This is a genomic window from Amycolatopsis iheyensis, assembly GCF_024703995.1.
GTDB lineage: Bacteria > Actinomycetota > Actinomycetes > Mycobacteriales > Pseudonocardiaceae > Amycolatopsis > Amycolatopsis iheyensis.
In genome coordinates, this window is the sequence record NZ_JAMXQV010000049.1 from 1 (window position 1) to 41,801 (window position 41,801).

General features: G+C 70.6%; 38 protein-coding genes. 19 read left to right on the forward strand and 19 right to left on the reverse strand.

Translation table 11 applies throughout. The features are described 5' to 3' along the window. On the reverse strand, window positions 1-1,470 hold a 1,470-nt coding region (locus M8542_RS48060; protein WP_257927137.1), incomplete at its 3' end, for a DEAD/DEAH box helicase. A 277-nt stretch (window positions 1,471-1,747) separates the two neighbouring features. Between M8542_RS48060 and M8542_RS48065 the strand changes: the two genes are divergently transcribed. Genes M8542_RS48065 through M8542_RS48085 form a run of 5 tightly spaced genes read left to right on the forward strand, consistent with a single transcriptional unit; the run spans window position 1,748 to window position 5,494 of the window. Next, entirely contained in the window at window positions 1,748-3,454 is a 1,707-nt protein-coding gene (locus M8542_RS48065; RefSeq protein WP_257927138.1) for an acyl-CoA dehydrogenase family protein, read from the forward strand. Next, on the forward strand, window positions 3,454-3,900 hold the full coding sequence (locus M8542_RS48070) for a nitroreductase family deazaflavin-dependent oxidoreductase (RefSeq protein WP_257927139.1): 447 nt from the start codon (window positions 3,454-3,456) through the stop codon (window positions 3,898-3,900). Before M8542_RS48065 ends, M8542_RS48070 begins: the two co-directional genes overlap by 1 nt. Continuing rightward, window positions 3,897-4,667: a 2-keto-4-pentenoate hydratase gene (locus M8542_RS48075; protein ID WP_257927140.1), complete on the forward strand. Its 771-nt coding sequence runs from the start codon at window positions 3,897-3,899 to the stop codon at window positions 4,665-4,667. The genes M8542_RS48070 and M8542_RS48075 overlap by 4 nt, the downstream gene beginning before the upstream one ends. 52 nt (window positions 4,668-4,719) lie before the next feature. Next, a complete protein-coding gene (locus tag M8542_RS48080) occupies window positions 4,720-5,082 on the forward strand; it encodes a VOC family protein (RefSeq protein WP_257927141.1) in 363 nt (120 codons plus the stop codon). Window positions 5,083-5,086: 4 nt separating this feature from the next. Further along, on the forward strand, window positions 5,087-5,494 hold the full coding sequence (locus M8542_RS48085; protein WP_257927142.1) for a hypothetical protein: 408 nt from the start codon (window positions 5,087-5,089) through the stop codon (window positions 5,492-5,494). Here M8542_RS48085 and M8542_RS48090 read toward each other — a convergent pair. Continuing rightward, entirely contained in the window at window positions 5,430-6,374 is a 945-nt protein-coding gene (locus M8542_RS48090) for an AraC-like ligand-binding domain-containing protein (protein WP_257927143.1), read from the reverse strand. The genes M8542_RS48085 and M8542_RS48090 overlap by 65 nt on opposite strands. 116 nt (window positions 6,375-6,490) lie before the next feature. Between M8542_RS48090 and M8542_RS48095 the strand changes: the two genes are divergently transcribed. Further along, window positions 6,491-7,945 (forward strand): benzaldehyde dehydrogenase, encoded by a 1,455-nt coding sequence (locus M8542_RS48095; protein WP_257927144.1) that lies wholly within the window; start codon window positions 6,491-6,493, stop codon window positions 7,943-7,945. A gap of 4 nt (window positions 7,946-7,949) precedes the next feature. On the opposite strand, the gene M8542_RS48100 is transcribed toward M8542_RS48095, so the two are convergent. The 4 genes from M8542_RS48100 to M8542_RS48115 form a co-directional block, all read right to left on the reverse strand. Continuing rightward, window positions 7,950-9,161 carry a hypothetical protein gene (locus tag M8542_RS48100; RefSeq protein WP_257927145.1) on the reverse strand — a complete coding sequence of 404 codons (1,212 nt, stop codon included), beginning with the start codon at window positions 9,159-9,161 and terminating at the stop codon, window positions 7,950-7,952. Next, window positions 9,158-10,837 carry a hypothetical protein gene (locus M8542_RS48105; RefSeq protein WP_257927146.1) on the reverse strand — a complete coding sequence of 560 codons (1,680 nt, stop codon included), beginning with the start codon at window positions 10,835-10,837 and terminating at the stop codon, window positions 9,158-9,160. Before M8542_RS48105 ends, M8542_RS48100 begins: the two co-directional genes overlap by 4 nt. A gap of 14 nt (window positions 10,838-10,851) precedes the next feature. Then, window positions 10,852-12,924, reverse strand: a complete 2,073-nt coding sequence (locus tag M8542_RS48110; RefSeq protein WP_257927147.1) for an NB-ARC domain-containing protein — start codon at window positions 12,922-12,924, stop codon at window positions 10,852-10,854. 234 nt (window positions 12,925-13,158) lie between these two features. Next, window positions 13,159-15,540: a Tex family protein gene (locus tag M8542_RS48115; RefSeq protein ID WP_257927148.1), complete on the reverse strand. Its 2,382-nt coding sequence runs from the start codon at window positions 15,538-15,540 to the stop codon at window positions 13,159-13,161. A 145-nt stretch (window positions 15,541-15,685) separates the two neighbouring features. On the opposite strand from M8542_RS48115, the gene M8542_RS48120 reads away from it, so the two are divergent. Next, entirely contained in the window at window positions 15,686-17,170 is a 1,485-nt protein-coding gene (locus M8542_RS48120; RefSeq protein ID WP_257927149.1) for a chitinase, read from the forward strand. A gap of 51 nt (window positions 17,171-17,221) precedes the next feature. Here the strand turns inward: M8542_RS48120 and M8542_RS48125 are convergent, their stop codons facing one another. Then, window positions 17,222-18,358 carry an epoxide hydrolase family protein gene (locus M8542_RS48125; RefSeq protein WP_257927150.1) on the reverse strand — a complete coding sequence of 379 codons (1,137 nt, stop codon included), beginning with the start codon at window positions 18,356-18,358 and terminating at the stop codon, window positions 17,222-17,224. A 61-nt stretch (window positions 18,359-18,419) separates the two neighbouring features. Here M8542_RS48125 and M8542_RS48130 point away from each other — a divergent pair, with 61 nt between their 5' ends. After that, entirely contained in the window at window positions 18,420-18,932 is a 513-nt protein-coding gene (locus M8542_RS48130; RefSeq protein WP_257927151.1) for a CGNR zinc finger domain-containing protein, read from the forward strand. 4 nt (window positions 18,933-18,936) lie between these two features. Here M8542_RS48130 and M8542_RS48135 read toward each other — a convergent pair whose 3' ends face one another. Together M8542_RS48135 and M8542_RS48140 are read right to left on the reverse strand one after the other, a co-directional pair. Beyond that, complete coding sequence (locus tag M8542_RS48135; RefSeq protein WP_257927152.1) at window positions 18,937-20,595, reverse strand: GMC family oxidoreductase N-terminal domain-containing protein; 1,659 nt, start codon at window positions 20,593-20,595, stop codon at window positions 18,937-18,939. Beyond that, window positions 20,595-22,058, reverse strand: coding sequence for a flavin-containing monooxygenase (locus M8542_RS48140; protein WP_257927153.1), 1,464 nt, complete (start codon window positions 22,056-22,058; stop codon window positions 20,595-20,597). The genes M8542_RS48135 and M8542_RS48140 overlap by 1 nt, the downstream gene beginning before the upstream one ends. Window positions 22,059-22,148: 90 nt before the next feature. Between M8542_RS48140 and M8542_RS48145 the strand changes: the two genes are divergently transcribed. Next, the gene (locus M8542_RS48145; protein WP_257927154.1) at window positions 22,149-22,841 is read left to right on the forward strand and encodes a barstar family protein; all 693 of its coding nucleotides are present in this window, start codon (window positions 22,149-22,151) and stop codon (window positions 22,839-22,841) included. Here M8542_RS48145 and M8542_RS48150 read toward each other — a convergent pair. Beyond that, entirely contained in the window at window positions 22,819-23,913 is a 1,095-nt protein-coding gene (locus M8542_RS48150) for a winged helix DNA-binding domain-containing protein (protein WP_257927155.1), read from the reverse strand. The genes M8542_RS48145 and M8542_RS48150 overlap by 23 nt on opposite strands. A 79-nt stretch (window positions 23,914-23,992) precedes the next feature. On the opposite strand from M8542_RS48150, the gene M8542_RS48155 reads away from it, so the two are divergent. Continuing rightward, window positions 23,993-25,048, forward strand: coding sequence for an AraC family transcriptional regulator (locus M8542_RS48155; RefSeq protein WP_257927156.1), 1,056 nt, complete (start codon window positions 23,993-23,995; stop codon window positions 25,046-25,048). On the opposite strand, the gene M8542_RS48160 is transcribed toward M8542_RS48155, so the two are convergent. After that, window positions 24,969-25,640 (reverse strand): TetR/AcrR family transcriptional regulator, encoded by a 672-nt coding sequence (locus tag M8542_RS48160; protein WP_257927157.1) that lies wholly within the window; start codon window positions 25,638-25,640, stop codon window positions 24,969-24,971. The two genes, M8542_RS48155 and M8542_RS48160, sit on opposite strands and share 80 nt — an antisense overlap. Window positions 25,641-25,812: 172 nt before the next feature. Between M8542_RS48160 and M8542_RS48165 the strand changes: the two genes are divergently transcribed. Further along, the gene (locus tag M8542_RS48165) at window positions 25,813-26,124 is read left to right on the forward strand and encodes a hypothetical protein (RefSeq protein WP_257927158.1); all 312 of its coding nucleotides are present in this window, start codon (window positions 25,813-25,815) and stop codon (window positions 26,122-26,124) included. 1 nt (window position 26,125) lies between these two features. On the opposite strand, the gene M8542_RS48170 is transcribed toward M8542_RS48165, so the two are convergent. From M8542_RS48170 to paaI, 3 genes are read right to left on the reverse strand one after another with little or no spacing between them, the layout of a single operon-like run. Beyond that, entirely contained in the window at window positions 26,126-26,716 is a 591-nt protein-coding gene (locus M8542_RS48170) for a TetR/AcrR family transcriptional regulator (protein ID WP_257927159.1), read from the reverse strand. After that, window positions 26,713-27,990 carry a phenylacetate--CoA ligase PaaK gene (gene paaK / locus M8542_RS48175; RefSeq protein ID WP_257927160.1) on the reverse strand — a complete coding sequence of 426 codons (1,278 nt, stop codon included), beginning with the start codon at window positions 27,988-27,990 and terminating at the stop codon, window positions 26,713-26,715. Before paaK ends, M8542_RS48170 begins: the two co-directional genes overlap by 4 nt. Continuing rightward, window positions 27,987-28,403 carry a hydroxyphenylacetyl-CoA thioesterase PaaI gene (gene paaI / locus M8542_RS48180; protein WP_257927161.1) on the reverse strand — a complete coding sequence of 139 codons (417 nt, stop codon included), beginning with the start codon at window positions 28,401-28,403 and terminating at the stop codon, window positions 27,987-27,989. Before paaI ends, paaK begins: the two co-directional genes overlap by 4 nt. 170 nt (window positions 28,404-28,573) lie before the next feature. Here paaI and paaZ point away from each other — a divergent pair, with 170 nt between their 5' ends. Genes paaZ through paaE form a run of 6 tightly spaced genes read left to right on the forward strand, consistent with a single transcriptional unit; the run spans window position 28,574 to window position 34,276 of the window. Beyond that, window positions 28,574-30,604 (forward strand): phenylacetic acid degradation bifunctional protein PaaZ, encoded by a 2,031-nt coding sequence (paaZ, locus tag M8542_RS48185; RefSeq protein ID WP_257927162.1) that lies wholly within the window; start codon window positions 28,574-28,576, stop codon window positions 30,602-30,604. Next, window positions 30,601-31,536, forward strand: a complete 936-nt coding sequence (paaA, locus tag M8542_RS48190) for a 1,2-phenylacetyl-CoA epoxidase subunit PaaA (protein WP_257927163.1) — start codon at window positions 30,601-30,603, stop codon at window positions 31,534-31,536. Before paaZ ends, paaA begins: the two co-directional genes overlap by 4 nt. Window positions 31,537-31,574: 38 nt before the next feature. After that, window positions 31,575-31,889: a 1,2-phenylacetyl-CoA epoxidase subunit PaaB gene (paaB, locus tag M8542_RS48195; protein ID WP_257927174.1), complete on the forward strand. Its 315-nt coding sequence runs from the start codon at window positions 31,575-31,577 to the stop codon at window positions 31,887-31,889. Then, a complete protein-coding gene (gene paaC / locus M8542_RS48200) occupies window positions 31,886-32,743 on the forward strand; it encodes a 1,2-phenylacetyl-CoA epoxidase subunit PaaC (protein WP_257927164.1) in 858 nt (285 codons plus the stop codon). Before paaB ends, paaC begins: the two co-directional genes overlap by 4 nt. Further along, a complete protein-coding gene (gene paaD / locus M8542_RS48205; protein WP_257927165.1) occupies window positions 32,737-33,225 on the forward strand; it encodes a 1,2-phenylacetyl-CoA epoxidase subunit PaaD in 489 nt (162 codons plus the stop codon). Before paaC ends, paaD begins: the two co-directional genes overlap by 7 nt. A 1-nt stretch (window position 33,226) precedes the next feature. Then, window positions 33,227-34,276 (forward strand): 1,2-phenylacetyl-CoA epoxidase subunit PaaE, encoded by a 1,050-nt coding sequence (gene paaE / locus M8542_RS48210; RefSeq protein WP_257927166.1) that lies wholly within the window; start codon window positions 33,227-33,229, stop codon window positions 34,274-34,276. Here the strand turns inward: paaE and M8542_RS48215 are convergent, their stop codons facing one another. The 5 genes from M8542_RS48215 to ccrA form a co-directional block, all read right to left on the reverse strand. Beyond that, window positions 34,277-35,746, reverse strand: a complete 1,470-nt coding sequence (locus M8542_RS48215) for a TIR domain-containing protein (protein WP_257927167.1) — start codon at window positions 35,744-35,746, stop codon at window positions 34,277-34,279. 88 nt (window positions 35,747-35,834) lie between these two features. Further along, window positions 35,835-36,950 (reverse strand): adenylate/guanylate cyclase domain-containing protein, encoded by a 1,116-nt coding sequence (locus M8542_RS48220; protein ID WP_257927168.1) that lies wholly within the window; start codon window positions 36,948-36,950, stop codon window positions 35,835-35,837. A gap of 4 nt (window positions 36,951-36,954) precedes the next feature. Continuing rightward, a complete protein-coding gene (locus M8542_RS48225) occupies window positions 36,955-37,407 on the reverse strand; it encodes a universal stress protein (RefSeq protein ID WP_257927169.1) in 453 nt (150 codons plus the stop codon). Between the two features lie 93 nt (window positions 37,408-37,500). Then, a complete protein-coding gene (locus M8542_RS48230; protein ID WP_372508804.1) occupies window positions 37,501-38,664 on the reverse strand; it encodes a coiled-coil domain-containing protein in 1,164 nt (387 codons plus the stop codon). Window positions 38,665-38,828: 164 nt separating this feature from the next. After that, window positions 38,829-40,169, reverse strand: a complete 1,341-nt coding sequence (gene ccrA, locus M8542_RS48235) for a crotonyl-CoA carboxylase/reductase (RefSeq protein WP_257927171.1) — start codon at window positions 40,167-40,169, stop codon at window positions 38,829-38,831. A gap of 204 nt (window positions 40,170-40,373) precedes the next feature. Here ccrA and M8542_RS48240 point away from each other — a divergent pair, with 204 nt between their 5' ends. Together M8542_RS48240 and M8542_RS48245 are read left to right on the forward strand one after the other, a co-directional pair. Then, entirely contained in the window at window positions 40,374-40,742 is a 369-nt protein-coding gene (locus M8542_RS48240; RefSeq protein WP_257927172.1) for an SPW repeat protein, read from the forward strand. Window positions 40,743-40,778: 36 nt separating this feature from the next. Continuing rightward, a complete protein-coding gene (locus M8542_RS48245) occupies window positions 40,779-41,351 on the forward strand; it encodes a TetR/AcrR family transcriptional regulator (protein WP_257927173.1) in 573 nt (190 codons plus the stop codon). Window positions 41,352-41,801: the final 450 nt, after the last annotated feature.

The following is a 41,801-nucleotide window of genomic DNA, read 5'->3' on the forward strand; positions in this document are numbered from 1 at the left end:
CCCGCCCGAGCGGCGCGAGCCGCCCGAAGCCGCGCCGGAGCGGGCCGAGCCGCCGGTCGCGGGCGCGCCCGAGCGGCGCGAGCCTCCCGAAGCGCCCGAGCCACCCGAGCCTCCCGACCGGCGGCCTCCGCCGGAAACCTGCTCCTCGCGCAGCGCCTGGCCGTTCGCCCGGGAGCGCTGGCCGCCGCGGTTCTCCTTCGGTGTTGCCGGGCCGCCGCGGCGGCCGCGGCCGGAACCCGGCGCCGCGCCCGAGGCCGTGACCTTCTTCGGGCGGTTGTCCACCGGGGGCCGCTTCGGGGACGCCGTGAACGAACGCTCGCCCGGGGCCAGCTCCGCCAGCAGCGGGTGACCCGGGCCGAGCTGGGTCGTCGTCGGCTTGATGCCCGCCTTGCGCGTCAGGTCACGCACGTCGCGGACCTGCGCGTCCGTCATCAGCGTCACCACGGTGCCCGACGCCCCGGCGCGCGCCGTGCGGCCCGAGCGGTGCAGGTACGCCTTGTGCTCCACCGGCGGGTCCGCGTGGATGACCAGCCGGACGTCGTCGACGTGGATGCCCCGCGCCGCGATGTCGGTCGCCACCAGAGTGCGAGCCGCCCCCGAAGAGAACGCCTCCAGGTTGCGCGTGCGCGCGTTCTGGCCCAGGTTGCCGTGCAGCTCCACCGCCGGGACGCCCGCGGCCAGCAGCTTCCGCGTCAGCGCCTTCGCGCGGCTCTTCGTCCGGGTGAACACCAGGGTGCGGCCCGGCGCCGCGGTCAGGTCGACCAGCACCGGCAGCCGGTGGGTCTCCTCCAGGTGCAGGACGTGGTGCTCCATCGTCGACACCGGCGACTGCGCCGAGTCGACGCTGTGCGTGACCGGGTCGTCCATGAAGCGCTTGACCAGCACGTCGACGCCGTTGTCCAGCGTCGCGGAGAACAGCAGCCGCTGCCCGCGAGACGGCGTCGCGTCCATGATCCGCCGCACCTCGGGCAGGAAGCCCAGGTCGGCCATGTGGTCGGCCTCGTCGAGCACGGTGATCTCGACGGCGTCGAGCTTCACGTGCCCGGAGCGCATGTGGTCGGCGAGCCGGCCGGGGCAGGCGACGACGATGTCGACGCCGTCACGCAGCCGGGTGATCTGCGGGTTCGCGCTGACGCCGCCGAAGATGGTCGTCGCGCGCAGGCCCAGCGGCTTCGCCAGCGGCAGGATCGACGCCTCGATCTGCGTCGCGAGCTCGCGGGTCGGCGCCAGGATCAGCGCGCGGGGACGGCCCGGCTTGCGCCGCGTCGGGCCCGCCGCGAGGCGCGCCAGCACGGGCAGGACGAAGCCGTAGGTCTTGCCGGAGCCGGTCCGGCCGCGGCCGAGCACGTCGCGCCCGGCGAGGGTGTGCGGCAGGGTCGCCGCCTGGATCGGGAAGGGCTCGGTGACGCCCTGGGCGGCCAGCGCGTCCACGAGGGTGGTGGGCAGGCCGAGTTCAGCGAAAGTGCTCATAAGTGCATGCGGGCGCGCTCGGCGCCCTGATCTCCGTTACCTGAGAAGGGCCGCTCGAGGCACTCATTACCGCCGAGAGCGGGGCTAACGCTGTCCTGCCCGGCGCAGACCGGTCGTTCGGCCGCGGCGCGTGGTAGTCGACAACAGCAGCGGGCCGAGGCAGAACTGAGCGGCCCGCATAATCAGTGTACCAATGAGAGTGACGTGGCCCCAGTGAGATTGCCCGCACTCGCGCGGCCTTGCTAAGTTACCGGTCGGTAATCGAGGAGGCTCACCCATGCTGCTGAACCCGCGCGAGTACGACCCGGCACACTTCGACGCCGAGACCCGGCGCCTGCTGCGCGCCACCATCGACTGGTTCGAGCAGCGCGGCAAGGCGAAGCTGACCGAGGACTACCACAACCGCACCTTCTACGCGGACTTCCTCGAGTTCGCGGGCAAGGAAGGCCTGTTCTCGACCTTCCTGACGCCGGCCGCCAACGCCGACGGCAACCCGGACAAGCGCTGGGACACCGCCCGCGTCGCCGCGCTGTCGGAGATCCTCGGGTTCTACGGCCTCAACTACTGGTACCCGTGGCAGGTCACGATCCTCGGCCTCGGCCCGGTGTGGCAGAGCGGCAACGACGTCGCCCGCAAGCGCGCCGCCGACGCCCTCGACGCCGGTGGCGTCGGCGCGTTCGGACTGTCCGAAAAGGACCACGGTGCCGACATCTACTCCTCCGACCTGGTGCTCACCAAGGACGGCGACGGCTACCGCGCCACCGGCTCGAAGTACTACATCGGCAACGGCAACTGCGCGCGCACGGTGTCGGTCTTCGGCCGCGTCGACGGCGTCGAGGGCCCGGACCAGTACGTCTTCTTCTACGCCGACTCCGAGCACCCGAACTACCACGTGGTCAAGAACGTCGTGCCGTCGCAGATGTACGTCGCCGAGTTCCGGCTCGAGGACTACCCGGTGGCCGCCGAGGACATCCTGCACGTCGGCGCCGAAGCCTTCAGCGCCGCGCTGAACACGGTCAACATCGGCAAGTTCAACCTCTGCTTCGGCGGCATCGGCATGGCGACGCACTCGTTGTACGAAGCCATCACGCACGCGCACAACCGGGTCCTCTACGGAAACCCGGTGACGGACTTCCCGCACGTGCGCCGCGAGTTCGTCGAGGCCTACGCGCGGCTGACCGCGATGAAGCTGTTCTCCGACCGCGCCGTCGACTACTTCCGCAGCGCGAACCCGGACGACCGCCGCTACCTGCTGTTCAACCCGATCACCAAGATGAAGGTGACCACCGAGGCGCAGAAGGTGATCGGCCTGGTCGCGGACGTCGTCGCCGCGAAGGGCTTCGAAGCCGACACGTACCTGGCGATGTCGAAGAACGACATCGACGGCCTGCCGAAGCTCGAAGGCACGGTGGCGGTGAACCTCGCGCTGATCGCGAAGTTCATGCCCGCGTACCTGTTCGCGCCGCAGGAGTACGCGCCGGTCGGCACCCGCACCGACGCCGCGGACGACGAGTTCCTCTTCCGCCAGGGCCCCGCGCGCGGCCTGTCGAAGGTCCGGTTCCACGACTGGAAGACCGCCTACGCGCAAGCCGCGCACATCCCGAACGTCGCGCTGTTCACCGAGCAGGCCGGCCACCTGGTCGAGCTGCTCACCGAGGCCGCGCCGGACGAGGCGCAGCAGAAGGACCTCGACTTCGGCCTCGCGCTGACCGAGCTGTTCACGCTGATCGTCTACGGGCAGCTCGTCCTGGAGCAGGCCGGGATCACCGGCCTGGACGCCGAGGTCGTCGACCAGATCTTCGCCGTGCTGGTGCAGGACTTCAGCGCCGCGGCGGTGGACCTGAACGGCAAGGCGAGCTCGACCGAGGCCCAGCAGGCGATCGCGCTGGCCGCGCTGCGCAAGCCGGTGGTGGACGCCGAGCGCTTCGAGAACGTCTGGGCGCGCGTGCGGGCGCTTTCCGGCGTCTACGCCATGCAGCCGTGATGGCCAGGGAGTACCGGCTCGGCGTGACGCGGAAGGCCGCGAACGTCCTCGTGCGGGCGTTGCTGGCCCGTGGGCTCCCGATCACGGGCGGCACCGGGTTCCTGCTGACCACACGCGGGCGCAAGAGCGGCGTGGACCGGACCACTCCGGTCAACGTCCTCGAAGTCGACGGCGACCGATGGCTCGTCTCGCCGTACGGCCGGGTCGGCTGGGTGCACAATCTGCGTGCCGACGCCACCGCCCGGCTGTGGCGCGGCCGCCGGCGCGAGACGTGGGAGGTCGAGGAGGCCGACGCCGCCACGGCCGGTCGCATCCTGCGCGTGTACGTCCGCAAGATCCCCGTGACGGCGCCGTTCTTCGACGCGAAGCTCGGCGACCCCGCCGACGTCTTCGCGGCGGAAGCCGATCGACACCCGGTCTTCCGGTTGGCAAGATCACGGGCGTGAAGCGAGAGCGGGCAGCGGAGCTGATCTGGGACGCGTGGCTGACGGGCAAGCGGCTGGACGGGCTCCCGGAGGACGCCCGCCCGCGCGACGCGGTCGAAGGCATGGCGGCGCAGACCGCGCTCGCCGAGCTGGCCGGGCCGGTGTCCGGCTGGAAGATCGCCGCGACCACCGCCTACGCCCGCCAGTACCTCGACGTCCCCGGCCCGCTGCCCGGCGTGATGTTCGAGCGGTTCCGCCACGTCGAGGGCGAGCCGGTGCCGGCCGACACCATGACCATGGGCGTCGCCGAACCCGAGTTCGCCTTCCGGCTGAAGGCCGATCCCGGGCCGTCGCCGTCGCTGCGCGCGGTGCTCGACGCGGTCGACACGATGTTCCTCGCGGTGGAGCTGCCGGACAGCCGCTACACCGACCACCAGCACGCGGGCGGCCCGCAGCTGCTGGCCGACGTCGCGTGTGCGGGCCGGTTCGTCGAAGGCCGGGCGGTGCCGGGCTGGCGCGACCTCGACCTGCCGCGCCAGGCCGTGGTCCTGCACGCCGACGGCGAGGAGTTCGCCCGCGGCAGCGGCAGCCTGGTGCTCGGCGACCCGAGGCTGGCGCTGCACTGGCTGGCGATGGAGCTGTCCCGCCACGGCCTGGCCCTGAAACCGGGCGACGTCGTCACCACGGGCACGGCGACCTCGCCGTGCCCGATCCACGCGGGCGGCCACGTCGTCGCCGACTTCGGCGCGCTCGGCAGCGTGGAAGTGCGGTTCGCGGGGGGAGGGTGATTCGGGGGCTATCGTGGACGCGGTCCGCCAAGGCGCTCCCGAGGAGGAACCCATGCTGGGACCGATCGGGCAGGTGTCGCGGACCGTCGCCGACCTAGGCCGTGCGAAGGAGTTCTACGGTGACGTGCTCGGCCTGGAGCACCTCTACACCTTCGGCGACCTGGCGTTCTTCGACTGCGACGGCGTCCGGCTGTTCCTGACCGCCGGCGAGCCGAAGGGCGCCGAATCGGTGCTGTACTTCCGCGTCCCGGACATCGACACCGCCTACGACGACCTGCGGTCGCGTGGCGTGGAGTTCCTCGGCGCGCCGCACCTGATCTTCCGGCACGAGTCCGGCGTCGAGGAGTGGATGGCGTTCTTCACCGACCCCGACGGCCACGCCACCGCGATCATGAGCCAGGTCTCGCTAGAGTGACCGGGTGCTGACGTTCCGTGCCGGGTTTCTGGCGCTCGCGCTGGCGGTGGCCGCGCTCGACGCCGGGTTCTGGTGGTCGACCCAGGGCCGGCCGACCGCGCGGATCGGGTTCCTGGTCGCGTTCGTGCTGGTCCTGGCCCTGCTCGCCGCGGCGGCCGGCCTGGTCCGGTGGGAGGTCGCGGCGCCGCTGGGCGCGGCCTCGACGTCGGGCCTCTTCTTCGTCGGCGCGATGGCGATCTTCAGCGTCGGCTTCGGGTTCCTGCTGACCGCCGTCGTGGAGGCGGCGCTCGTGCGGCGGCTGGTGCTGGACCTGTCCCCGGTGGGCTGGCGCGGCGGGAACTGGCTGATCAGCTCGGCGGCGGCGGTGGTTCCGGTGGCGCTGTTCGAGGCCGGCCTGGTCGCGCTCCGCTGACCCGGAACGCCGACGGGCTCTCGCCGAATTCGGCCCGGAAGGCGCGGCTGAAGTGCGCGGCGTCGACGAAACACCACCGCGCGGCGATCGCCGCGACGCTCCGGTTGGCGAGCAGCGGGTCTCGCAGGTCGCGGCGGACGGCGTCGAGGCGCAGCCGCCGGATGTGCTCGGCGACCGTCACCGGTTCGCCTTCGAAGAGCCGGCTGAGCGTGCGCGGCGACATGCCGTGCGCGGCCGCGATGCTCGCGCGCGAGAGCCGCGGGTCCGCCAGGTGCCGCTCGACGTAGGTGAGCACGCGTTCGCGCAGGACGTCCGGGACGTCGTCGACGCCGATCCGGTCGCTGAGCGTCCCGGCGAGGAGGCTGATCCCGGCGTCGCCGAGGCGGGCCGCCGACGGGTCGTGGAGGTGGGCGCCCTGCGCGACCGACGCCGTCACGAAGTCGGCGAACACCGCACCGGGCCCGGTCGCGGCCGGGAAGGCGTGTTCCATGGCGCGGCCGACCGGGAGGCGCAGGACCTCGCGCGGGAAGGCCATCACCGCGGACGTCCATTCGTCCTCGAGCCGCAGCGCGTACGGGCGGCCGGTGTCGTAGAGCGCGAGCTGCCCGGGTTCGACGACGATCTCGCGGTCGTCCTGCACGACGGTCGCCCGGCCGCGGACCTGGACGCACACCTTGAGCAGGTCGGACGGCGCGCGCCGGACGGTGGCGGCGGACCGGCGGACGACCTGCGGCGTGCCCGAGACGGTGAAGACGTGGACGTCGCCGAGCGGGGTCGCGATGACTTCGCCGGCGGGTTCGGAGGCGTCGAGGTGCTCGGGGAACAGGTCCCTGAAGGCGCCGCCCAACCGGGCTCGCCAGGCTTCGCCGTGGTGGTACACGGGCGCCTCCGGTCGTCGCTGACTCGATCAGGCTAACACCGTGACCCGCGGAATCAACGCGGTCGACGGTGCTCCGACCAGGCTGGACGCAACGTTCCGACGATGCGGGAGGAAGCATGCTGGACGACGTCGACTGGCGCGGCAAGATCTTTTCGGGCGGCTGGGTGGCCGCGCACGGCGGGACGCTGCCGGTGACCGAGCCGGCCACGGGCGAGGTGCTGGCGGAGGTCGGCCAGGCGGACGCGCAGGACATCGACAACGCCGTGCAGCAGGCCGCGGCGGCGCAGCCGGCCTGGGCCGAGACGCCCGGCCCGGAGCGCGCGGCGCTGATCCGCCGCGTGGCGCGGCTGCTGGAGGACAACCGCGCGGAGTTCGAGCACTGGCTGGTCCGCGAGGGCGGCGCGATCCCACCGAAGGCGGCGTTCGAGGTCGACCTGGTGCTGGCGGAGCTGTGGGAGGCGGCGGCGCTGCCGACGCAGCCGTGGGGTCATCTGCTGCCGACGAGCGAAGCGGGTCGCGAGAGCATCGCGCGGCGCGTCCCGCTCGGGGTGGTCGGGGTGATCAGCCCGTGGAACTTCCCGCAGATCCTGTCGATGCGGGCGGTGGCGCCGGCGTTGGCGCTGGGCAACGCGGTGGTGCTGAAGCCGGACGTCAACACGGCGGTGGCGGGCGGGACGTTGATCGCGCGTCTCTTCGAAGCGGCTTCGCTGCCCGCGGGTTTGCTGCACGTGCTCGCCGGCGACGCTCCTGCTGGGGCGGCCCTGACGGAGCACCCGGGCGTGGCGGCGATTTCGTTCACGGGCTCGACGGCGGTGGGCCGCCTGGTCGGCGAGGCGGCGGGCCGGACGTTGAAGCGCGTGAGCTTGGAGCTGGGCGGCAACAACGCATTGGTGATCCTGGACGACGCGGACCTGGAGGTGGCGAGCTCGGCGGGCGCGTGGGGCGCGTTCCTGCACCAGGGCCAGGTGTGCATGACGGCGGGGCGCCACATCGTGCTGGACACGGTGGCGGACGAGTACATCGACCGCCTGGCGGCGCGAGCTGCCCAGCTGCCCGTGGGCGACCCGTTCCGCGGCGAGGTCGCCCTGGGCCCGTTGATCAACGCGAAGCAGCTGTCCAATGTGGACCGAATCGTGACGTCGACGGTGTCGGCGGGAGCTTCGGTCCGGGCGGGCGGCAAGTATGCGGACCTGTTCTACGAGCCGACGGTCCTCGCCGACGTCACGACGTCGATGCCGGCGTTCCGCGAGGAGATCTTCGGCCCGGTGGCACCGGTCGTGGTGGTGTCAACGGAGGACGAGGCGGTGGCGGCCGCGAACGACTCGGAGTACGGCCTGGTGGCGGCGATCCAGACGGGTTCGGTGGAGCGTGGCCGGGCCTTCGCCGCGCGGCTGCGGACGGGGATCGTGCACGTGAACGACCAGACGTTGAACAACGACGCGTTCGCGCCGTTCGGCGGGACCGGGGCGTCGGGGAACGGGACGCGGTTCGGTTCGGCGCACAGCTGGGACGAGTTCACGCAGTGGCAGTGGGTGACCCTGCGGGAGCAGGCCCACGGCTTCCCGTTCTGACCTGCTATTGACGTTCGTAACGGTCGAAGTGGTAGGGAAGCCACGTCTCGATGAAGGAGGAAAACGGTACGAGCGCAGGGCAGGCACGCATGCTGAACCCCGAAATCCGCACTGTGCTCGAGAGTGGGCCGCCGAACCGGTCGAACATCGCGACGGCCAGGCTGAAGATGTGACGCCTCTTGGCTGAGACGACTCCCGCGTGCACAGCGCGGGAGTCGAGGGCTGCCGCAGGAAGGCCTCTGCGGATCAGCTCCCCGGCCATGGCCGGGACTACGTTGTTGCAAAGAACGGTGATGAGCTTCGGGTTCGGGGACAACGGTGCGCCTGGCCCGGTCCTGCCGACGAACGCCTCAGTGAACGGCAGCAGGACCCGCGGTGTTCCCCACGCGCTCAGCAGCTCGGCGAGCGGTTTCGCCGAGGAAGCAGTGAAGTGCAGGTGGGCGGCCAGCATCGCTGACCGCAGGCGTGGGAGCGCCACCAGATCTCCTGCCACCTCGTATTCCTTCGTCGTGAAGGGGTACTTGCCGAGCATGTACAGCGTGGAAAACTCCCGGGCTTCGGCCGTGGTGAGGAGCACCGGCGAGCTGTCGGTGCGGCCGCGGGACGGCAACTGCTCCACCTGGCGCCTCCGGGGCGTCGGCGATCCGGCCGTTTCGTGGAAGGCCCGCAGCAGATCGGCTGCCCGCAGGACAGAGCTGGCTCGTCCCCGGCTTCGTTCGCTGATGAGCCCCTCCCAGCCCTGCGCCAACAGGCTCATGGCCTGGCGGCAGGCTCGAGCGGGACCGGTGCCCGTGGAAACCGAAAACTCGTCGATGGTGCGCAGCAGGTAGTCCGCCGGCGAATGCGGGGTAATGGCGCCTCGCGCTCGCGCGAGCGCCGCTTCTTCGCTTCGGGAGGGGTCGACTGCGAAGTACTCGTCCAATGTTCGATGGCCGGCCGCACCGAAAGACACGGCGGTTGTCCGGGCCCGTTCGGCTGCTTCCCAGTACACGGCCCGGAGTTGCGACTCGGTGAGCTCCCCGAATTCGTGGTGCGCACCGGCGGAGGTGGACCACGCCACTTCTTCGGTCACGAGGGCACGGACGAACCGGTCGTTCGCGCGAAGACGTTCCCGAGGAGGACTGCGGAACTTGAGCTCGGAGGAGATCTTCGCAGTCTGGGCTTCTTCGTTCACCCACAGCAGGTACTCGTTGAGCTCACCGTGGTCCAAGGTCATGCGTGCTCGACCGCAGGGCTGTCCGCGACAAGAGCTAGATACTGTCGGCGGAGCCGCGCGGCGAGCCGCCAGCCGGCATCGCCGAGGGCGAACCAGCCCGCCCCCAACGCGGCAGCGAGCAGGGCGAACGCGGTCGCGGTGAGCACGCTGTCCGGGTCTGTGCCGTCAAGCCAGCTCACGGTGATCTCGAGGTCTCCGACGAAGGGGGACAACGACCCGATGACCACCTCGTCCGCCGAGCCAGGGAACTCATCGCCGATGCCGGATGGCGTTGCTCCGGACAATGGTGCCTTGGACAGCATGTAGCCGAGTTCGAGGATGCTGGTGTGAAGATCCGCGACGACGGTGCCAGTCGCCGGTCGGTCGGATGCGCCGGCGGCGCGCGATGAGTACACGTCTGCCGTCCTGACGACCTTCGAGACGTTGTCGGAGGACATCTCCCGGATCCAGATCCGCGCCCGCCTTCTCCGGGTCTCCCGCAGATCGGAAAAGAACGGCATATTGAGCGGACCTTGCAGGTCGTGCAGCAGGCGTTGAACTAGCCAATCGTGCGTGGCGCCGACCCGGTCCGGGTACTGGGCCATCCTCGACGACCGCAGCCCGTTGAGCGTCACACCCCGGTGCTGCCGTGCGTACCAGTCGTCGCGCGCCGGGCCTGTCAGCAGGTGCCGACGGGCGTCCACGACGAGCTCCGGCTGTTCTATCAGCCGGTCCATTGCGGCAGTGAGGTGATCCTTTTCGGCGGCCACGGCCGCCATGAATGCTTCTCGCGAGCCGCCTGTGAGGAGAAATCGGTGGAGGGGCGAGAAAGGAGACTCCGTCGAGTTCAGGAGCTCGGCGCCATCGTCGACTCGGTGGAAGGTCGCCATCAATGAACTTCTGGGCGACCCCGCCGCCGTCCGATAGCGATGATGGACCACCCGGCTTGCCGCGAAGATCGTGCTGCACGGCATGTCGAGACCCGCCAGATGCACCACGGCGGGTTCGGCCTCGCCAAGGATCGCGGCTTGAACTTCGAGTACTTCGTCGACTCGCGCCCCGGTCGGGAAGATGCAGGCATCTTCATCGCTCCAGACGGATCCGTCCGATTCCACGAAGCAGTTCCTGAACAGCTTGTTCGTGCCCGGCAGATAAGTCAGCCCCTGGCCGGAAGGGCCTTCTGCCGTACCGAGGGTCCAGGTGGCGACCACCTTGTACTCGTCGATGAACGGACTGTTGTCCAGGTGCAGCGTGTTGTCGCGAGCGACGACATCCAGGGGCTGAGTGTCCTTCGATCGCAGATCGATGATCTTGACCGGGCCACCCAGCGCGTACGCGACTAGCACGACGTAAAGAGGATGTGCGATGGTTTCCCAGAGGCCCGGACTTCTCATCAGCGGTGTCGACGAGGTGATGTTCAGGTAGCTGTGCAGTGGGCCCCGGCTCCCCATGGCCCGCATCTCGCCGTCGTACACCCGCCGGAACCGATCGAAGTCTGCCGGCGGCGTGAGGCCGGTCAAACTGACGGCGCCCTCTGCGGCGATGGTCCGGCTCAATGCAATCAAGGACCGGCCCGGGACGAGGCCGGACAGTTCCCGGCGAAAGTCCTCATCCGCACCGCGGCGAGCTAGCTGGCGGTACGACCGCGACGCGGCCAGCTGGTCTGACGGCACGAGTGGGGTATGACGCAGGGACATCCGCCGTCACCATCTCATCTCGAAGCGTCCATGTCGATGAAGTGGTCGAGTTCGACCAGCGCGCGGTGGACCTCAGCGACGGAGCTCTCGTCTCCCGCCAGCCGGTAGGCATCTTCGAGCTGTTGCAGGATCACGCGAACCGAGCGCGAGTTGCCCAGCGCTTCTTCGGCTCGCCACGCGCGCTCGAGCCAGGTGCAGCCGGTCTCGAGGTTCCCGGATCGCACGCCGATCGTGCCGAGGACGCGCAAGGCGAGCGCGCGACCGTAAGCGTTGGCTTCCTCTTCGCAGATCGCCAGGCTCCGCACACCCAGGGTTTCCGCCCAGACGAAGTGACCCAGCTCGACGAGGGCACGAGCCGCGTCGTACAGCCCACGTGCTTCGCGAACAGTGTTTCCGCGCCGCCGGGATTCCTTCGCGGCGAGGAATCCCCACCGGAGGGCTTCGCGGGCTTCGCCGGAGCGAAGGCACAGTTCGGCCATGGCGTGCTGGGTAGACGCCGCCTGACTGGTATCACCCTGCGACGTTTCCCGTTTCAGTGCCGCGAGAAGCTCTTCCTTCGCCCGGCTGAGCTGACCGACGTCGGCAAGCGCCCGGCCCAAGCCACGGCGGCTCTGGGCCTCCATCGGCGGATCGCCTTCGACCGCAGCCCGGAGCGCGCGTTCTTGGACTGCGAGCGTCTTCGAGACGTCCTGTCGCCAGTAGAGATAGGTGTTGACGCACCACGCGAACCGGGTCGCGAAGGCGTGGTCGCCGGCGTCGAAAGCTTCATCCATCAGGCGAACCATCGATGGCGTGATCGCACTGAACCAGGCGAGCGCTTCCGGAACCGTGAACCTGACTTCGTTCGCGATGGCCTCCGGTACTTCACCCAGGCCGATCGGGTGTCGGTTGGGGTCGATCGTCCGGTCGGCGGCGAAACAGAGCGCGAGATAGGTGGTGCGGATCTGATGGGCGATATCGGTCAGCCGGCCGTCGTCGAGCACCTGCCCGCGCGTCTCGGTCAGGTACGCCCGGATGATGTCATGCATCCGGTAGTGTCCAGGGCGGACCTCGTCGATCAAAGAAACGAGGCTGAGAGCGCGGAGGAACCGGTCGCAGGTGTACTCGTCGTGACCGAGGACGAGCCGGAGCACGAGGCTGGACAACTCAGTGGTCGGCAGCATCGAGGAGACGTAAAGCACGTACTTCGTCTCGGCGTCGAGGTCCTCGACCGACCACGAGACGACCTTCCCGATTTCTATTCCGAGCTCGGCGTCGTCGATGAACCGCAGCGGGGTGTCGCCCGCTCGGATGCCCTGGAGGACGTCTCCGAGGTCCCAGGTGGTGTGCAGCGCGAGCTTGGCCGCGACGATAGCCAGCGCCAGCGGATGCCCTTCCAGCAGTTCGACGATCCTGGCCGCGGTTCCCGAATCCTTTCCGACGCGAACGAACCCCACCCGTTCCGCGAGAAGCTCGACACCTTCTTCGACGCTGAGGAGTGGTAGTTTCAGGACGTGGGCTTGGTGGTGGACGATCATTTCGGGGATGGCTCGACGGCTCGTGATGATCAGGCTGGCTCCCATGCCGGGGATCAGTTCTTTGATGTCATCGTAGGACGACACGTTGTCGACGATCACGATGGTCCTCTTCCCGGCCGTCGCGCCGCGAAACGCGTTTGCCCAGCCGGCCTCGTCCGAAAGATCGGAACCACCGCTTCCCGCCGCCGCGAGGAAGGCACGCAAGGCGTCCCGGGGCTCGACGTGCGGCGCGTTCGAATAAGCCCGCATGTCAACGAAGAACCGGCCGTCGGGGTATTCGTCGAGCCGCGTGTTCGCCCAGGCCAGGGCCAGGGTCGTCTTGCCGGACCCGGCCAGCCCCCACAGCATGCAGCACCGGGAACTGTCGGGCGCCATGGCGTCGTCCATCGCCTGAAGCAGGTGGGATCGACCGATCAGCCTGCCGATTCCGCCGGGGAGCATGTGAGGCGGGTCCGGGTGGTTCGCCGCCGAGTGGACGTAGATGGGCCCGGATGAGCCCACCTGGAGGAGCTGGTTCGCGGCCAGCCGTTTCGCGATATTGCGCGACGTTTTTTCGTCTTCGGTAGTCAAATGGTGATCCCTCCCGCGCTCGGGGCGAGCGCGGCCGGGCAGCCGTCCTCTGTCACGGATCACCGTCCCTTCCCGAAGAAAGCAGACCAAACCGGGGAGGGCGTGTCAACTTGCCGTTCTTCAGGATTCGCGCCGACGCCGGGCTGTCCGTCAGGCCTTGGTGCTGAGGCGGCGAAACGCCACATCGAGGGATTTCGAGTCCCTCGATGTGGCAGTCATGCCCTCGGGTGAGTCCTACTTGCCGAAGCCGGCCCGCCGCAGCGCGTCGGCCATCGAGCCGCTGCCGCCGGAGCCCGAGTTGCCGCCGCGGTTACCGCCGCCGCCGCGCTGGCCACCGCCGCCGGAACCGCCGCGGCGCTGACCGCCGCCACCTTGACCGCCGCCGCCCTGGCCCCGGTCCCGCTGGCCCCCGCCGCCGCCACGCGAAGAAGCCCCAGGCTCGTCATCCAACCGCAGTGTCAGCGAAATCCGCTTCCGCGGCACATCGACGTCCAAAACCTTGACCTTCACGATGTCCCCGGGCTTCACAACCTCCCGAGGATCCTTCACGAAGTTCTTCGACAGCGCCGAAACATGCGCCAACCCGTCCTGGTGCACCCCGACGTCGATGAACGCACCGAACGCGGCCACGTTCGTCACGACACCCTCGAGCCGCATCCCCGGCTTCAGGTCACCGATCTTGTCGACACCCTCGGCGAACGTCGCCGTCTTGAACGCCGGGCGGGGGTCGCGGCCCGGCTTGTCCAGCTCGGCCAGGATGTCCGTCACCGTCGGGAGGCCGAACGTCTCGTCCACGAACTCGGCCGGCCGCAGCGACGACAGCGTTCGCGTGTTGCCGATCAGCGCGCGCAGGTCCGTGCCCGTGGCCGACAGGATCCGCCGGACCACCGGGTACGCCTCCGGGTGCACCGAAGACGAGTCGAGCGGGTCGTCGCCGTCCGGGATGCGGAGGAAGCCCGCGCACTGCTCGAATGCCTTGGGGCCGAGGCGCGCGACCTCCTTCAGCGCCGTCCGGGACCGGAACGGGCCGTTCGTGTCGCGGTGGGAAACGATGTTCTCCGCCAGCCCCGTCGTGATGCCCGAAACGCGGGTCAGCAGCGGCGCCGAAGCCGTGTTCACGTCGACGCCGACCGCGTTCACGCAGTCCTCGACCACCGCGTCCAGCGAGCGGGACAGCGAAACCTCGGACAGGTCGTGCTGGTACTGCCCGACGCCGATCGACTTCGGGTCGATCTTCACCAGCTCGGCCAGGGGGTCCTGCAGCCGTCGCGCGATCGAGACCGCGCCGCGCAGTGAGACGTCCATGCCGGGAAGCTCCTGCGACGCGAACGCCGACGCCGAGTACACCGACGCGCCCGCCTCGGACACGACCGCCTTCGTCAGGTTCAACGCGGGGTGCTTCTTGATCAGCTCCTGCGCGAGCTTGTCCGTCTCGCGCGACGCCGTTCCGTTGCCGATCGAGATCAGGTCGACCTTGTGGCGCGCCGCCAGCGCGGCCAGCTCGGCGATCGACTGGTCCCACTTGTTCGCCGGCTGGTGCGGGTAGATGACGTGGGTGTCGACGACCTTGCCGGTCGCGTCCACCACGGCCACCTTGACGCCGGTCCGGAAGCCCGGGTCGAGGCCCATCGTGGCGCGGGTGCCGGCCGGCGCGGCCAGCAGCAGGTCGCGCAGGTTCGCCGCGAACACGCGCACGGCGTCGTCCTCGGCCGCCTGGCGCAGCCGCATCCGCAGGTCGATGCCCAGGTGCAGGAGGATCTTGGTGCGCCACGCCCAGCGCACGGTGTCGCCGAGCCACTTGTCGCCGGCGCGGCCCTGCTGGGTGATGCCGAACTTCGCGGCGATGCGCGCCTCGTACTCCGTCGGCCCGACCTGCGGCTCGTCGGTGGGCTCCTCGGGCGCCATCGTGAGGTCGAGGACCTCCTCCTTCTCGCCGCGCAGCATCGCGAGGATCCGGTGCGAGGGGAGCTTGGTGTAGGGCTCGGAGAAGTCGAAGTAGTCCGAGAACTTGGCGCCCTCGTCCTCCTTGCCCGAGCGGACCTTGGCGACCAGGTGACCCTGGCCCCACATCTTCTCCCGCAGGTCACCGATGAGGTCGGCGTCCTCGGCGAAGCGCTCGACGAGGATCGCGCGGGCGCCGTCGAGGGCCGCCTGGGCGTCCGCGACGCCCTTGTCCGCGTCGACGAACACCGCGGCCGCCGCCTGCGGGTCCGTCGTCGGGTCGGTCAGCAGGCCGTCGGCCAGCGGCTCGAGACCCGCTTCGCGCGCGATCATGGCCTTCGTGCGGCGCTTCGGCTTGTAGGGGAGGTAGATGTCCTCCAGCCGCGACTTCGTGTCCGCGGCGAGGATCGACGCCTCGAGGGCGTCGTCGAGCTTGCCCTGGCTCCGGATGGACTCGAGCACGGCCAGCCGGCGCTCGTCGAGCTCCCGCAGGTAGCGCAGCCGCTCCTCGAGCGTGCGCAGCTGCGCGTCGTCGAGCATGCCGGTGACTTCCTTGCGGTAGCGCGCGATGAACGGCACGGTCGACCCGCCGTCGAGCAGGTCGACGGCGGCCTTGACCTGTCCTTCGCGCACGCCCAGTTCTTCGGCGATCTTCTGCTCGACCGACACGCTCACTGCAACACGCTCCTGCTTCGCCTGGTTCCGATCGTCTCATTCTGCCGTTTCGGCCACCCCGACTTTCGGATGGGGCTCCTTGACAATCAGATTGGTCTAGTCCATTTTGTGGTGACCTGCCTCACCACCGTCGTGGAGGTCGCCCGTGGTCCCCAAGGTTCGCTTGGCTCTGCTTTCCTTACTTTCCGTGGTCACACTGAGTCTCGGTGTGACGTTCGTGCTCGCCGGCAGCGCTTCGGCGGCGAACATCCTGGCCAACCCCGGCTTCGAGGCCGGCACCACGGGCTGGACGTGCACCGCGGTGCCGACCGCCGTGAGCACCCCGGTCCACAGCGGGAGCCGCGCCCTGAGCGCGACGCCGACGTCTTCGGACAACGCCCAGTGCTCGCAGACGCTCACCGTCTCGCCGAACACCGCGTACAAGCTGTCGGCCTGGGTCCAGGGCAGCTACGTCTACCTGGGCGTTTCCGGCTCGGCGACGACCAGCACGTGGACGCCGGGCACCAGCGGCTACTCGCAGCTGTCCCTGAGCTTCACGACCGGCTCGAGCACGTCGCTGACGGTGTACCTGCACGGCTGGTACGGCCAGCCGACCTACTACGCCGACGACGTCAACCTCGACGGGCCGGGCACCCCGCCGCCGACGACACCGACCACGCCCACCACCCCGACGACGCCCACCACGCCGCCGACCACCACCACCCCGCCGACGACGACCACGCCGCCGCCGACCCAGGGTGACCTGCCGAAGCACGTCCTGACCGGCTACTGGCAGAACTTCTACAACGGCGCCAAGGCGCTGAAGCTGGCCGACGTCCCGACGAAGTACAACATCATCGCGGTGTCGTTCGCGGACGCCACGGGCACGCCGGGCGCGGTGAGCTTCACGCTCGACTCCGGCCTGTCTTCGCAGCTCGGCGGCTACACGGACGCGCAGTTCAAGGCCGACATCAAGACGGTCCAAGCGCGCGGCCAGCGGGTCATCATCTCCGTCGGCGGCCAGAACGGCACGATCAGCGTGAGCGACTCGAACTCGGCGAACAACTTCGCGAACTCGATCAAGTCGCTGATCTCGAACTACGGCTTCGACGGCGTCGACATCGACCTCGAGAACGGCATCAACGCCACCTACATGGGCCAGGCGCTGCGCAGCATCTACAACGGCGGCGGCAAGGTCATCACGATGGCGCCGCAGACGATCGACATGCAGTCCACCCAGGGTGGCTACTTCCAGCTGGCGCTGGGTATCAAGGACATCCTGACGGTCGTCAACATGCAGTACTACAACTCCGGCACGATGCTCGGCTGCAACGGCAGCGTGTACGCGCAGGGCACGGTCGACTTCCTGACGGCGCTCGCCTGCATCCAGCTGCAGGGCGGCCTGCGGGCGGACCAGGTCGGCCTCGGCCTCCCGGCGTCGTCCCAGGCGGCGGGCGGCGGCTACCAGGCGCCGTCGAACACGGTGTCGGCGCTGAACTGCCTGGCGAAGGGGACGTCGTGCGGCAGCTTCAAGCCGTCGGCGACGTACCCGGCCATCCGCGGCGCGATGACGTGGTCGATCAACTGGGACGCGTCGAACGGCTACGCGTTCGCCAACACGGTCTCGGCCGGCCTCGCCGGCCTGCCGTGACGTGGTGAAACGGCCCTCCCGGACGCGCGGTCCGGGAGGGCCGTTTCGCGTTCAGCGGTAGGGGCGGAAGAACTCACGCAGCTCCGCCGCGTACAGCTCGGGCTCCTCGAACGGCGCGAAGTGGCCGCCGCGCTCGTGCTCGGTGACCCGCACGACGTTCGACGTCCGCTCCAGCCACGCCCGCGGCGGCGGCAGGATGTCGCCGGGGAACAGCGAGAAGCCGGACGGTGTCTCGACGCGCTCGGTGCTGCGCGCGGGTGGGATCGCGGCGTTCGCGCGGTACATCCGCATCGACGAGCCGATCGTCCCGGTGAGCCAGTAGAGCGTCACGTTGGTGAGGATCTCGTCCTTCGTGAAGCTCCGCTCGATGTCACCCCCGCAGTCGCTCCACGTCCGCATCTTCTCGACGATCCACGCGGCCAGCCCGGCCGGCGAGTCGGTCAGCCCGAACGCGGCGGTCTGCGGCTTCGTGACGTGGATCCCCAGGTAGGCGCCTTCGGTCGCGCGCCAGGCCGGCCACGCGGCCAGCCAGTCGCGCTCTTCCGGCGTGAGGTCCGCCGGATCGCCGGTGAAGACCGGCGCGACCGCGTCCGTCCGGTGCAGCGCCACCACCCGCCCGGGGTGGTCGAGCGCGAGGAAGCGGCCGACGTGGCTGCCGATGTCCCCGCCCGCCGCGCCGAACCGGTCGTAGCCGAGCGTGCCCATCAGCTCGGCCCACATCCCGGCGACGGTCACCGAGTCGACCGGCGTGCGGTCCGAATACCCGAAGCCCGGCATGTCCGGCACGACCACGTCGAACGCGTCGGCGGGATCGGCGCCGTGCGCGCCCGGGTCGGTCAGCAGCGGGATGACCTTCGAGTAGCGCCAGAACGAGTCCGGCCAGCCGTGCGCGAGCACCAGCGGCAGCGCGGTCCCGGTCGCGGCCTTCGCGTGCACGAAGTGGATTCCGACACCGCCCACCGAGGTGCGGAAGCGGGGGAGCCGGGCAAGGGCGGCTTCCTGCGCGGGCCAGTCGAACCCGTCGGCCCAGTAGGCGACCAGTTCGCGGAGGTAGGCGACGTCGGTGCCCTGCGCCCAGCCGGCGTCTTCGGGCTCGTCGGGCCAGCGGGTTGCGCGCAACCGGGCACGCAGGTCCTCGATCGCCGCCGGGGTGGTTTGCGGGGTGAACTGCTCGATGGTGTTCGACACCAGTGAAAGCTATAGCCGGTGTCGGCGTTCGTCAACACCGGTATCGGGCTACACTGGTGTCATGGGTGGTGACCTGACCTTGGTCGAGCAGTTCCTCAACACGCTCGACGAGCGGACTTTCCGCCGGCACGGGCAGCAGCACGTGCCGGCCGACCACCTGACTTCGGTCGAGGATCTGGCCGGTTGGCTCGAGGAGCACAGCCTGGCGGGGCGGCCGCTGTCGCCGGCCGACCTGACCGCCGCCGTCGCCCTGCGCACCGCGCTGCGGGCGGCGCTGTCGGATGACGCGAAAGCCGCGGAGGCCCTGGCGGGCTTTCCGCTGCGGCTGACCCCGGACGCGTCCGGAACGCTGCGGGTCACCGCGGTCAGCGACGTGCCCGGCCTCGACGCGGTGGTCGAGACGGTGGCGTCGAGCGTGGCCGCCGGCGGCTGGCACCGGGTGAAACTGTGCGCGGCGGAGGACTGCCGCTGGGCGTTCTACGACACGTCCCGCAACGGCGGCGGTCGTTGGTGCCACATGGAAGCGTGCGGCAACCGCACCAAGACGCGCACCTACCGCCGCCGCGCGGACTGACCAGCTAGCGGGGCGTGATCGGCAGCCGAAGCGCGCCCGGCGCCTCCGACGGCACCGCCGGGTTCTTCGGCGCCACTGCCGCCACGCGCTGGTAAGCCGAGCCCAGCGAAGGCCGCGGGTCCGCTTCACCGTGGTTCGGCCAGAACGCCATCGCGCGCTCGGCCTGCGCGGTGATCGTCAACGACGGGTTCACGCCCAGGTTCGCCGAGATCGCCGAACCGTCCACCACGTGCAGCCCCGGGTAGCCGTAAAGCCGCTGGTAGGGATCGACGACGCCGGTGCCGGGTGAGTCGCCGATCGTGCAGCCGCCGATGAAGTGGCCCGTGATCGGGATGTTCGCCAGGTCCGTCCACGCGCCCTGCGGCAGCCCGCCGATCTTCTCGGCCACCCGGCGGGTCACCTCGTGGCCCGCCGGAATCCAGGATGGTGACGGCTGCCCGGCGCCCTGGCGCGTGGTCATCCGGCGGCCGAACAGGCCGCGTTTCGTGTACGTCGTCACGGAGTTGTCGAGGGTCTGCATGACCAGCAGGCCGATCATGCGCTCCGACCAGTGCCGCGGGTTGTGGATCCGCAGCAGGTTCCGCCGCTGCTTCCAGAGTTCGCGCAGTCCCAGCACCCACCGGCGCCGCCCCGGCGAACCGTCCACGAGCACCGTCGCCATCAGGCCCATCACGTTGCTGCCGCGGCCGTACCGCACCGGCTCCACGTGCGTGACGTCGTCCGGGTGGATCGACGACGTGATCGCGACGCCGCGCGTGTAGTCGGTGTCCGACCGCAGTGACCGCGCCGCCAGGACGGCCTCGGAGTTCGTGCGCGCCAGCAACCCCAGCCGCGGCGACAAGTGCGGGAGAGTTCCGTTGTCGCGCAGGCGGTGCAGCAGCCGCTGCGTCCCGAGCGCGGCCGCCGAGAACACCACCTGCGTCGCCGTGAACGTCCGGCGGGAGCGGCGGCCGGTGCGTCGCGTTTCGACCGCGTACCCGCCTTCGATCGGCCGCACCGACACCGCGGTCGTCAAGGGGTGCACCACCGCGCCGGCGCGCTCGGCGAGGTACAGGTAGTTCTTGACGGTCGTGTTCTTCGCCCCGACCCGGCAGCCGGTCATGCACTCACCGCACAGCGTGCACGACGTGCGCTTCGGTCCCGCGCCACCGAAGAAGGGGTCCACTCCGGACTGTCCGAAGTAGACGCCGACCGGGGTGCGCCGGTAGGTGTGCCCGATGCCCAGGTCGTCGGCCACCTCGCGAAGCACCCGGTCCGCGGCCGTCGTCGCCGGGTTCTCGACCACGCCCAGCATCCGCTTGGCCTGGTCGTAGTACGGCGCCAGCTCGTCCTTCCAGTCCGTGATGTGCGCCCACTGCGGGTCTTCGTAGAACTTGTCCGGCGGCTCGTACAGCGTGTTCGCGTACACCAGCGAACCCCCGCCGACGCCGGAGCCGCTCATCACGAACGTGTTCTTCAGCAACGTCAGCCGCTGGATGCCGAAGCACCCCAGCGCGGGCGCCCACAGGTACTTCCGCAGCCGCCACGACGTCTTCGCGAACTCGTCGTCGGCGAACCGGCGGCCGGTCTCCAGCACGCCGACGCGGTAGCCCTTTTCGGTCAGCCGCAACGCCGTGACGCTGCCGCCGAAGCCCGACCCGATCACGAGGACGTCGTAGTCCATCACGCCACCACCCGGAAGTCGCCCGCGTCGAAGCGCCGGGTCCGGCGGTCGTACTCGGTGACCAGGCCCGGCCAGTTGGTCGTGACCCGGCCGTCGGCCTGGCGGTACCAGCTGGTGCAGGCGGTCCACACGCTGTGGCCGAGGCGCTGCTGCACCTCGTCGTCGTAGCGCTCCTCGACCTCCGGCTTGACGTCCACATAGGACACGCCGGGGCGCGCGAGCTGTTCGACCGCCTGGCGGATGTAGCGGGCCTGGCGCTCGATCATGTAGATGATGGAGCCGGCGCCGAGGTTCGTGTTCGGCCCGTAGACGCAGAACATGTTGGGGAAGCCCGGCACGGCGATGCCCAGGTAGGCTCGCGCGCCGCCGGACCACTCATCGCCGAGCGATCGGCCGCCGAGCCCGCGCACATCGATCCGGCCGAGGAAGTCCTTCGCGGCGAACCCGGTGCCGTACACCAGGACGTCCGCCTCGACCTCGGCGCCGCCCTCGACCCGCACGCCCTTTTCGGTGATTTCGGTGATCCGCCGCGTTTCGACGTCGACGTCGGGCCGCGCCAGCGCGGGCAGGTAGTCGTTGGTGAACAGGATCCGCTTGCAGCCCAGGGGATAGGCGGGCTTCAGCTTCGCCCGCAGCTCCGGGTCCTTGATGTGGCGGTGACGCAGCTGGGCGGTCCGCAGCTCGAACATCTTCGCCAGCAGGGGGTGCTTCGTCATCGCGTACGTCGCGTACTCGGCGAGCAGGAAGATCCGCAGCCGGCCGAGCAGCTGCGTCGGCGGCAGGTGCTCGAACAGCCAGTGCTGCCAGCGCCGGTAGGTCGGGTCGGACTTCGCCATGACGTAGGGCGGCGTGCGCTGGAAGACGGTGACGTGCTGCGCGCGCTTGCGCACCTCGGGCACGAACTGGACGGCGCTGGCCCCGGTCCCGATGACGGCGACGCGCTTGCCGGTCAGGTCGACGTCGTGGTCCCAGCGCGCCGAGTGGAAGGCGTCCCCGGCGAAGGTGTCCCGGCCCGGGATGTCCGGCAGCACGGGCCGCGACAGCTGCCCGACGGCCGGGACGAAGACGGTGGCCTCGTAGGTTTCGCCGCTTTTCGTCTCGACGTTCCAGGTGCCGGTGGTCTCGTCGAACGCGGCCCCGGTGACCTCGGTGTCGTAGTGGATGTGCGGTTCGAGGCCGTACTTGGCGATGACGCCGCGCAGGTAGGCGAGGATGTCCGGCTGGTGCGAGAAGCGCTTCGGCCACCGCGGGTTCGGCTCGAAGGAGTAGGAGTAGAGCGGCGACGGGATGTCGCACGCGGCGCCGGGGTAGGTGTTGTCGCGCCAGACCCCGCCGGGCTCGGCGGCGCTCTCCAGGATCGTGAAGTCGGTGAACCCGGCGCGCTTCAGTTCGATCGCCGTCCCGATGCCGCCGAACCCGGTGCCCACGATCAGCACCGACGGCCCCTTCGCCGAACTACTCATGGAGGAAAAGCTACGCAGCGGACGCCTGTGACAACAGGCCACGAACGGTCACTCGATCGAGAATTCCGGCCAGCGTAGAGTCACGCAGCTGTGCGAGTCGTACGACCTCGATACGTCCTGGTGGAGGACGACGGCGAGCGCCGGATCCCGTGCGCGGACGCCGACCGGGTGTTCTCCGGCCGGCCGGGCGACCCGGTCTGGCTGCTGGGCTGCGACCTGCCGGACGACCTGCTCGACCGGCTGAACGCCGGGCGCCGGGTCCCGCCGTTCGTGTGCTCGTTCGAGGTGATCGACCGCTTCGGGCTCGAGACGTGTCTGGGCCTGGTGACGTTCGACGTCGCCGAGTGGTCGCCGTCCGGCGGCGGGCACGTCGACCTCGCGCTGCGCTCGTCGCTGCACGACCCGCCGCGACCGGCCGGACAGGCGGTCTGGGACCAGTGGTTCGACGGCGGCCCGCCGGTGAAGAACCTTTGGGCGGGCCACGACCGCACCGAGTGGCTCCGCGCCGCGCTGGCGCACCGCTTCGACGGACCGGACCTGCCGCCGGGGGAGACCTACCGGCTCGACGGAACGCACCTCACCGATCTGATGAGCTACTACTGCGCACTCGGCGAAGCGGTCAACGGCCCGGGCGGTTACTTCGGCTGGAACCTCGGCGCGGTCGAGGACTGCCTTCGCGGCGGCTTCGGCGCGACACGGCCGTTCACCCTCGTCGGACCGGTGGCGACCGAAGCCCGCGAAGTGCTCGAAGAACTCGGCATCACGCTGCGGCCAGCACCCTGACCTCCCGAGTCTCCGCCGCGGGCTCCGCCCAGCTCAGCAACCGACCGGCCTCGCTCTCCAAGGCCGCCACATCGCGCTTCGCCAGCTTCTCGAACGGCGACAGCTCGACCACCGCCGCCTTGCGCTCCTTCCGCAGCTCCCAGAACCCGCGTACCAGTCCGCCGACCAGCAGTGTTCCCTTGACCAGGCCGTTCTGCGTGATCACCCGCTTCCGGTACTCGTCGGAAATCACCCGCGTCCGGTCCGCGTACGAGAGGATCATCTGGTCGAACGGCCCCAGCAGCCGCGGCGGCGCCGGAACGTCCTCGGCCGGCAGGGTCAGCTCCGGCAGGTCGATCAGCTCCCGGCCGTCCGGGTCCCGGTACCGCCGCAGGTCCATCGACGACGCCACCTCGCCCAGCCGCGTGATGCCCGCCCACGCCTGGACGTCGGCCACCGTCGCCGGGCCGAACGCGCGCAGGTAGCGCGCGATCAGCGACGACGGCGAAGGCGTGGAAAGCGGCGAGCCGACCCAGGAGTCCAGGCACGCGTACGTCGTCTGGCCGGCCTTGCCCCAGATCGCCCGCGGCGGGGTCTGCACCAGCGGCAGCCGGCCGCGCGCGAGGTGCGTCAAGGAGGCCGCCGGGACAGCCCAGCGGCGCGCCAGCGAGGCACCCAGCTCGGTGCTCGACAACGGCGAAGCGGCCAGCAGCTCGCGCGCCGACGAGGCGACGAGGTCGTGGTCCAGCCCCGCCAGCGCGCCCGCGTGCTGCGTGTTCGTCTTCAGGTCGCGGTCGTAGAGCACCTGCACCACCGGCCGCCACGCCAGCGCGTCCGCCGCGGTGACCAGGTGGACGGTGCCGCGCATCAGCGCGATCCGGACCACGCGCCGCTCTTCCAGCAGCGCCGCCAGCTCGGCCGGCTGGAACCCGTGCAGCCGCGACCACAGTGCGTAGTACGGCGGGAACGGCGCCTGCGCCTGCAGGCCGGCGAGCTGCTCCACAGCGTCGTACGCCGACATCTTCACGCGCCGCAGCAGCAGCTGGCGCTCCAGCGTCGCGCGGTTCAGGGCCCGCCGGCTCAAGGTCTCCACGTCGTCACCCTAACGATCACCCCGGACAGTTCCGGTCCTCGATTCGACGTCGCAACGGCCGTCATCCATACTTCCGGCCATGGTCGAGCTCGCCGCGCCCGCCGTCGGGGACTGGGACTTCCCGCGCGGCACCGCGAGCATCGAGCTGATGACCCGGTTCGCCGCCGACCGCGGCCTGGCCGCCGAGAAGCTGCTGGCCGCGACGACGCTCTCGCCGGAGCTGCTCGCCGACCCCGCGGTCCAGGTCGACGCGCGCCAGGAGCTGGCCGTCGTCCGCGCGCTGGCCGAGCTCGACGGCTCGGACGCGACGGCGCTGGCGCTCGGCCGCCGCTACCGCGTCACCACCTTCGGCATCTTCGGCTTCGCGTGCATCAGCAGCCCGACGCTGCGCGACGCGATGCTGTTCGCCCTGCGCTACTTCGACCTCAGCTTCGCCTTCTGCATCCCGCACGTCGAGGTCGACGGCGGCCGCCTGACGCTGGAGCTCGACGACAGCCGCGTGCCCGCCGACGTCGCGCGGTTCCTCGTGCTGCGCGACCTGTCCGCGATCTTCACCGTCATGCGCGACCTGCTGCCGGAGATCCAGCTGGACGACCTGGGGTTCCGGCACGAGACCTCCACAGTGGACGGCTACGAGCGGACGTTCGGCCTGGTCCCGCGCTTCGGCGCCGACGCCTGCCGCGCGACGCTCGACCCGGCCCTGCTCACCCTGCCGCTGCCGCAGGCCAACGAGCAGACCGTCGCCCTGTGTGCCATGCAGTGCGAACAGCTCGTCGCGCGCAAGCGGGAGCGCACGGGCATCTCGCAGCAGGTCCGCGAGCGGCTGGTCCGGCTCGGCGGCGTCGACGCCGGGATGGACGAGATCGCCCGCCAGCTGACGCTCAGCACGCGCACGCTGCGCCGGCGGCTGACCGAAGCGGGCACCAGCTACCGCGCGCTGGTCGACGAAGTGCGTCAGACGCTGGCCGAGGAGCTGCTCGACACGGGGGTGCTGTCGGTCGAGGACGTCGCCTACCGGCTCGGGTACGCCGAGGCCTCGAGCTTCATCTACGCGTTCAAGCGCTGGACCGGGATGACGCCGGCGGCGTTCGCCCGCCGGTTCCGCGCCGCTCGGCAAGCACCGCCGGGTAGGTGAGCTTCAGCAGGTTGAGGATCGAATCGGTGAGGAAGGTGCGCAGCGCCGCGCGGTCGAGCGTGCCGCGGATCAGCCACTCGCGCGACGCCGCGCGCAGCAGCCCGCCGAACGACCGGATCATCGCGCGCAGCTCTTCGCGGCCCTCGGTCACGCCGGTCATCAGCGCGGCCTCCAGCACGCGGTCGGCGGCGATCTCGTCGGCCTCCAGCATGATCCGCTCGATCTCGGGGTCGCGCCCGGCGGCTTCCGGCCCGATCACCGTGAGCCAGGCGTCGCGGTTGCGGTCCACGACGTCGATCCAGCGTTCGACGCCGATCGCGAGCCGCTGCTCCATCGTGGTGTCCGGCAGGGCTTCGGTGACCGGCGCGGGCACGATCATCAGCTGCCGCACCACTTCCAGGTAGAGCTCGCGCTTGCCGCCGAAGTAGTGGTTGATGAGCGGGCGCGCCACCCCGGCCGCCTCGGCGATGTCCGAAGTGGACACCGACGCGTAGCTGCCGGCGCCGAAGAGGTGCCGCGCGGCGGCGAGGATCTCCGCCCGCCGTTCGGCCGGTTCGAGCCGGCGGCGCCGGGGCCGGGTCCCACTGGTCATCCGCTCAGCCTCGCGCGTAGTTGACCTCTCGTCAAGAGAGTGGCTTCCGGTGGCGGGCAAGCGGTGTTTCGCGCCAACCTTTGTCGTTACGCAACCGGAACAACCCGCCGGTAACTTCCCGGCGTCCGGATGCGACGAGACGGCAGGGACCCGCGACCGGGGGCAGGAGCAGATGGACGAAGAAGGCGCGCCGATTCGGCCGGCCGGACGCTGGGTGAGCGTCCGCCTGCAGCATCGCCACGTCAGCTTCGACGAGGAGTTCGAGGCCGACGAGCCCCTGCCCGACGGCGACTGCGCGGACGAGGAATCCCTGTCGTACTCCGGTATCGTGATCACGAGCTACAACGAGGGCGCGAAAGTGTCCGAGCGCTGGATCCCCCTGGGCGTGGACCCGTCCGAAGCGGACGACGAGCGGTTGATCGGGCAACTGCGGGATGCGTTGCTGTGGCAGGCGGGCCGGCCGCCCCAGGCCGCGGGGGAGTGACCTACTCCGTGCGCAGGCCTTCGAAAGCCACCTTGCACACCGCGTCCGCCACCTCGGTCGCCGAGGAGCCGCGCCGTGGCTTGTACCACTCGATCAACGAGTTCACCATGCCGAAGATGAGCCGCGCGATCACCGCCGGGTCGACGTCCGGGCGGATGTCGCCCTCCGCCTCCGCCTGCTTCACCAGGTCGGTCACCAGCCGGTCGAACTCGCGGCGCCGGGTCAGCGCCGCCCGCTCCACCTTCGTGTTGCCCCGCACGCGAAGCAGCAGCGTGACGAACGGGAGCCGGTCGGCCAGCACCAGCACGCTGCCGCGCACCAGGTGCTCCAGCCGGTCGATCGCACGCCCGTCCAGCCGGTCGGTCGAGGCGGCGACCTCGAACAACCCGTCCAGCGCCCGGTCCACCGACAGCCGCAGCAGCTCCTCCTTGCTGGGCACGTGGTGGTAGATCGCGGACTTCGTGATGCCGAGCTTGCGGGACAGGTCCTCCATGCTCGTGCCGTCGTAGCCGCGCTCGTTGAACAGCTTCACCGCCACCTGCAGCAGTGATTCGAGGTCGTAGCCGGGCCGCCCGCGCCGCGGCGCCGTCACGGCCGCTCCCGCTGGTCGACGATCCGCCGCATCTTGCCCATTGACCGCTCCAGGGTGTCCGGGTCGACGACGTCCACCGACACCGTCACCCCGACGCCGTCCTTCACCTGCGAAACCAGGGCGGCGGCAGCCTCCGAACGCATCGCGCCGGAAGCGTCGTGCCGCGCCTCGACCAGCACGGTCAGGTGGTCGAGCCGCCCGCGCGTGGAGCGGACGAGCTGGAAGTGCGGGCTCAGCCCCTCGGTCCGCAGCACGATCTCCTCGATCTGGGTCGGGAAGACGTTGACCCCGCGCAGGATGATCAGGTCGTCGGTGCGCCCGGTGACCTTGTCCATCCGCCGGAACGCCGGGCGCGCCGTGCCCGGGCGCAACGCGGTCAGGTCGCGCGTGCGGTAGCGGATGATCGGCAGCGCCTGCTTGGTCAGCGACGTGAAGAGCAGCTCGCCGGTCTCGCCCGACTCGAGCACTTCTTCGGAGTACGGGTCGATCACCTCGGGGTAGAAGTGGTCCTCCCAGATGTGCAGGCCGTCCTTCGTCTCGACGCACTCCTGCGCGACGCCCGGGCCCATCACCTCGGACAGCCCGTAGATGTCGACGGCGTCGAGCGCGAACCGCTCCTCGATCTCGGCGCGCATCTGCTCGGTCCACGGCTCGGCGCCGAAGATGCCCACCTTCAAGGAAGAAGCACGCGGGTCGACACCCTGGCGCTCGAACTCGTCGAGCAGCGTCAGCATGTACGACGGCGTGACCATGATGATCTCGGGTTTGAAGTCGGTGATGAGCTGTACCTGGCGCGCGGTCATGCCGCCCGACGCGGGGATCACCGTGCAGCCGAGCTTTTCGGCGCCGTAGTGCGCGCCCAGGCCGCCGGTGAACAGGCCGTACCCGTAGGCGACGTGCACCTTGTGGCCCGGGCGGCCGCCCGCGGCGTGGATCGACCGGGCCATCACGGTCGCCCAGGTGTCGATGTCCCGCTCGGTGTAGCCGACGACAGTGGCCTTGCCGGTGGTGCCGCTGGAGGCGTGGATGCGGCGCACCTCCGCCTGCGGCACGGCGAACATCCCGAACGGGTAGTTCTCACGCAGGTCCTGCTTGGTCGTGAAGGGGAACTTCGCCAGGTCGGCGAGCTCCTTGCAGTCGTCCGGGTGGACGCCGGCCGCGTCGAACTTGCGCGTGTACGCCGGCACGTTCGCGTACGCGTGTCTGAGCGTCCACTGCAGACGTTCCAGCTGGAGTGCGGCCAGCTCGTCCGCGCCGATGTTCGCCTCGATCATGCTCGGTCCCGTTTCGCGGAGATGGCGCGGCTGCGGCCGCGGAATTCGGCGACGACCTCGGGCCCGCCGGGGGTCTCCCGGTGCACGGTGACGTCGTAGATGCCGTTGCGGCCGTAGCGGGTGCGCTCGGCGGCCGTCGCGACGAGGTGGTCGCCGAGCTTCCCGGCGGCGACGAACGAGATTTCGGCGCCCGCGGCCACGGTCACCGGGCCGTGGGTGTTGCAGGCGCAGGCGAAGGCGGTGTCGGCCAGCAGGAAGACGTACCCGCCGTGGGCGATGTCGTGGCCGTTGACCATCGCGCGCGTGATCGTCATGGTCGCGACGGCCCGGCCTTCGCCCGCTTCGACGAGTTCGATGCCCAGCGCGCGCGACGCCTCGTCGGCGGCGAACATGGTGTGCGCTGCGTTGGTCATCGACCCTCCGAACTGACTGACCGAATGGACGGTCACCTGGCGGTGTCGGCCCAGTAAAGGCAGTGCTTGGAGCCGTGTCAAGCATCGCCCCTTCCGATCTCCGTGGCCAGCGGCTACCATGGCAATTACTGAACGTCCGGTAGGTAATTCGGCGGGAGAGGTCGGAACTGATGGCATTGCTGCGCAGCTACGTCTCCGGGGAGTGGCACACGGCGGCGGGCGAAGGCGCCCCCCTGCACGACGCCGCCACCGGCGAGGAGGTCGCCCGGATCTCCTCCGAGGGCGTCGACTTCGCGGGGGCGCTGGAGTTCGGCCGCCGTGTCGGCGGGCCGGCCCTGCGCGAGCTGACGTTCCACCAGCGCGCGGCCCTGCTGAAGGCCCTGGCCTCGCACCTGCGCGAGCACCGCGAGGAGCTGTACGCACTCTCCGCGCGCACCGGCGCCACGCTCGGTGACTCGAAGTTCGACATCGACGGCGGCATCGGCGTCCTGTTCAGCTACGGCTCCAAGGGCAAGCGCGAGCTGCCGAACGACACCGTCTACGTCGAAGGCAACGTCGAGCCGCTCAGCAAGGGCGGCACGTTCGTCGCCCAGCACATCGCGACCCCGCTGCGGGGGGTCGCCGTCCAGATCAACGCGTTCAACTTCCCGGTGTGGGGGCCGCTCGAGAAGTTCGCGCCCGCCTTCCTGGCCGGCGTGCCGAGCCTGGTCAAGCCGGCCAGCTCGACGGCGTACCTGACCGCGCGCCTGGTCGAGCTGATCGTCGAGTCCGGGATCCTGCCCGAGGGGTCGCTGCAGTTCGTCGCCGGCAGCGTCGGTGACCTGCTCGACCACGTGACCGCGCAGGACCTGGTGTCGTTCACCGGCTCGGCGTCGACCGCGCAGAAGCTGCGTGCGCACCCGGCGATCGTGCGGAACTCGGTCCGGTTCAACGCCGAGGCCGACTCCCTGAACTGCTCGATCCTCGGCCCGGACGCCGTCCAGGGCACCGCGGAGTTCGACCTGTTCGTCAAGCAGCTGACCAGCGAGATGACGGTCAAGGCGGGCCAGAAGTGCACCGCCATCCGCCGTGCGTTCGTCCCGGCCGCGCTGCTCGACGACGTCGCCGCGGCCGCTTCCGCGCGGCTCGCGAAGGTGACCGTCGGCAACCCGGCCGCCGAAGGGGTCCGGATGGGTGCGCTGGCCAGCCTGGAGCAGCGCGAGGAGGTCCGGCGCTCGCTCAAGGCGCTGCTGGACGCCGGCAGTGTCGTGTTCGGCGACCCGGAGCAGGTCGACGTCGTGGACGCCGACGCCGAGCGCGGCGCGTTCATCTCCCCGGTGCTGCTCAAGGCCGACCCGGAGCGCTCCGAGCCGCACGAGGTCGAGGCGTTCGGCCCGGTCTCGACGCTGATGCCGTACACGTCCACCGAGCAGGTCGTCGAGCTGGCCGCCCGCGGCGGCGGCAGCCTGGCCGGGTCGGTGGTCTCCGCCGACCAGGAGTTCGTGCGCGAGGTCGTCCTGGGTGCGGCGCCGTACCACGGCCGGCTGCTCGTCCTCGACGCCGAAGACGCGAAGGAGTCCACCGGCCACGGCTCGCCGATGCCGCAGCTGGTCCACGGCGGCCCCGGGCGCGCTGGTGGCGGCGAGGAGATGGGCGGCATCCGCGGCGTGCTGCACCACATGCAGCGCACGGCGGTCCAGGGCTCGCCCGCGGTGCTCGCGTCGGTGACCGGCCGCTGGGTGACCGGCGCGCCGCGCACCGAAAGCGACGTCCACCCGTTCCGGAAGTCCCTCGCGGAGCTTCGCATCGGTGACTCCGTCGTCGCCGGGCCGCGGACGGTCAGCCAGGAGGACGTCGACCACTTCGCCGAGTTCACCGGCGACACGTTCTACGCCCACACCGACCCCGCGGCCGCGGCCGCGAACCCGCTGTTCGGCGGGATCGTCGCGCACGGCTACCTGGTCGTCTCGTTCGCCGCGGGCCTGTTCGTCTCGCCCGAGCCGGGCCCGGTGCTGGCCAACTACGGCCTGGAGAACCTGCGGTTCCTCACGCCGGTCAAGGTCGGCGACTCGCTGACGGTGACGCTCACCGCCAAGCAGATCACCCCGCGGATCGACCAGGAGTACGGCGAGGTCCGCTGGGACGCCGACGTCACCAACGCCGACGGCGAGTCCGTCGCCAAGTACGACGTCCTCACCCTGGTGTCGAAGGAGCAGCCGTGACGGCCACCGTTTCCCTCGAAGAGCATTTCGAAGCGACGATCGAGCGCGACCAGCGCATCGAGCCGCGCGACTGGGTGCCCGAGGGCTACCGCAAGACGATGATCCGCCAGATCGCGCAGCACGCGCACTCGGAGATCATCGGGATGCAGCCCGAAGGCAACTGGATCACGCGGGCGCCGTCCTTGCGGCGCAAGGCGATCCTGCTGGCGAAGGTCCAGGACGAAGCCGGCCACGGCCTCTACCTGTACTCCGCGGCGGCGACGCTGGGCGCCGACCGCGCGGACCTGACCGACAAGCTCATCACCGGCAAGCAGAAGTACTCGTCGATCTTCAACTACCCGACGCTGACCTTCGCCGACGTCGGCGTGATCGGCTGGCTGGTCGACGGCGCGGCGATCTGCAACCAGGTGCCGCTGTGCCGGTCGTCGTACGGGCCGTACGCGCGGGCGATGATCCGGATCTGCAAGGAAGAGTCGTTCCACCAGCGGCAGGGTTACGAGCTGCTGATGACGATGATGCGCGGGACGCAGCAGCAGCGTGACATGGTCCAGGAGGCCGTGAACCGCTGGTGGTGGCCGTCGCTGATGATGTTCGGCCCGCCGGACGCCGATTCGCCGAACACCGCGCAGTCGATGGCGTGGAAGGTCAAGCGCCACACCAACGACGAGCTGCGGCAGCGCTTCGTCGACATGTCGATCCCGCAGGCCGAGGCGCTGGGCGTGACGTTCCCGGACCCGGACCTGAAGTGGAACGCCGAGCGCGGGCACTACGACTTCGGCGCGGTCGACTGGGCCGAGTTCAAGAACGTGTTGAAGGGCAACGGCCCGTGCAACGCCTCGCGGGTCGCGCACCGGCGCGCCGCGCACGAAGACGGGGCGTGGGTCCGCGAAGCCGCGGTGGCGCACGCGGCCAAGAAGGAGGAGCGCAAGTGAGCGACCTGACGGCCGAAGGCGGCCACGGCGCGGTGCCGCTGGAAGGCGTTCCCGCCGAGCCCGGGCCGGTCAAGCACGACTGGCCGCTGTACGAGGTGTTCGTCCGCGGCAAGCGCGGCCTGAACCACGTGCACGTCGGCTCGCTGCACGCGGCCGACGACGAGATGGCGCTGCACCACGCGCGTGACCTCTACACCCGCCGCAACGAAGGCGTGTCGATCTGGGTCGTGCGCGCCGCGGACATCACGGCGTCGTCGCCGGACGAGAAGGACCCGTTCTTCGCGCCGAGCGGCGACAAGGTCTACCGCCACCCGACGTTCTACGACATCCCCGAGGAGGTGCCGCACATATGAGTTTCGACAACGTCTACGAGTCGCTGACCGAGGAGAACGACGCCCGCTGGGCGTTCGGCACCGGCTTCGAGGACCCGCTGTCCGGAGTGGACACGTCGGTGCCGTCCGGTGTGGACGGTGCGGCGCTGGCGGCTTACTGCCTGATGCTGGGCGACGACGCGCTGATCTTCTCCCACCGGCTGCAGGAGTGGTGCACCAACGCGCCCGAGCTGGAGGACGAGGTCGCGATCGCGAACATCGGCCTCGACCTGCTCGGCCAGGCGCGGCTGCTGCTCGCCCGCGCCGGCAAGGCCGACGGCTCGTCGCGCACGGAGGACTCGTTCGCGTTCCTGCGCGCGGAGAACGAGTTCCGCAACGTCCGGCTCGCGGAGCTGGGCGGCGGGCACTTCGGGCACCTGATCGCGCGGCTGTTCGTGTTCTCGACCTGGCGGCTGGCGTTGTTCCAGCGGTTGGTGTCGTCGGTGGACCCGGTGCTGGCGGCGATCGCGGACAAGGGCGTCAAGGAGCTGACCTACCACCGCGACTACGCGGCGCAGTGGCTGGTCCGCCTCGGCGACGGGACCGCGTTGTCGCACGAGCGGATGCAGGAGGGGCTCGACGCGGCGTGGCCGTACGTCGGCGAGCTGTTCCGCACGCACGCTCTCGAGTTCGTCGACGCGGCTTCGCTGCGGCCGGAGTTCGACGCGGTCCTGGACCAGGTCCTCGCGGCTTCGACCCTGTCCCGGCCTTCGTCCGGCGAGCTGGCCGGCGTGTCGGGCCGCACGGGCCGCGACGGCGTCCACACCGAGCAGATGGGCTTCCTGCTGGCGGAGCTGCAGAGCGTCGCCCGCGCGATGCCGGACGCGAAATGGTGACGGCGGCGGCGGTCGCGGCCACCGTCACCGACCCGGAGCTGCCGATGCTGACCCTGGCGGACCTCGGTGTGCTGCGGTCGGTGGCGGAGTCCGGTGGCCGCGTCGTCGTGGCGATCACGCCGACGTACACGGGGTGCCCGGCGATGGACACCATGCGCGACGACCTGGAGCACGCGCTGGTTTCGGCGGGTTTCGCGGACGTCGAGATCCGCACGCAGCTGACGCCGGCGTGGACGTCGGACTGGATTTCGGCTTCCGGCCGGGAAAAGCTGGCTGCGGCCGGCATCGCCCCACCGGGCGCGGCACCGCGGCACTCGGGCCCGATCCCGCTGACGCTGTCGGCGCCGGTTTCCGCGGTGCGCTGCCCGCTGTGCGGGTCGGCGGACACCGAGGAGCAGTCCCGCTTCGGCGCGACGGCGTGCAAGGCGCTGCGGCGCTGCCGTTCGTGCTCCGAGCCGTTCGAACACGTCAAGGAGATCTGAGGTGGCGTTTCACCCCCTGAAGGTCGCGGGCGTCGCGCGGTTGTGCGACGACGCGGTCGCCGTGACGTTCGACGTGCCTGCCGCGTTGTCCGCGGACTATGACTTCAAGCCGGGCCAGTCGCTGACCCTGCGGCGCTCGGTCGAGGGCCGCGACGAGCGCCGGTCGTACTCGATCTGCGCCCCGGCGGGCGCGGCCCCCCGGGTGGGTGTCCGCCTGGTCCCGGACGGCCTGTTCTCGTCGTGGCTGGTGAACGAGGTCCGCGCGGGCGACACGATCGAGGTCGCGACGCCCACGGGTTCGTTCACCCCGGACCTGTCTTCGGGCGGTCACCACGTGCTGATCGCGGCGGGCTCGGGCATCACGCCGGTGCTGTCGATCGTGTCGTCGCTGCTGGCCACGCCGGACGCGACGGTGACGGTGCTGTACGGCAACCGCCGCACGGACACGGTGATGTTCGCGGACGAGCTGGCGGACCTGAAGGACCGCGCGCCCTCGCGTCTGGAGCTGATCCACGTGCTGTCGCGCGAGCCGCGCGAGGCGGAGCTGTTCACGGGGCGCCTGGACGTGCCGAAGCTGCGTGCGCTGTTCTCGTCGTTGGTGCCGGTGTCCACTGTGGACCACTGGTGGCTGTGCGGCCCGTTCGAGATGGTGACGGGCGCGCAGGAGCTGCTGACGTCCTTGGACGTGCCGTCGTCGAAGGTGCACCAGGAGCTGTTCTACGTGGACACGCCCCCGGAGCCGGTCGCGCATCTCGATCCGGACGTGGAGGGGGAGTCCTCGGAGGTTCGCGTCGTCCTGGACGGCCGGTCGTCGACGATGACGTTGCCGCGGACGTCGTCGGTGCTGGACGGCGCGCAGAAGTTCCGCCCGGACCTGCCCTTCGCCTGCAAGGGCGGGGTGTGCGGGACGTGCCGCGCCCGGGTGACCGACGGGAAGGTGGACCTGCGCCGCAACTTCGCGCTGGAGGAGGCGGAGGTGGCGGCGGGCTTCGTGCTGACGTGCCAGTCCTACCCGGTCTCGGAGGAGGTCACGGTCGACTTCGACGCCTGATCAGCGGAGGGCCTCGGCCAGGTCGGACTCGTCGGCGTCCAGGAATCCCCAGCCACGAGCCATCCTGGTCAAGGCTTTCGCCGACCAGGCACGCCGGTTGTCGCGATCGAGCCCGATCGGGTCGAACACGGTCACCGCGCCCTGCGGGCTCGGCCGGCCGTCCGACTTCCCGAACACCGACAGGTCGACCACGTCGAGCAGGCTGCGGCCCTCGTCGTTCGTCTTGATCTGCAGCTCGATCGACGGGGACCCGAGCAGCGGGGCGGGTTCGGCATCGGGCACGACGGCGCCGGGCACGACGACGGTGGCGGCGTCCCACTCCGCCGTCCACAACTCGACGATCTGCTCGGCCGTGATCCGGAGATCGGGTGCCGGCAAGCTCACCTGGGCCTCGACCGAAACCGTGATCGCCGACGACACGGCGCCGGGCAGCATCACCCGCACGGCCGCGCGAACGGCCATCCGGCCGTCGGCGGGATTCGACGACGGCTGTTCGTACCAGGCCTGACTTCCGGACTGGTGGACGTTCGGCCCGCTCGCCCGCTCCCACTGCTCGTCCGCCTGCCGCCCGGGGTCCAGGCTCCGGGTCAGCACGCTGAGTTCGGTGCGCGGCAGCGCCGCTTCGATCCGCCGGCGGGTTCGCCCGGTGATTTCGAGGTCGTCGTCCGGTGGCCAGGGCAGCGTGGCGATGGCGCGCACCGTCAGGTCCGCGGGCCCGGCCAAGGGCAGCCGGAACGCCTCGCGGGCGTTCGGGCTCAGCCTCGGTTCGGGCTTCCGCCGCGCCGGCGGCCCGGCGGGGAGCGGGCCGGGAATGGTCACGGCCCCCATGCTCCCGGCTTGGATCACCGTGCCGGTGACGGTGCCGTTGACCACGTTCCGGACGCCGGAGGAGGCCGGTTTCTCGCGGGGCGCCGGAGCCTGGTGGGGCACCGGAGCGGCCGGCGGGAGTGGCCGTGGCGCCAGCACCGGCACCACGCCCAGTGGCGGCTCGACGATCTCGGGCTGGTCGGTGAGCACGCGCAGGAGCGGTTCCGCGCCTTCGACGGTGAAGTCCGAGACGGTGTAGACCGTCGAGGAGGCGGGGGCCAGGAAGTCCGGCACGCCGGCCGTGCTCTGGCCGGGCAGCACGACGGGCAGGAACCGGTGCATCGCGTCCTGTTCGGCGTAGAACGCGTCGCGGATCAGCCGGGCTTCCCACTGGACGCCGCGTCCCCGGTCCGGCCCGCTCCGGCCCTCCGCGCGTTCGCGGTACGCGGGGGAAGCGATCACCAGGATGTAGTCCGCTTCCCGGACCTGCTGACCCATCCACAACGTCCAGTCGAGCCGCCGGTCCGCCACACCGAGGTCGAGCCGGGCGTCGATGCCGCAAGTGCGCAGGAACGTCCACAGACGCCGCACGGCCTCGTCGTGCGCGGGGTCTGCCGGATCCCGGGCGTAGGAGATGAACACGACGAGCGGTTGCCCTGTCACGAATCCACCTCTCCGCTTCGGCCACGGAAGAGGCAAGTTTACCGACTCGGGGGACCGGCGTCGGCCGCGGCACGAGCTTCGTCGCGGGTCAGCGGATGCGTCCTCGCCGACGGCGGCGAGGACGTGGCTCGGTCTCGTCTTCGGCCGGCGCGTCCGACGGGACGGCCTCGGTGAGGCCCATCATCTCCGCGGCCAGGTGCTGCGAACTCGCGAACATCCCCGTCGGCGCCTCGGCGGCCCGGCGCAGCGCCGCCGGCCGGAGGCGGTTGTACCCGCGGACCGTCACCGGACGGCGGACCCGCAGCTCGTACGCCTTCTCGTCCGCGAGCTCCGTCGCCAGCTCGCGGTCCACCAGGATCGTGCCCGGGCGCGCCACCGACGTCAGGCGGGCCGCCAGGTTGACCACCGAGCCGTACACGTCCCCGAAGCGCGACAGGATCCGGCCCGACGCCATGCCCGCGCGGACCGCCGGGAGGCTCTCGTCGGCCGTGGTCCGCTCGGTCAGCGTCAGGGCGATCTCCGCCGCGTCCGCCGCCGAGTCGGCGACGAACAGCACCTCGTCGCCGATCATCTTCACCACGCGGCCGTGGTGGTCGGCGATCACCTCCGTCGCCAGCGTCTCGAACGCGTCCAGCACCCGGCTGAGCTCGTCCTCGCCGATCTGGCGGGTCAGGCGCGTGTAGCCGACCATGTCGACGAAGCCGACCACCTGGGTCCGCGTCTCGAGCTGCTCGTCCGGGGCCGCGAACGCCCGCCCGGCGTAGGCCGCCAGGTGCCGGCGCCAGACGAAGTTCTGCACCTGTTCCAGCTCCGGCAGCAGCCGGTCGACCAGGCGCGTCACCTGGCGCTCGCTGCGGCCCAGCTCCGGCTGCTCGCGGATCAGCTCCCAGAGCATCTCGACCTGCCACTCGGCCAGCCGCGACAGGTGCTGGCCGAGCGCGCGCGTCACCGACACCTCGATGCTCGGGTCGATCAGCCCCGACTGCACCAGCTGGTCCGCCGTCCGCATCGCCTCGACGTCGGAGTCGGTGAAGACCACTTCGTCGTCGGGCACGGTCGCGAACCCCAGTGCGCGCCAAAGCCGGCGTGACCGCTCTTCGGGCACGCCGGCCTTTTCGGCCACTTCGAGCCGGGTGTACTTGCGCCGGCCGCCGAGCAGGACGCGCTCGAGCCGCTGCTGGAGCTCCTCGCTCGGGTCGGTCACCGGCTCAGGTCGTGTGGACGATCAGCACGTCCACGCCGGACTTGCGCGCCACCTCCGAGGGCACCGAGCCCAGGATCCGGCCGGCGATCGTGTTCAGGCCGCGGTTGCCGACCACCAGCAGGTCGGCCTCGCGCTCGTGCACGACCTTGCGCAGCGAGTCGACGGGGTCGCCCTTCACCGCGAGCGTGTCGATCTTTTCGGCACCGGCGCGCACCGCCCGGTCCCGCGCCGACTGCAGCGTGTCCTCGGCCGGCGCCGAGCCGACGACCTGGTACGCCTCTTCGCCGAGGACGTCCTGGGCCTTGTCGACGTCGGTCTTGCTGGCCGGGTAGTAGGCGCACGCGATGACGAGCGTCGCGCCCGCGTCGCCGGCCACCGCCGCCGCGCGGTCCACCGCCGCGAACGAGGACTCCGAGCCGTCCGTGCCCACCACCACGGTCCGATATGCCGCACCCATGCGCAAAACCTCCAGGTGATCCCGCGTGAGCAGGGACGATAGCCGGTCGGCAGCGACCGCGCAGGCTCGTCCGCGCCCGTGTCGGGTGGAAGGTTACTCGCCAGTCGCTTTCTGCGCTCCGCTCGGGCGGGGAGTGGGCTTCGGAGCCGGTTTGGGGGCGGGCTTCGGCTTGGGAACGTCGGACGCCTTGATCCGGATCGTCTCTTCGACGTCGTTCACCGGCTTCGTCTTCCCGGTGTCCGGCTTCAGGTCTTCGGCCTTGAGGTCGGCCGTGACGTCCGCGGGCACCTTGACGTCGTCGCCGAGGACGGTGTGCGCCTCGGCCAGCACCGCGCGCGCGGCGCGGACCTGCTCGGCCAGCCCGCCGCGCACCTTCCGCAGGGCGTCGACGCGCTCGTTCGCCTGGGTGATCCGCCGGTTCGACTCGTCGGTCGCGGTGGTGACGCGGCGGCGCGCCTCGTCGGCCGCTTCCGCGAGCCGGGCGTTGGCCTCGGTGATCGAGTCCTGACGGCGCTTGTTCGCCTCGGCGACCGACTCCCGCTGACGGCGGTCGATGTCGGCCTTCGCGGCCTTCTCCTCTTCGAGGACCTTCGCGCGGATGTCGGCGGCGTCCTGCGTGGCCTCCTGGACGCGGCGCGCGGCCTCGGCCTTGCTCGCGGCCTCCTGCTCGGCCAGCACCCGCATCGCCTCGGTGCGGCGCGAGGCCATCGCGATCTCGAAGTCCTCTTCGACCTTGGTGCGGCGGTCCGAGGACTCGGTGTCGAGCTTCGTGCGCTCGGCCTCGGCCTTGTCGGTGATCTCCTTGGCCTGCGCGCGGGCGTCCTCGAGCACCTTGCGGTGCTCCGCCTCCATCTCCTTGCGCCGCAGGTCGAGCTCGGTGAGCAGCTGCTCGTAGCGGGCGCGCATGGCACTCGCGTCCGTCTCGGCCTTGGCCCGGATGTGCCCGGCCTCGGCTTCGGCGCGAGCGCGCGTGTCGGCGGATTCGTCCTGCGCCAGGCGCAGCATCCGCTGAAGCCGTTCGGAGAGGCCTTCGACGCTGGTCGGCGGCTGGGCGAGCCGGTCGACCTGCCCACGCAGGTCCGCGATCTCGCCGCGCGCGATCTCCAGCTGCCGGGCCAGGTCGCCGGCCTGCGCGATGGCCGCGTCCCGGTCGGCGGTGAGCATCTTGAGGTCGCCGTCCAAGCGTTCGAGGTGCTCGTCGACCTGCGCTCGGCTGTACCCGCGCTTCGCCACGTCGAAGCCGGCTCCCAGCGGCACAAGCTCCCGTTCATCGCCAAGGCTCATGGGCCTACCGTAGTCGCAGCCGGGTCACGGAAGGGTGAGCACCCGTGCGGTGCGCCGAACGAGCCGTGTGATGCGGCGGGAGGAACTGGCCCGATCGAGCCGGACCCCGGCGGTTTCCGCCACCGGGGTCCGCCGGCTCAGGCGCCGCGGAAGGCGTTGATCCCCTCGATGTGCTTCGCGCGCTTCTCCTCGTCCCGGACGCCGAGGCCCTCCTGCGGGGCGAGCGCGAGCACGCCGACCTTGCCCTGGTGGGCGTTGCGGTGCACGTCGAGGGCGGCCTGCCCGGTCTCCTCGAGCGAGTACGTCTTCGACAGCGTCGGGTGGATCAGCCCCTTCGCGATCAGCCGGTTCGCCTCCCACGACTCGCGGTAGTTCGCGAAGTGGGAGCCGATGATCCGCTTCAGGTTCATCCACAGGTAGCGGTTGTCGTACTGGTGCATGTACCCCGACGTCGACGCGCAGGTGACGATCGTGCCGCCCTTGCGCGCGGCGTAGACGGACGCGCCGAACGTCTCGCGGCCCGGGTGCTCGAACACGATGTCCGGGTCGTCACCGCCGGTCAGCTCGCGGATCTTGGCGCCGAAGCGCTGCCACTCCTTCGGGTCCTGCTCGGTGTCGGACTTCCAGAATTTGTAGTCCTCGGCGTTGCGGTCGATGATCAGCTCGGCGCCGAGCTTCCGGCAGATCTCCGCCTTTTCGGGGCTGGAGACGACGCAGACCGGGATCGCGCCGCCGTTCAGCGCGTACTGCGTCGCGTAGGAGCCGAGGCCGCCGGACGCGCCCCAGATCAGGACGACGTCACCCTGCTTCATGTCCGCGCCGTTGCGCGAGACGAGCTGGCGGTAGGCGGTCGAGTTGACCAGGCCGGGGGAGGCGGCCTCTTCCCAGGTCAGGTGGTCCGGCTTCGGCATCAGCTGGTTGGCCTTGACCAGCGCGACCTCGGCGAGGCCGCCGAAGTTCGTCTCGAAGCCCCAGATCCGCTGCTCGGTGTCGAGCATCGTGTCGTTGTGCCCGTCCGGGCCCTCGAGCTCGACGTTCAGGCAGTGCGCGACGACCTCGTCGCCGGGCTTCCAGTTGTGCACGCCGGCGCCGGTCCGCAGCACGACACCGGACAGGTCCGAGCCGACGACGTGGTAGGGCAGGTCGTGCCGCTTGGCCAGCGGCGAGAGCTTCCCGTACTTCTTGAGGAACTTGAACGTCGGGATCGGCTCGAAGATCGACGTCCAGACGGTGTTGTAGTTGATCGCGCTGGCCATCACCGCGACCAGCGCCTCGCCCGGGCCGAGCTCGGGGACGGGCACGTCGTCGACGTGTAGTGACTTGCGGGGGTCCTTGTCCCGGCTCTCGAGGCCTTCGAACATGTCGACCTCGTCGGCGTGGACGGTCACCCCGCGGTAGCTCTCGGGGACGGGCAGGGACCCGACCGCGGCGGAGTCGCCGTTCAGGATGGCCTGCTGGATCTCGCCGAGCTGCGTCATCGGTTCCTCCGCGAAGTGGGGGTCAACGGCGTTGGCGGCAGAAATTACTCGCCGGTAACTCGCGGACACAACTGTACGAGACGGACAGCACGATTACACGTCGAACTGTGACCGATCCATCTTGACCGGCTGGCCAGTCAAGCGGATCATCGGCGGTGGGAACACCCACCCGACCAGCAGTTTCACCAACGGAGGTGAGCACGAATGAGTGAAGTCTCTACGCGCGCATGGACCCGGCCCCACGACTGGGCCGAGGTCGTCATCGGGGTGGTCGCCGCTCTTTCACCCCTTTGGCTGAGCACGGATTCGACCGCGATGTGGACGATGGTCGTCCTGGGCGCCTTGATCGCACTCGACGGCCTGGTCTCGCTGGCGATGCCGGGCATGGTTTACGGCGAAGGCATCCAGATCGCGCTCGGCGTGCTGCTGTTCATCGCGCCGTGGGTGATGGGGTACACCGAGCTGAACGGCGCTTCCTGGACGTCCTGGATCGCCGGGGTGCTGACGGTCATCGCCGGCGCGGCAGCCATGCCGGTCGCGAACGCCGCGCACCGCACGGCAGGCCAGCACTGACGCCGCACTAGCACTGAGGGACTGGGAGGCACCCGAATGACCGAGGATTCGGCGAAGGAGCGCATTCTCTGCGCCGCCGAGGCGCTCTTCGCCGAGTCCGGCTTCGACGCCACCCCGACCTCCCGCATAGCGGAGCGGGCCGGGGTCCCGAAGGGGCTGGTGCACTACTACTTCCGCCACAAGCCGGACCTGCTCACGGCGCTCGTCGAGCGCCTGCCGGACGAGCGCATCGAGCCGGCGGTGGTCGTGGTCCCCGGCGACCTGGCGGGCAGCCTGCGGCGGCTGGTCCGCGAACTCGACCACCGCTTCAGCCGGTCACTGGGCCTTTCGCACCTGCTGTGGCGCGAGGCGGACACGCACCACGTGGTCCGCGACGCGCTCCACGAGCGCTTCCAGGTGCTGGTACGCCAGGTCCGCGCGGTGATCCAGGCAGCAACCGGCGGCGGTCTGCCGCCGGCGGACGTCGACCGCGCATCAGGTCTGCTGGCCCGCGCGGTGAGCCACCGCCACGCAACGGCCCGCCATTCGGACGACGACCTCCCAGCCGAGTTCGACGGCGAGCTGACGTTCATCGCCGACGCCCTCGCTTCGAAGTCCGCGCCCGCTTAGCGGCCCGGTGGCCGGCGGCTTGGGCGCCGCCGGCCGCCGGCTGCCAGCCGCCCGCCATCGGCCACCAGCCACCGGCCGCCAGCCAGCAGCCGCCGGCGATCGGCCACCAGCCACCAGCCACCAGCCACCGGCTGCTAGCCGCCAGCCGCCAGCCACCGGCTGCTAGGCGCCAGCCGCCAGCGCTCAGCTGCGAGCCGCTGAGCCGCCAGTCATCAGCCGCCGGCGATCGGCCACCAGCCGCCAGCCGCCAGCTGCTAGCCGCCAGCGGTCAGCTGCGAGCCGCCGGCCTCCAGCCGCCGGGCCCAGCCGCTAGCGGTCAACCGCTAGTGTCCTGAGTCTTAATTTCGTGGCCAGTGTCTAGGATGCTGTGATGCCGAGCCCGAAGCTGCCGCCGTTGGTGTTGAGCGATGAGGAGCGCGAGACGTTGCTGCGGTGGTCGCGTCGCCCGAC

Coding starts and splice junctions, on each gene's coding strand:
- M8542_RS48065 (WP_257927138.1), top strand. CDS start 1,748: ATGCTGCTGAACCCGCGCGAGTACGACCCGGCACACTTCGACGCCGAG.
- M8542_RS48070 (WP_257927139.1), top strand. CDS start 3,454: ATGGCCAGGGAGTACCGGCTCGGCGTGACGCGGAAGGCCGCGAACGTC.
- M8542_RS48080 (WP_257927141.1), top strand. CDS start 4,720: ATGCTGGGACCGATCGGGCAGGTGTCGCGGACCGTCGCCGACCTAGGC.
- M8542_RS48095 (WP_257927144.1), top strand. CDS start 6,491: ATGCTGGACGACGTCGACTGGCGCGGCAAGATCTTTTCGGGCGGCTGG.
- M8542_RS48100 (WP_257927145.1), bottom strand. CDS start 9,161: ATGACCTTGGACCACGGTGAGCTCAACGAGTACCTGCTGTGGGTGAAC.
- M8542_RS48105 (WP_257927146.1), bottom strand. CDS start 10,837: ATGTCCCTGCGTCATACCCCACTCGTGCCGTCAGACCAGCTGGCCGCG.
- M8542_RS48130 (WP_257927151.1), top strand. CDS start 18,420: ATGGGTGGTGACCTGACCTTGGTCGAGCAGTTCCTCAACACGCTCGAC.
- M8542_RS48135 (WP_257927152.1), bottom strand. CDS start 20,595: ATGGACTACGACGTCCTCGTGATCGGGTCGGGCTTCGGCGGCAGCGTC.
- M8542_RS48140 (WP_257927153.1), bottom strand. CDS start 22,058: ATGAGTAGTTCGGCGAAGGGGCCGTCGGTGCTGATCGTGGGCACCGGG.
- M8542_RS48155 (WP_257927156.1), top strand. CDS start 23,993: ATGGTCGAGCTCGCCGCGCCCGCCGTCGGGGACTGGGACTTCCCGCGC.
- M8542_RS48160 (WP_257927157.1), bottom strand. CDS start 25,640: ATGACCAGTGGGACCCGGCCCCGGCGCCGCCGGCTCGAACCGGCCGAA.
- M8542_RS48165 (WP_257927158.1), top strand. CDS start 25,813: ATGGACGAAGAAGGCGCGCCGATTCGGCCGGCCGGACGCTGGGTGAGC.
- paaK (WP_257927160.1), bottom strand. CDS start 27,990: ATGATCGAGGCGAACATCGGCGCGGACGAGCTGGCCGCACTCCAGCTG.
- paaI (WP_257927161.1), bottom strand. CDS start 28,403: ATGACCAACGCAGCGCACACCATGTTCGCCGCCGACGAGGCGTCGCGC.
- paaZ (WP_257927162.1), top strand. CDS start 28,574: ATGGCATTGCTGCGCAGCTACGTCTCCGGGGAGTGGCACACGGCGGCG.
- paaC (WP_257927164.1), top strand. CDS start 31,886: ATGAGTTTCGACAACGTCTACGAGTCGCTGACCGAGGAGAACGACGCC.
- paaD (WP_257927165.1), top strand. CDS start 32,737: ATGGTGACGGCGGCGGCGGTCGCGGCCACCGTCACCGACCCGGAGCTG.
- M8542_RS48225 (WP_257927169.1), bottom strand. CDS start 37,407: ATGGGTGCGGCATATCGGACCGTGGTGGTGGGCACGGACGGCTCGGAG.
- ccrA (WP_257927171.1), bottom strand. CDS start 40,169: ATGACGCAGCTCGGCGAGATCCAGCAGGCCATCCTGAACGGCGACTCC.
- M8542_RS48240 (WP_257927172.1), top strand. CDS start 40,374: ATGAGTGAAGTCTCTACGCGCGCATGGACCCGGCCCCACGACTGGGCC.
- M8542_RS48245 (WP_257927173.1), top strand. CDS start 40,779: ATGACCGAGGATTCGGCGAAGGAGCGCATTCTCTGCGCCGCCGAGGCG.